This window comes from Nocardia sp. NPDC046473, assembly GCF_040645995.1.
Taxonomy (GTDB): Bacteria; Actinomycetota; Actinomycetes; order Mycobacteriales; family Mycobacteriaceae; genus Nocardia.
The window spans coordinates 57672-115342 of sequence record NZ_JBEYZJ010000015.1 but is presented as its reverse complement, the minus strand read 5'-3'; the positions used below and the strand labels follow the sequence as shown (position 1 = coordinate 115342).

The following is a 57671-nucleotide window of genomic DNA, read 5'->3' as shown; positions in this document are numbered from 1 at the left end:
GCTGCCCATCGCCGATCCGGGCGACCCGGACATTCGTTCGGCCGGGCACTATCTGGTCTGGCTCACGATCCGTACCCTGGGCCCGCTGCTCGGCGCGGCGCTGTTCGGCATCCTGTGGATGGGCTCGCAGGCCTTGGTGCCCGCCGTCATTCGAGAGGCGATCGACGACGGCCTGGTTGCGGGGGACCTGCGCTGGATCCTGGTGTGGTCGGCGGTGCTGCTCGGGCTCGGCGTGGTCTATGCCAGCTCCGGAACCATCCGGCGGCGGCTGAGCCAATACTGTTCGCTGGCAACGGGATACCGCACGGTTCAGCTAGTGGTCCGGCACGCGAATCTGCTCGGCGCCGGACTGGAGCGGCGCGTCGCGACCGGGGAGATCATCAGCGTCGGGACCATGGATCTGGTGGCCATCGGCAAGGCCTTCGATATCGTCGGCCGGGCCATCGGCGCGGTGGTCTCCGTGGTGCTGGTGGCCGCCGTGTTGCTCCGGCAATCCACCTCGCTCGGACTGCTGGTGATCATCGCGCTGCCGGCCATCGTGGTGGCCATGGGCCTGACGCTGCGCCCGTTGCAGCGCCGCGAGACCGTGTACCGGGACCTGCGCGTCGGACTCGCGTCCAAGCTGACGGATTTCGTCGCCGGACTGCGGGTGCTGCGCGGGATCGGCGGCGAGAACACCTTCGCCCGGTCGTATCGTGAACGCTCCCAACAGGTTCGGGCCGCGGGGATGGAAGTCGCGCACACCGAGGCCTCGGTCCGGGCGGTCGGTGTCCTGCTGCCGGGTCTGCTCGTCGGCGCGGTGACCTGGATCGGCGCGGTGGCCGCGCTGCGCGGGGCGGTCACCGCCGGCGAGCTCGTATCCTTCTACGCCTACGCGGCATTCCTGATCGAACCGCTGTCCACCTTCACCGAGTCCGCCGATCGGTTCGTCCGCGCCCACGTCGCGGCGCGGCGCGCGGTGACCATCTTGGGTATGCGTCCGGAGTTCGCGCGCGCCGAGCTGGGCGTGGACCTGTGCGACGGCGTCCACCCGCTGGTCGACGACTGCTCCGGACTGGTCGTCGGTGCCGGCGAGTATCTCGCGGTGGTCGCCTCGCCGGAGGACGGATCGCGCCTCGCCGATCGGCTCGGCGGTTATACCGACGCACCTGTCACCTACGCCGGGCTACCGCTGGACGCGCTGGGCTCCGATGCGCTGCGGCGCCGAATCCTGGTGGTGGACAACCACGCTCGGCTGTTTCGCGGGACACTGCGCGGCACCCTCGGCGGGCATCGCCGACCCACGGACGAGGTCCTCGCCGCCGCGCTGCGGGTGGCCGCGGCCGAAGACATCGCCGCCATGCTGCCCGCCGGTCTGGATACCGAGATCGCCACGGACGGACGGCAGTTCTCCGGCGGCCAGCGACAACGCCTCATCCTGGCGCGGTCCCTGCTGGCCGAGCCGGAGGTGCTCATTCTGATGGATCCGACCTCCGCGGTCGACGCCTACACCGAGGCGATCATCGCCCGCCGGCTGCGCGCCGCCCGCGCGGGCCGCACCACCGTCGTGGTCGGCTCGAGTTCGATGTTGCTGGCGCAGGCCGATCGCGTGGCCTTCCTGGTGGACGGGCGGGTGATCGCACACGGCCCGCACCGCGAGCTGCTGGCCGGCCGGGCGGACTATCGCGCGGCGATCGAAACCGACGATGTCGCCGCGATCGCCGCGCGGCCGAGCAGCGGCCGATGAGCCGGGTGGCGCTGCCGGTGGCGGATTCCGCCGCGGTGCGCAGGCACGTCCGGGCGCTGGGCCGGCGGCATCGGCGAACCCTCGGCTGGATGCTCGGGCTGCACGGCCTCGCGGCGATTTCCGGCTTGGCCGGGCCGTGGCTCATCGGCGCGCTGATCGATACGGTCGCCGACGGCGCCAGCTTGTCGCGGGTTCATCTCATCGGGTCGGGGCTGCTGATTTCCCTGATATCGCATGCGGCGCTGACGTATTGGGCGGTGCGGTACTCGTGCCGGTTCGGCGAGCGGGTGACCGCCGAACTGCGCGAGGACTTCGCCGACGCCATCGTGGCACTACCGCTGTCCGCCGTCGAGGACGTGGATCCGGGCGACCTGGTCACCCGCGCGTCCCGCGACGTCGACGCGTTGACCAACGCCGCGCGGTTCGCCGTTCCCGAGGCGATCGTCGCGCTGTTGACCGCCGCGTTCACCGCCGTCGCCCTGGTGCTGGTCGGGCCGTTGACCGCGTTACCGTGTCTGGTGGCACTGCCCGTGCTGTGGGGTGGGACGCGCTGGTATCTGCGTCGCTCCCCGTCCGCGTACCGGCGGCGCAGTGCCAGTTACGTCTCGCTGGGCGACAGTCTGGCCGAGACGGTTTCCGGTGCGCGCACGGTCGAGGCACTGCGGTTGCAGCGCTGGCGGCGGCGGGTCCTGGATCGGGATCTGGGTGAGGCCTATGCCGCCGAACGACACGCGCTGTGCATCCGCAGTACCTGGTACCTGCTGGTGGAATTCGGCTACGTGCTGCCGGTGGTCGCCACGATCGCGATCGGTGGCGTGTTGTACCTCAACGACTTGGCCACCCTCGGTCAAGTCACCGCGGCCACCCTGTACGTGCGCCAACTCGTCTTTCCCTTGGACGAGCTGCTGGCCTGGGTGGACGAACTGCAAATCGGCGCGGCGTCGCTGGCCCGGCTGCTGGGTGTGAACGACGTTCCCGCAGACCGGGAATCATCCGGGCGGCGGCCGCGTGGCGCGGCCATCGCGGTTCGCGCTGCCGCCTATGCCTATGTCGGCGAGCGCACTGTGCTGCACGCGGTCGATCTCGCGGTGGCGCCCGGCGAGCGGCTCGCCATTGTCGGCCCGTCCGGGTCCGGGAAATCCACACTCGGCAAATTGCTGGCTGGAATATACATTCCGACTTCGGGTACGGTAGAAATCGGCGGAGTTCGCCTGGCGGAATTGCCGTCCACGGAACTGCGTCGCCGAATAGCGTTGGTAACTCAGGAACATCATGTTTTCCGGGGCACGGTGCGGGAAAATATGACCCTGGTCCGGCCCGACGCGCCGGACCGTGCGGTGTGGCATTCGCTGGCCGTGGTCGGCGCCGACAAATGGGTGGACGATTTACCCGAGGGGCTGAACACCCTGGTGGGTTCGGGCGGGCAGCCGCTGACCGCGGCGCGCACGCAGCAGCTGGCGCTGGCGCGGCTCGTCATGGCCGATCCCGAAATCCTGGTGCTCGACGAGGCGACCGCACTGCTGGATCCGCAGACCGCTCGGCAGGCTGAACGCACCGTGGCCGCGGTGATGCAGAACCGGACGGTCATCACCATCGCGCACCGGCTGCATTCAGTGCGTTCGGCCGATCGGATCGCGGTGGTCGAGGACGGCCGCATCCGCGAAATCGGCAGTCACACCGAGCTATTGGAAGCCAACAACGTGTATGCCGGGCTGTGGCGGGCCTGGCGTGGGGACACTTAGAACGGAGACAGACGTGGACCGAGACATTCCCGTGGTGATTCTGTGTGGCGGATACGGCACCCGGATCAGGGAGGCCAGCGAACGCTTGCCGAAGGCGATGGTCGACATCGGCGGCAGGCCGATTCTCTGGCACATCATGAAGATATACGGCCATTTCGGTTACCGGCGCTTCGTGCTGTGCCTCGGCTACAAAGGGTGGGAAGTCAAGCAGTTCTTCATGGATTATCGAACACAGATGTCGGATTTCACGATCTCGTTGTCGGACGAGCATCGTATCGAATTCCATGACGACCGGGCCGATGAGAACTGGGAGATCACCTTCGCGGAGACCGGACTGGAGACCGCGACCGGTGCGCGGCTGCGTCGCGTCCGGGATTACGTCGACACCGCGGACTTCATGATGAGCTACGGCGACGGCGTCGGGAACATCGACCTGAAGGAGCTGGAGAAGGCGCACCGCGACGGCGGGCGAATCGGTACCGTCACCGGCATCCACCCGACGTCGAAGTTCGGCGAGATGGAGGTGTCCGGCGCCGAGGTCGTCGAATTCAACGAAAAGCCCACTCAGGTCAGCGGCTTCGCGTCCGGCGGGTTCTTCATGTTCAAGCGGGAGTTCCTCGACGAGTACTTGGACGACGATCCGATGCTCTGGCTGGAAAGCGAGCCGTTGCAGCGCCTCGCCCGGGACAACCAGTTGACGCTGCACCCGCATCACGACTTCTGGTATGCGATGGACACTTACAAGGATTACCAGCACCTGAACGACCTGTGGGCGACCGGCGACGCACCATGGCGCATCTGGCCATGATGGTCGCCGGCCGCCCACGGCGGTTCAGGCGAACAGCTTCTCCTGTTCCGCGAGGAGGCGGTCGACCAGCCGGCCCGGCGGCACCCGGACCTGGTCATAGGTGAGGACCGCGTCCTTGGGCACGTCGGTCTCGAGCACACAGCCCTCGGCGATGCCCATCGGCAGCAGCTTGGCCGCGGCGGCCGCCAGCTGGGTTTCGGCGACCCCGAACGTGTCGTAGCCACCTAGGCCGTCGAGGGTGTGTCCGGCGCGCAGGTCGCGTTTGGCGGTGGCGACCACCGCAACCCGGGGGCCTTCCGCGGCGGCGATCGTGGCATCGGCGAAGTCGACGGCGCGCGCCACCGTGGTGGGAACCTCGAAGTGGCACAGGTGATATGGCGCGTAGAAGCTGTAGAGCGGTCCCTTGCCCAGCTTGTACAGCTCCAAATAGTGGCGCTGGCGCGGATCGTCGTGCACACCGAGGACATAGACACCCGGACCCGGTCGCGCACCGACCACGTAGTCGACGACACCGCCGAGCGCACGCAATTCGTCGACGTCATAGGCGTCGGTCAGCGCGTCGATGTGCCCGGTGTGGTCGCGGCCGTACATGCCGCGCCGCCCGACCGTGAAGCCGAAAGCGTTGGCGACCACGGCCTGCTCGAACGAGACCTTGGTGCCGTCGGCGAAGCTCGTGACCATGCGCGCGTCCTGACCCCAGCGTTCGGCGAAACCGCGCTGGGTCGTCGGCGTCCGGTACGGATCCTGCAAGCCCTTCACATTCCCGGCGACCAGGGGAGTGACACCGAGCCCCTGCACGAACCGCAGCAGATTCGCTTGGACGCCGGGTTGATCGCCGTCCGCGCCGCTGAACACCACCCCTGCCGCGCGCGCCCGGTGCGCGAGCAACGGGCCGACGGTCGCGTCGAGTTCGGCGTTCATCGTGACGATCGGCAACCGGCGATCGATCGCGGTCACCGTGATGTGCGCGCCGAACTCGACGGCGCCGGTGACATCGACGACGCAGTCCAGCTGTTCGGCGGCGAGCAGTTCGAACGCGTCCTGGACGATCACCGGTTTGTGCGTCCGGATCGCGGCATCGATCTGGCGCGCGGAATCGGCAACCAGGGGCGCGGCGCCGACCTCGGTGTACACCCGTTCGGCATGCGCGAGTGTCCGGTTGGACACGGCGGCCAGCCTCATCCCCGGCACCGAGTTGACGATCTGATTGGCCAGTCCCCGGCCCATGAAACCCGCGCCGATCATGCCGACTCGAATCGGGCGCTGCTGGGCCGCGCGCCTGCGCAGCACCGTATCGACGAGGATCATCGATTCGTCACCCGTTCGTTCGGCAGTAGCGGCCAGCCCCCGTCCTTGGGGGAGACGACCTCGACCGGGACCGGCCAGTCGACGTTCAGCACCGGATCGTCCCAGCGGAGGCCGCTTTCCGCGCTGGGGGTGTAGCTCGCCGACACCTGATACATCGTCTCGGTGTCGTCGGTCAGTGTCAGGTAGGCGTGGGCGAAGTTCTTCGGGACATGCATGGCCAGGCGATTGTCGGCGGACAGCTCCGCTCCGAAATGCCGCAGGTACGTCGGTGAATCCGGGCGCAGGTCGACGATCACGTCGTAGATGGCGCCGCGGATGCAGCGGATCGTCTTGGCCTCGGCATAGGGTTCGCGTTGGAAGTGAAAGCCGCGCAACGTGCCCCGGCGATGGTTGAACGAGATGTTGCAGTTCTCGACGGTCGGCTCGAGCCCGGCCGCGAGGAAGTCCGTTCGGGCGAACGCGCGGGCGAAGAAGCCGCGATCGTCTTCGAGCCGCTGGAGCTCGATCACGGCGGAACCGCTGAGCGGTGTGGTCTGAATCAGCATGGGGCTACCTGTGTCTTTCGTGGTCTGGAGTCAGGATGTGCTGGGACGCAAGGTGAGCAGGCGCTGATCCCACAGGCGCAGCAGCTCGTCCAGCAACCCGTTGTCGGTGGTGGGGACGGTGACGCCCAGTTGGCGCAGCGTGCGCCGGCCGTCGGCCGCGTTCAGGACATCCAGTGCCGCCGAGGAGATCTCGACACCGTGGGCGCGGCCCGCGTCGAGCACGATGCGGTTGGTCACCACCGGCCGCTGCGGGCCGAGTTCGATATCGCGCTGGGAATGCAGCGACGTGCGGGCCATCGGCGTGGGCGTGAGTTCGAGGAACGCTTCGCGTCGCGGCTTGCGTTTGCGCACGACCCAGTCGTCGACGACCAAGGCGTCGAGATCGGTGGTGAGGAACGCGACCACCGCGTCGTCCACCGTTTGCACGATCGGTTCGGCATTGTTGTTGAACGAGGTATTCAATACGACAGGGACACCGGTGATTTCGCCGAAATCGTGAATGAGCTGCCAGTAGGCATCGTTGGTCGCCCGGTTCACCACCTGCACCCGCGCGGTGCCGTCGACGTGCGTGACGGCACCGAGTAGCTCCCGGAATTCGGGCTGCACCTCGACGATCGCGATCATGTAATAGAGGTCCGGTGCGGCCGGCGGAATGTCGAAGAACTTATCCGCGTATTCCTCGAGCACTGACGGCGCGAACGGGCGGTAGCCCTCCCGCTTCTTCACCGCCGCGTTGATCCGGTTCTTGTTCGATTCCGGTCGCGGATCGGCCAGAATGCTGCGATGGCCGAGAGCACGGGGACCGAACTCGGCGGCGCCGCGCACCCAGGCGACGATCTCGCCCGCCGCGATGAACGTCGCGGTCTCCTTGCAGACGTCCTGGCTCTTGCGGAATTCGACGAAATCACCCCACCTCCGCAAGGTCGTCTCGGCCGGCTCCCGGCTGGTGGGCAGCGGTCCGAGGAACAGATGCCGCAGGGGCGACGAACGAAATCGTGCGGGGGCTTCCTGCTGGCAGACCTTCAGCGCGGCGCCCGCAGCGGCCCCGGCATCGTGGGCCGCCGGATCGAAAAAGGTTTCGTCGAAGAGTCCGGAGCGGATGAGGCGCCCGTTCAACGTGGCATTGAGCCCGACCCCGCCGCCCACACACAGCCGGCGATGACCGGTTTCCCGCTGCGCGTGCGAGATCACATGCAGCGCAACGTCTTCGAGCGCCTCCTGGAGACCGGCGGCAAAGTCCTTGTGCTCCTTGGTGAATGGCTCACCCTTGCGCCGTGGCCGGAATTCCGACACCAAGGTGTAGCGCACGCGCTCGAGTTCGAGCTGGTAACCGCCGTTGTCCTCGAGGGTATAGAGCGAGCGGAACAACGAGCGGTATCGGCTCGGATCGCCGTAGGGCGCCAACCCCATCACCTTGTATTCGTCGAACGCGCGGTAGCCGAGCAACTCGATAGACCGTTGATAGAACCGGCCCAGCGAACGCCACTCGTCGAAACTGCGCACGTAGTTGTAGTCCGTGCCCTCCGCGCTGACGATCGTGATGGATTCGCTGTCGCCCTTGCCGTCCATCACCACCACGAGCGCGCTGTCGAAACCGGAATTGTGATACGCGGCGAAACCGTGCGCCGTGTGATGCCGGACGAAGGCGATCCGGTCCGGGTCGACCGCTGTGTCCACGGCCTCGCTCAACCGATCGGTGAGCAGGTCACGAGAGGTGCGCACGGTGAGCTCCGGGTGCTGTAGGTAGATCAGCTGAAGGTCCCGGTCGTTCTCCTCTTCGCCGAAATAGTAGGCGAAGCGGTCGATATCGGCGGCCGTCATGTTCGCCTGCTCCAGGCAACTCCGGATAGCCTCGCGGCAGAAATTACTCGTATGCTTCAATCGAGTGAGCCGCTCCTCCTCGACCGCGGCCACCAGTTGCCCATCGGATATCAATACGGCGGCGGAGTCGTGCCCGAAATTCATCGGCAGTTCCGGCATCGCGGCGCTGCCCGAACCGGAAAATCCACAGGTGAGACCCAAAACATTCATTCAACGTCATCCTTTCTCATCGATATGATCGCCGGGCGCTCTCATCGATGTGGCGGACCCAATTGAACTCGGTGCCGCGGGAATGCGAAAGTTGCTCGGAACGGGGTGCGTTCGACTGCTTACCGCACTCAGTCGAACGGTCCGCTCGCGGTCATTGCGCACATTCCGGGCGCGCTGATAGAAGAGATTTCGCACCGATATTCACCGACAGGAGCTGAGTACGATGACGATTAGGCTGGGTCTTGTCGGCACGGGCCGCATCGGCAGGCCGCACGCGGAAACCCTCGCGATGCTGCCGGGGGTGTCGGGTGTCGTCGTCGCGGACGCTGATCTCGCGCGGGCCAAGGCCACCGCGGCCGAACTGGGTGTCGAATTGGCCGACGACGTCGACGCGCTGCTCGACTCGGACATCGCGGGGCTGGTGATCACCACGTCCACCGGCGCGCATCCGGAACTGATCATCAAGGCAGTGGACCGGGGCATCCTGGTGTTCTGCGAGAAACCGGTCGCCATCGATATCGACGGCACCCTCGAGGTCATTCGGCACCTCGAAAACGTCACAGTCCCAGTGCAAGTCGGCTTCCAGCGGCGCTTCGATACCGGCTATCGGGCGGCTCGCGCGGCCCTGCGGTCGGGCGAGCTCGGCTGGGTGCACACGCTGCGCGCCACCACGTTCGACCAGGTGCCGCCCGCGGCCGAATACATTCCGACCTCCGGTGGCCTGTTCCGTGACTGCGGAATTCACGACTTCGACGCCATCCGCTGGCTGACCGGCAGTGAGGTGACCGAGGTGTACGCGCTGGGCGCCAACCGCGGGGCGCCGTTCTTCGGCGCGGCCGGTGATGTGGATACCGCAGCGGCGGTGCTGCGCCTGGACGACGGTGTGCTGGCGACCGTTTCGCTGGGCCGCTACAACGGCGCGGGCTGCGATGTCCGGCTCGAGGTGCTCGGCTCCCGGGCCAATGCCGTGGTCGGCCTGGACGACCGGGCGCCGCTGCGGTCGGTCGAACCGGATTATCCGGCCTCGTCGATTCCCGCCTATTCGGGCTTCCTGGATCGTTTCCGGCCCGCGTTCACCGAAGAGCTGTCGACCTTCGTTTCCGTCGTCACCGGTGCGGTCGAGAATCCGTGCGGCCCGGCCGAGGTATTGGCGGCGTTCTATATCGCCGAGGCGTGCGAACTCTCCCGGCGGGAGCGCAGGCCGGTCACAGTCGACGAAGTGCGGCGTTGAGCATTCCGAGTCGGTGAACGCGATGCTAACCTTCGATTATGCTCGTTGAGAATCAGCTGGTAAATCGCGAAGATCTCATTCGAATGATGCTCGGCGAGTTCGGTTCCGAATCCGGGCAACTCGAATTCATTCCGTTAGGCGAAGACAGCTGGTCGTATCGGTACGGAAAGTACTGGGTGAGCGTCCGCCGCGATCTCGGCGGGCATTTCCCCGCCGCATACGAGGGCGCCTGGCTGCTTCGGGAAACCGGTATGGAATTCATTCTCGCCCCGCTGCGCGGCCGGAGCGGGCGCATAGTCCATTCGGTGGACGGATTTCCGGTGGTCGTCTTCCCGTATGTCGATCGGCTGACCCACGGTGGCGCCGGCGGCGCGACCCCGGCCCAACTCGAACTGCTCACGCGCAGGGTGGCCGAGGTGCACCGGTGCGAACTCCCGGTTGGTCTGCCGGTCGAGGACTTCCGGCTCCCGTTCGCCGAAGAACTGGAGAAGGCGCTGCTCACCGCGCGCAGCGGCACCGACGTCGGGCCGATGAGCCGGGACCTGCATCGGCTCATCGGCGCCCGGTGGGATTACCTCGAAGCGCAACGCCGGGAGTTCGCCGAGGTGGCCGCGCGGTGTGCGCGGATCTGCCGGGAGGGCGCGAAACACGCACTCACACATGGTGATCCGAGCCGGGCGAACGTGCTGCTCGGCGACGACGTGGTGATCCTCGACTGGGGCGGGTTGATGTGGTCGCCGCCGGAGCGGGACTGGTCGGCCCTCGGCAGGCACTTCGGCGTGCCGCCCCGCGGCCGCGCGGAGATGCTGCGTTTCTACGAATTGCGCTGGACGCTCGCCGAAGTGGCGGAATACACCGGCCGATTCGTGAAACCACATACCGGCGATGCCGATGATCAGGCGATGTGGGAACGGCTCTTACGTTACGTGCCGGCCGAATGAGTATCGCGTGTCTTGCACCCGCTGAGCGCGCCGCTTTAGCATCGGCGATATGGAATCACGTGAGCCGCAGGTGGATTGGGAAGTACTCTTCGGCGGCGACTACGAGTATTTCGATTTTCCGGAACTCGATCACGAACTGACCGCGACGGAAGTGTCGACCATGGTCGAGCTCACCGAATTGAAGCCGGGCATGGCGGTGCTCGACGCGCCCTGCGGGCACGGTCGGCATGCCAACGCGTTCGCCGCGCGTGGTTACGCCGTCGTCGGTGTCGACCGGGACGAGCGGTTTCTCGCGACGGCGAAACGCGATGCCGCGGACCTCGGCGCCGAGGTCGACTACCGTTCGCTCGATCTGCGAGAAATGACGTTCCAGGCCGAATTCGACGCCGCCATTTCGTGGTACAGCTCGTTCGGCTATTTCGACGACGAGACCGACCGGGAGATCCTGCGCCGGTACCGAGTGGCCTTGCGTCCGGGCGGACGGTTTCTGCTCGACATGCAATCCCCGTACCGGCTCATCCCCAGCCTGCGCAACAACTACAACTCACACACCTATGTGCTGCGGCGCGGCGACGACATCGCGCTCGACGTGCTGGAGCTCGACGCCGTGGCCAGCCGCTTCTACGCCGAACGGATCACGATTCGCGGATCCGCGCACCAGCGCGCGCGGTACTGCGTGCGCATGTTCACGGCTCCGGAGATCCTCGAGTGGTTTCGGACGGCGGGTTTCGCCGAGGCGAGGGTGGTGGACGAGACCGGCGGCGACTTCACCGTCACCAGCCGCAGGCTGCGCGTGATCGGCCGCGCGTGACCGCGCCCGGCCTGCGGATCCTGCTGACCGGTCACCAGGGCTACCTGGGGACCGTGCTCGCGCCGATCTTGACCGCCGCCGGGCATACGGTGATCGGCCTCGACAGCGGCCTGTACGCGGATTGTGTACTCGGCGAACTGGATTCGCCCGATGTGCCAGGGCTGGCCGTCGACCTGCGTGAGGTCACCGTGGAAACACTGCGCGGTTTCGACGCGGTGGTGCACTTGGCGGCCTTGTCCAACGATCCGCTCGGCTCGCTGGCTCCGGAGGTCACCTACGACATCAACCACCACGCCGCCACCCGCTTGGCCGCCTCGGCCAAGGCCGCCGGGGTGCGGCGCTTCATCTACGCCTCGACCTGCTCGGTGTACGGCGCGCAAGCCGGTGACGCGCTGGTCGACGAGGACGCCCCGCTCAAACCGGTTACGCCGTACGCGATCTCGAAGGTCCGGGTGGAAGACGACCTCGTCGACCTCGCTGACGCGGACTTCGCCCCGGTCTCGTTGCGCAACGCCACCGCGTTCGGTTTCTCGCCCCGGCTGCGCGCCGACATCGTGCTGAACAACCTGGTCGGCCGGGCCGTGCTCACCGGCCGGGTCACCGTGCTCTCCGACGGCACGCCGTGGCGTCCGCTGGTGCACGCGGAAGACATCGGGCGCGCGGTGCTGGCGGCGCTGGCCGCACCGGCCGACGTGGTGCGCGGCCGCGCGTTCAACATCGGCACCGAGCAGAACAACTGGACGGTCGCCGAGATCGCGCGGGCCGCCGCCGCGGCGGTCCCCGGCTCGGTGCTGGAGATCACCGGCGCCACGGGGCCGGACAATCGTTCCTATCGGGTCGACTTCTCCAGGGCTCGTACGGATCTCGGCTTCGAGGCGACCTGGACCGTCGCGGCCGGCGCGGACCAGCTGGCCGCCGAGTTCCGCGGCCGGGGACTGACCGCCGACCAGTTCGAGCACAGCTTCACCAGGCTCGCAGTGCTCGAACGTAGGCAGCGCGAAGGCAGCCTGGATCGCGAAATGCGGGTTGTTCGATAGCCGTCGGCGCGGACGAGACCCGAACAGGGCGTTGTTGATACTGTGCCCGGCATGCCTGCGACATCATCGGATGAATTGCTCGCCGAACTGCTCGCCCAGGCGGAGCTGCCCGCCGCCGCGTCGTCGAAACCGTTGAGCGGCCGCGGTTTCGACAACGAGATCGCCATCGTGACGCTGGTCGACGACCGCCGCGTGGTGCTACGGCGGTTCCGCGAACCGCGCACTCCCGAATTCAAGCGGGCTCGATTCCTCGCCGATCACGGCGTGCCCGCGCCAGCGTTGCTGGCGGCCAACGAGCAGGCCTCCCTCGTCGCGTTCGTCGACGGCGCGGTGCTGGGCGACCTGATCGATGCGGGACAGGACACCGACCAGGTCTGGCGGCTGGTCGGCGCCGCGTACGCCCGGGTCCACACCGTCGGGTTTCCCGCCGGGCTGGCGGGGGAGGACCTGCCAGCGGATCGAATCGTCCTGGACCTGATCGATCCGGCGGAGCAGCTGCACACGCTGCTCGACGAGGCAGAGCCGCCACTGCGTCGTCTGCTGCCCGAATGCGCGAAACACCTGCCCGCCCTGCATGATCTGGTGCGGGAAACCGCGGATTCGCTGCGGCGGGCGCCGACGGCACTGGGCCACGGCGATATCAACATGTGGAACATCATGGTCGGCTCGGATCAGGCCACGCTCATCGATTGGGACTTCCCGCGCGTCGCCGATCCAGCGAAGGAGATCGCGCTGCTGGACAAGCACGCGTCGCTGTTCAATGGCCGCGGCCTACCGCCCGCGTTCTTCACCGGATACGGTCGCGGGCCGACGGAGCCGAACACGAGCATTCACCGGGTGCTCCAGACGCTGGGCTGGGCGGTCAGTTCGGATTGGGCGGAACTGGACGAGGACCCGCTGGTGCCGGCCGAGCTCAAGGAACTGCGAAATAAGGTGTGGCTGCCGACGCTGTTGAATTACGTTCGCGGACTGCCCGAGCACATCGCACGATTACGCACCGTGATCGACGCGCCCGCGCACTGAGCGAAATCAGCGCGGAAGGGTGCCGAGTCGGGCGCGCCGATAAATAGTCGTCGATTTGCTCGAAGGCCGCAACAATGGCAGTTCGAATCTCGTGGCCTTGACTACCAACTGCCTGGCCGGTTTACTTGATTCCGGACGGAAGCTACGATGGACTGTTTATCGATTATATCGATTACTCTGCGTTATTCAGGGATTCGTTATGTGTGGCGGGATATGTCGTGTCCGCTGCCGGAATTAATCCGCACGAGGGTTGAACAGTGTCCGCTTCGGTTGCAGGGTAAATGCGAAAGCGATCGTGAGAAGATGGAGTATCTATGACGCCCGAGCCGCTCGTAGAAAGTCGCCGACCATTGCAGCTGCGCGAGGTGGCCCTGGGGGACACGGAGCTGCCGTATTACTTCGGCAGCGGATGCATGGACGAGATAGCGCAGAAGATCGATGAGCTCGCCGCCGACCGGATCTTCATCGTTACCGATACCGAGGTGTTCCGCCTGCACGGCGACGCGCTGCTCACCGCGCTGGGCGATCGCACGCCGATATCCGTGCTCACCGGGCAGCCCGGTGAATCGCTGAAATCACTGGAACGGCTCGCCCTGCACATCAAGAAGGTGCTCCGGGAGGGGGCGACCCGGCGCAGCGTCGTCGTCTCCTTCGGTGGTGGCGTTCCGGGTAACCTGGCCGGTGTCATCGCGAGTTTGCTGTTCCGCGGAGTTCGCTTGGTGCACATCCCGACGACCACGGTCTCGGCCATGGATTCGGTGCTGTCGCTGAAGCAGGCGATCAACAGCCCGTTCGGCAAGAACCATATCGGCTCGTACTACCGCCCCGTCGGAATCTACGCCGACGTAAGACTTTTCGAGACCTTGCCGGCGCGCGAGTTGCGGTCCGGGCTCGGCGAGATGACCAAGAATTGCCTCGCGATTCTCCCCGAGCTGGTCGAGCCGATGCAGCGCATCCTGGCGACGGGGGACTTCGGCGGCGACGAGACGTTGCTCTGGCTGCTCGACGCGAGCATCACGGCGAAATGCCTGGTGACGCGCGACGATCCGCACGAGAAGGGCGCGGGCCTGGTGCTCGAGTACGGGCACACGGTCGGGCACGCCATCGAACTGCTCGACCATCGGCAACGCGGCGGGTCCGCGATCTCCCACGGTGAGGCCATCGCGCTGGGAATGCTTGTCGCCGCGCGTGTTTCGCAGGCACGCGGCTGGTTGTCGGCGGACGAGGTCGACGTGCATGACAAGCTGGTCACCGGATTGGGGATAGTTCCGCGCCTGCCGGACGGCGTCTCGGTGAGCGATATCGTGCGACTGATCCGCGACGACAACAAACGCGGGTATCTCTCCGTCGGCGTGGACGAGACCCCGTTCGTTCTGCTCCGCAGGCTCGGCGTGCCGGCGATGACCGGCGCGCTGCCGCTGGTTCCGGTCGACTTCGCCGAGATCGCCTCGGCCCTGGATGGGTTCGGCGCCGATCGCGGTTCTGCCGTGGAGTCCGACCGGGTCGCCACCGGCTCGGTCTATCGGACCGGCTAAGACAGATCCAGCAGCCGCGTCCAGATTACGGACCAGGGCTCGGTCCGGCCGGTGGCGAACCAGATCGGGGTGCCTTGGCTATCGGCTGCCCGGCCGGCGCCGGTCTCCACCGTACCGAGCCGGACGATCTCACTGAACGACCCGTTCAGGACCTCGGGATTCCTTCCGGCGTAAACGATTTCGGTGATTTCGTCGGTCGGCCGGGACAACGGCCAGCACCCCCAGTTGGCGCTGTGTGCGGTCGGAATGCCTTGGGCCGCACCGTAGTACTGGACCGCGCTCGCCAGCCAGCAGGTCTGGGCAAGGACGGGTGCGCCCACTGCCCGGGGGTGCCCGGCACTCGCCTGCGCGATCGACCGCACTGCTTGCGGCCAGCCGAGTTCGCCCACCGGCTGCGGCAGCCACGGGTAAGTGCGCAACTGCTCGACCGTCCACAGCGGCAGCACGAGGATCGCCGAGAGGGCGAGGGTGCCGATCCGGGCCGGCCATGTGGACGTCCATCGCCACCAGGACGCAGCTCCTCGGCGTTCGATCATTACCGCGGAGGCCGCCCAGCACACCGGGAACAAGCCGGCGAGGTAGTACGCCCGGCCTCCGGTGACCAGGAACAACAGTGCCAACACTCCGGTCGCTAGACCGAGGAACCGATAGGGACGCAGCCCAGGCGCACGAACCAGCTGTACGGCGCCGTGGCACAGCAGCGCGGCTCCCGCGACGAAACCCGCCACGGTCAGCACCGAGACCGGGAAGGCCAGCCATCCGTCTCGGTCGGCGCGGTACTCTGCCGACACCGCGCGCATGAAATGCAGTTGCGGCCAGCCATGATTCGCCTGCCACAGCGTCCACGGCAGCGCACCGGCGGCGACGATGGCCGCGCTCGAAGCCAGCGCCCACTTCGATGGCAGCGCTGGTCGCGGACGAACGAAGAACGCACACGGAACGACCACCAACCACAGTGCCAGGATCAGGACCTTGACGTTCACCGCGACCGCGGTGACGATGGCGAGAACCAGCAGCGCCCAGCATGACCGGGTGCGCACCACCCGCACCATGAGCCACGTGGACGCGGTCCACAGCGCCGGATCGAGCGCTGCAGTATGCAGGTGGTGGCCGGCGACCAGATATGCGGGGGAGACTGCGAGCGCACCCGCGGCCATCAACTGTGCTCGGCGTCCGCCGCCGAACTCCCGGGCAATCAACGCGGCCAGCACCACCGCCACGCCGACACCGACCGCGGACGGCAGGCGCAATACCCAGAGCGAGCCCGGAGCGATCATCTCGGCCACCCTGGCTATCAAGGGAACCAGCGCGGGCTGGTCCACGTACGACCAGTCGGGATGTGCTCCGGCCCAAATGAAATAGAGCTCGTCGCCGAAATAGCCGTAACGCGTGGCGCTCGAGCACAGTATCGCCACCACCGTGGCCGCCACAGCGAGGACGGCGCCGACATAGAAGGTGGGAATCCGACGCTCGAGTGCGCGATCGATCATCACGTCATCGTGGTGGGAACGTGTGTGTTCGAACAACTCGAACTCGGCGACGTCGCAACCTCTCGATTCGGGTCAGAGAGCAGACCGCCGCCCTCCTGGAGTGGGCGCGAAGAAGGGCAACTTGACGAAGACGAACCATGAGTGCACACTGCTCTCATTAGAGAGCGATGCTCACATAGGCATGAGGGAGAACAGACATGCACGAAGTCTGGAAATGGGCCAATCTCACGCTGGCATTCGTAATGGAGTTGGTCGCGCTCGCGGCGCTGGCGTTGTGGGGCTGGAAGACCGCCGAAGCGACTCCGGTCAAGTTCGTATTGGCTGTGGGCGCGCCTGTTCTCGCGGCGCTGGCCTGGGGCCTGTTCGCGGCGCCGAATGCGACATTCGACCATCCACTGCTGGCGGTCGTCACCAAAGTCGTGGTCTTCGGCGGCGCCGCGGTCGGATTGTGGGCCGCGAGCTATCGAACGGCCGCGGTCGTCTTCGTGGCTGTCCTGGTCGGGAACCTGCTGGCGATCCGGATCGGGCACATGACCTCGTGAGCACGGCGCATGGTGTTCGGTCAACCGTTCAGGCGTCGCGGCGGTGATCAGTGGGCGGCCCGGTTGACCCGGACGTGAACTGTTTGCGCGTCGGCGATCGCGTTGGGTGGGCGTGGGGGAGGTGTTGGGGCCGTTCGGGAGTCGTGTGAGATCCGGATCAGCAGGGCGATGATGATGTAGTTGGCGAGCAGTGATGAACCGCCGTAGGACATGAACGGGGTGGTCAGGCCGGTCAGTGGGATCAGCTTGGTGACACCGCCGACGACGACGAACAGTTGCCAGCCCAGTGAGAAGGCAAGCCCGCCGCCGAGCAGTTTGCCGAAGGCATCGCGGGTGGTGAGTGCCGCGATGAAGCCGCGGACGGTGATCACCAGGAACACGGCGATGACCGCGGTCAGGCCGACGAGGCCGAGTTCTTCGCCGATGGTGGCGATGATGAAGTCGGTCTTGGCGAACGGCACGCTCTGTGGTTGGCCCGCGCCGATCCCGGTGCCGAACAATCCACCGGTCGCCATCCCGAACAGTGACTGCGAAATCTGGTAGCCGGTGGTGTAATAGGTGGCAAAGGGATCCTGCCACACCTGAACCCGGACGCGGACATGATCGAACAGGTAGTAGGCGATCACGGCGCCGACGGCGAACATGATGATGCCGATGATCAACCAGGACAGTCGCCCGGTGCCGATGTAGATCATCGCGAGCACCGTGCCGAAGATGAGCAGCGAGAATCCCAGATTCTTCTCGTACACCAGCACCAGGACCGAGACGAAGGTGACCAGCAGCAGCGGTGCGAGATCGCGTAGCCGAGGAAAGGTCATGGCGAGCAAACGTGTACCCGCGTTGGTGAACAGCTCCCGGTTGGCGACCAGGAACGCCGCGATGAAAATCAGCAGCAGCACCTTGGCGAACTCGCCGGGCTGAATCGAAAAGCCGTGCAACAGGATCCAGCTCTTGCCGCCGTTGACCTCACTGAACCGTGCTGGCAGCACCGCCGGAATCAGTAGCGCCACAACACCTGTCAGACCGCAGGTGTAACCATAACGCGCGGGGCGGGCGTGGTCGCGGACGAAAGCCAGGATCAGCCCGAACAATACGAGACCGATACCGGTCCAGATCAGTTGACGTCCAGCGTCCGAATCGTCCCCGGCGCCGGAGGCGGCGTGGTCGAGCCGGTCGATCAACACCAGCCCGAGCCCGTTCAACAACACCACACACGGCAGGATCACCGGATCGGCCATGGGTGCCCAGCGCCGCACCGCCAAGTGCGCGAACAGCACGAGCACGGCGAACACCGCGAGCGAACGCACCGTGGTGACGTCGGCGCCGACACCGGCACCGAGCGCCATTGCCGAGCCCGCGCAGGCGGTAAGCACCACTGCCGAGACGCACAAAGCCAACTCCGCGCGGCGCGGGTTGATTCGATCGGACCCGTGCACGCCATGGCGTTCTCGAAACGCGATCACGCCCCACGGTAACGCCTACGGTGGCGGGCCGGCAGCAGCATCACCGGGGAGCAGCGGGGTGTCGGATGACGGGGGCGGAGACCTAGGCCGTTCGAGTGCGTCGCGGGCCGGATCTGTGCCAGGGTGACTTTCGTGTTCAGTAGGGGAACGGCGAGGGTGCGGTGGCGGCCCGAATCGGGGCGACTGGTGACAGTGATGGCCGTCGGCTTCGGGTTGACCGTGGTGATCACCCGGCTCTATCTGATGGCGTCGGGATATCCGAAGATCGGTGGCAGTACCTATCACATCGCGCATGCGCTGTTCGGCGGCCTGCTGCTGGTCATCGCCTGTCTGATGCTGCTGCTCTCGGCCGGGCGAACCGCGTTGCACACCGCGGCCGTGCTGGCGGGGATCGGGCTCGGTCTGTTCATCGATGAGGTCGGCAAATTCATCACGACCGACAACAACTACTTCTTCCCCCTGGCAGCGCCGATCATCTACCTCGCCTTCGTGTTGATTGTGCTGATCGCGCGCTACGCCGCCCGCACCCGCGTGCGGCCGCCAGAACTGGTTTTGGCCGATACCACCGAGCAGATCGGTCAGCAGATCGGAGCGCGGCTCAGCCCGCAGCGGCGAGCCGGGCTGCTCACCCAACTGCAACACCTGGACCGTGGCGCGCTCGGACCGGACCTGATCGAACTCTGCGACGCGCTGACCGACCACCTGAACACCGGGCACGACGATGGTCGCCCCACATTGACAACCCGGATCGCCCGCGCCGCGACCCGAGTCGAGACCGCGCTGCTGCCGTTGGGGTTGCTGCGGATCGGGTTGATCGTGGTGATGATCTGTCACGCCATCTGGACACTGGTACACCTGATCCTGGTCGGCGTGGTCGTCTACGGGTGGCGGTTGCCCTGGAACCAGCTGGACAGAATGCTGGACGTGTCCCAGCATCACGGGTGGAAATCCCTGGTGGGTCTCGGGATCGCCGCAGGCGCCGAGCTGTTGGTCGGCATCGGTTACGCGGCCGGATCGGTAGTGTGGCTGCGAGGTGACGACGAACTCGGTGCGCGGCTGGGCATCTGGTCGAGCATCATCTCCCTGGCCGTTGTCAACGTGCTCGCGAGCTACTTCAGCCAGTTCCTCACCGTATTCACCGCGATCGCCGAGGCCGTCCTGCTGTGGTTGCTGATCCGCTATCGCGCACGAAAACGCCTCGCGTGAATGCGTTTTCGCGAAGACCCCGCAAACAGCGATAGCTGATCAGTGCGTGCTATCCGCGCAGCACGGTCAGCAGTTCGGTACCCACCGGCACGCCCAGTCCGCTGCATGCGTCCCAGCCAGGGCCGGCCGAGTAGGAGCCGTTGCTGCCTTCGGTGATGTCCCGGAAACCCAGTGCGGCTCGGCCTTGCGTCGCACCTTTATAGATCGCCGTTTGCAGCAGTCCCTGCTTGCGGCCGAGATCCTGGGCGAACCGGCACACCAAACCGGCCCACAGTGGGGCGGACGCGCTGGTCCCACCGACGACTTGGGTCGCTCCGTTGACGTAGATCCGGTAGCCGGTCTGCGGATCGGCATCCGCTGCGACATCCGGTACACCACGCCCGGAGCCCGGCACGCCGACGTTGCTCTGCCAGGACGGCACGGGATAGATAGTGCTGACCCCACCACCGGTAGCCGAACTCGGGCCGTCGTTCCAGACGGTCTCCGACTGCACGTTGCCGCTCGAGTCCAGTCGTAGTGTGGTGCCGCCGACACCGAGCACATAGGGACTCGAGGCCGGATAATCGACGTGATCGGCACCGTCGTCGACACCGTCGCCGCTGCCACCGTCGCCCGCCGCGACGGACACAGTGACGCCGAGTGCGTTGCCGTCGGCGAAGGCGGCGTCCATTGCCGCACGACCCTGTGTGGACCACGATTGCTCGGGACCGCCCCAGCTGATACTCACCACGGTCGGCGTGGGAGTGGCATGTACCGCCTGACTTATCGCGTCGAGGAAACCCCGTTCGCTGTTGGGCGCGAAATAGACCAGCTGAGTTGCCCGCTTTGCCATGGAACCCAGAACCTCGATGTCCAGGGTGGTCTCGATGGTCGCACCGTCGGTCCCCGGGCTGTTCGCTGCACCATCGACACTCACCGCGGTGACGTTCGGTGTATCGAGGCCGGCGCTGGTGAAATAGGCGTTCAGGTCGTCGGTGAGGAAGCCGCCGCCGAATTCGAGGATGGCCGCCGTCTGACCGGAGCCGTCGCCGGTGGGAAAGCTGTATACCGTCGCCAATTGCGTTGGGACGTAGGAAGCAGCCGGGTTGACGGCGGTCTGCACATGCGGTCGGGCCATCGGTCGGGTATCCAGGCCGAGCACGGCGGTGACGACACCGTCCAGCACGGCGGGCAGATGGAGGTCTCCGATACGCATGCGGAACTCGATGGCGTTCCCGGTCACCGGATCGGTGCCGCGAACCGCACGCAGTTCTGTGCCGAACAGTTGCTGCGCCACCGATGCCGCAGCCAGTGCCCGCACACGGCGCGACGGGATGTCTTGGTCGACTATTCGCGCACCCGCAGCCGTCAGTGTCGAAGCGACCAGCGTCATGTCGGCAGGGTCCGCCCCGTATTGCGCGGCGAACTCCGCCGAGGTCACCGTCTCACTGCCGGAGATCAATCGCTCGGGCAAAGACCCTCGACGCCGCAGGACGAGAGTGAATCCGATCGTCTCGGCCGGGGTTACCAGACCGAGATCCGTGACACCGGCGATCGGGGCGAGCGAGCTTCCGGGTAACAGGATGTGAGTAGAATCTGTCATGGTTTCTTTCTTTCCAAAAGATTCCAGGATCCTGGCAGAACAGGTTGTTCTGCAACAGGATTCACCGAGGCGCCAGGTTCTCCGCGCAGCCCATGCAAAGTCGTGAAGTTGCCATGCTTCCGAACAGAAGAAGAACAGATACCAGCACCTTACAACCACGCGGCATGGCGGGAACTCGGTATCGAGTAGTTGTGATGTCAACGAATTCAGCTCAACCGCAACATGTTCCACCACTGCGTAGTAGATCACCGGCGGATCGCGATGGCACCCGCCCGAGCGGAACCAGCCTATGTGTAGTGCTGTGGATCCGCGCGGGTCACGGGATCGGCGTCGGGGAATCTCCGGCCAGCAGTATCTCGGGGACCTGGGTGAAGCCCCAGCCGTCACCGCGGCGGGTGAAGACGTACACCATGTCGAAACGCTCGCCCGGCCAGGATTTCGGCGGAGCGGGATCGACCGCACCCAGGTGCTCGACAATCGCGCCGATGCTCTCGTGCTGCCAAGAGATCAGGACCGGGCCGCGGGTACCCGGCAGTGCCGCGACCAGTTCGGCCTCCTGTCCCTTCGTGAACCGGGTGTCCACCGAGACGGATAGCGCTTGCGCGAGCGGGGTCACGGTCTGTTGCGGACGTTTACTGCCGTCACCACCCGGATTCGAAGCGAAAATCGTTGCGGGCCTGGACAACCCCACACGCAGCGGAGCAGGGGTGCCGTCTCCGGCCCGGGGGGCGAACAGTTCTGCCAGCGCCCCGGCCCGGGTCCATCCCCGCACCGTGAGGGATTCGTTGTCCTTGTCGCCGTCCTCGGTGACGCCGCGCGGACCGCCCGAGCCGGTCGGTTTCTCCGCGTGCCGGATGATCATCACCGTATCCGGCAGCGCGCCTACACCCGCCGGGACCGGTGTCGGGGTGGCCCGGGCAGGCTTGGCGCCACCACGACAGGCGGTCAGCCCGATCGTCATGGCCCCGGCGCCCAACGCCGCGAACATGGTCCGTCGATCCAGCTTCGCCTGCATGCGGCGACGCTAGCAGAGCCCTGACGCACCCGTGCCCGGCGATCACGGGCGCGGATCTGCGGTCGGATAACCGCTGCCCCAGCTCCTGCTCGGGAGCCCGGATCCGCTTCGTCGATGTCGAGAGCGCATCTAAAACAGTGATGTCAGGGGTGCCGCGGACCGTGTCCGGCAAAAGGCGTCAGCGCCCCGCGGGAAGCGCTCCGCGCGGAGTGCGAATATCGGGCCGTCAATGAAACCTGTTGAGCCGCAAAGATTCCGCATATTCGCAGCGAACCGACTGGCCTCGACTTGACTTTCGGTGGATACCCACACAACATTGACCAGTCAGCACCTCGCTAGGCGAGGCTCCTGTTCGAACACAGGCCACTGATCCGACGACGTCGAGAGACGCCCAGGGTTAGGACAGGTCTCCCCGGATTAAGGGGCGACCCAAAGTGGCTTCCCCATCCTGGGGATACGTCGTTCAGTGCCGAAGCTCTGACGAGAGGGGTGCCTACCTCGCCGTTCGGCGTTGGTTCCCCTTGTTTTCGCGTGGCTGACGCGATCGGTAGCGACGCCCGCGTGCGTCTTTGCGGCAAGGAGGTGAAGGGACGAATGAAGTCCGGCGATAGTCCGTATCCGAGTACGGATTTGAAATCCCTTTCGTTCCCAGCTTGCTGCGGCTCGATTACTGCCTGATCCCGAAACCTTCCATCGATGTGCCTGGCGATCGATTCGCCGTATGAGGGGGTCGATGTGCGGTTCAGGTGTATTCTACTGCGACTACCACCGACGCTCGCCATGGTTGGTGTTCGCGCCGGTGGTAGCAGTTGGGCTGATGGTGCGTGGTGCGATATCGGTAGTGCGAACCGCGATCACGCAGCGTAGTACCGCTAGGTGAACGGCTGCTCGTCGAGGCGAATCCCGGCAGCGCGGTCGTCAAGTAGCTTGTGCAGCATGAGGTTTCCCGTGCGTGAGCTGGGCGCTCTCGACGATCACCCGCGGGGTTGCCGGTAACAGCGGCCGGTCGTTCTCCGGCAAGGCCGTTCACGCTGCTTCTGGCGTTGCACTTCGGACTGCACCCATATTCCGACTCGTCCCGCGGTCATGCGAAGTCTGCCGGAATGACGTGATCGAGGCAGCGTTCGACGATGGCGGCAATCGTGAGCGCGGGGTTGACGGCGGCGGTGGAGCCAGGCATCAATGACCCGTCCATGCAGTAAAGGTTCTTGTAGCCGTGCAGTCGGCCGTACTCGTCGGTGGCCTGGCCCAGCACGGCTCCGCCCAGTGGATGGACCGTTGTCTGTCGTAGTGCGCCAGTGTCGAAAGAGTTGGCGAGCGGGCTTCCGGTGCCGGCGATGACCCGGGCAGCCAGGGCGTTGACCGCCTCCGCCGCGCTCTCGTTGCTGTCAGCCGCCCAATTCAGCTCTGCGCGACCGCTTTGCGCGTTGTACTCGAAGCGGCCGAACTTGTCCGGTAGCCCCATGCCCAGGCAGGCCATCGCGTGGGTCTCGACGGGGAAAGGTATCGGGCCCATGACGAGGGTGGCCGGCGAGTCCGAAGCACTCGCATCGTCGCGGGCCATGAAGGTCGGCGGCCCGCCCTGGGGCGCTCCGGTGGCGTCCGGTAGCAGGCTCATCAAGAGGAACCGGTCGCAGTTGGTGCCCCAGCCGGCGCCCACCTGTTCGGCCAGGTGCGGGAGTCGCCCGGTGGCCCGGGCCTTGGTCAGCATCGCAGGAGTGCGGGCCGCGCCGGCAGCCAGCACCAGTGCGTCGGCGACAACGACGACCTGCTCGATGACCGCTCCCTGCTCGTTCAGCCGGTCGCTGGTGATGACGTAGCGCCCCTTGGGGTCCTGGGTGATGTCTGTGACCCGGTGCAGGGGTTTGACCGTGCAGCGGCCCGTGGCCTCGGCCCGGGCCAGATAGGTGCGGTCGACGCTGAGTTTCGCCCCACTGTTGCAGCTGGTCGTCACGTAGTTGCCGATCGAGGCCGCCGGCCGGACCTGCCCGTTCAGCTCGTTGCGGATGATGTCCCAGTCGAAGTTGACGTTGAGCCGCTCGGCCCGCACCCCCGCCCGTTCCACGTAGGACCGGTACAGCCGGCCCGAGGCGTAGGCCGGACTCGCCAGGATGTCATCGGGAATCGGGCCGCCGCCAAGTCGTTGGCGTGCTCGCGGATAGTAGATCCGGTCCAGCTCGTCGTAGTCGAGGAAGCCAGGGAAGACCCGGGAGAACACCGCCTTGTTCGGCTGCGGGAACATCCCGGCGAAGACCAAGGTGGACCCGCCCACCCCGGCCCCGGTGACGATGTCGGTCGTGTCCCCGACGATGTAGTCCACCAGCCCGGTGTACGGCGGCAGCGGCTCACGGACTCCCGACAACATGTTGCCCAACATGTTCAGCACATCATCTTGGCTCGACGGGCCCGACTTCTGCTGCTGTGCAACCATCCACACCGACCGCTGGTCCGGACGCAGCAGAACGGGGAACGTGTCGCCGGCCGCGGTGATCGGCCACCGTCTGCCGCGCTCTAGAACCACCGACGCCACACCGGCCTCGGCCAGCCGGAACGCGGTGATCGCCCCACCCAGCCCCGCACCGATGATCGCCACTCGGGCCCGTTCCGCACGGACGGCCGGTGTTGCGCGCACCGTGCCTGGCACCACACCCGCTGCCGCAGCCATCACCCCGGTCGCTCCGACCGTGCGTAGAAATGCCCGTCTGTCCCATTCGAATTCCATGTTCGAGGCTCCCTGGGTCGCGTGCTTCGGCAACGGGTACCGCCGTAATTCACAATGCCGTCAACCATTGCGATAACCCCGGAAGCTGCTCATAACACGCCGAGCGCAGGCAGGCCCATCGCGATCCTCAACGGGATGCCACCGCATATCGCGCAAATCCTGCTGGGGGCACAAAGACATCAATACGACGATGGGGTACAAGGCGGTATACCTGCAATGTCGTCACGATTGGAAGCGCGTCCAGGACAGTGGCAGGCAATCCTCTCGCGTGTCGCTAGTCGATCAGCGCGTCGAGGTCGATTGCGTTCTTCGCCTCGTCGGTCCGGCGTGTGGACTCGGCGGGGTCGACCGTCTGGCGGTCGATCTGGGCCAGCGCCTGATTGATCTCCACGAATGGGCGCATACGCCGTTCGTAGCGGGCGAACGCCGTCGAGTGGTCGCTGGTGCGGCCGAGTTCGTACGCGAGGATGTACGCGCCGACGAGGGCAAGACTGGTGCCTTGGCCCGAGAGCGGGGCGGCGCAGTGCGCGGCGTCGCCGACGAGGCCGACGCGGCCTTCGGACCAGGTGTTCATTTTGATCTGGGCCATGGAGTCGAAATAGAAGTCCTCGGCCTTCCACATCCGCTCGATGAACCCGGGCACCTCCCAGCCGAAGCCTGTGACGTGGTCGGCGACGAGTTGCTTCTGGGCTTGGACGTCGCGGTAGTCGTACTCGATCGGATCGGAGCCGAAACCGAGGTAGATGCGCAGTTCGCTGTTATCGCGGACGCTCATGGCGGCGCCGCCGACGACCCCGTCGTTGAACCAGGTCTGCCAGTGGTCGAGGCCGAGGTAGTTCTCCTCGCTGAATACAGCGAGGTAGGTGCCGAGGTGGTGGCTGTACTGGGATTCGGCACCGAAGACGAGCCTTCGGGTGCTGGAGTGGATGCCATCGGCGCCGACGACGAGGTCGAAGCGGCGGGGCTCGGCGTGCTCGAATTCGACTGTGACACCGTCGGTTTCCTGATGGACGGCGGTAATCGAGTCGCCGAAGAGGTATTCGATGCCGGCGTTTTGTTCGTGTATGAGGTTGACGAGGTCTTCGCGCAGGATCTCGATGTCGTCCGAGTCGAGGTTGCCGGAGGAGAGCGCGAACTCCTCGGATCGGAAGATCTCATTGCCTTCGCGATCCAACATGGACATGCCGTTGGAGTGGTTCTTCAGCGCGACGGCCTTGTCTTCGAGGCCCATTCGCCGCAGGACGGTGCGGGCCGCGCCGCGGACATCGATGGCCTGGCCGCCGCGGCGCAGTGCCGGAGCACGTTCGATGACGACGGGGGTCATGCCCTGCTCGCGCAGCCAATAGGCAAGGGCGGTGCCGGCGACGCTGGAGCCCGAGATGAGGACGGTGGTCATTGTTTTCTCCCGTTACGCTGTATTGCTCGACTGCCGACAGCCTAGAAAACATGACTCTGACGTGCGAATACATGCCATGGCTGACCTAGTACAGACCTGAGCGGGATGGGCGGCGGAGGCTAGGATCTGTCGTAGTACAGATTTGAGGGAGGGCTGCTGTGTCCGAGCCGATCGAGCCGCCGTACGTGCGCATTGCTGCCGAGCTGACCAGGCGCATTACCGAGCGGGAGCTGTCCGCCGGGGACAAAGTGCCATCGACTCGACAGGTCGCCCAAGAATTCGGCGTGGCGCTCGCCACAGCAACGAAGGCCCTGGACGTCTTGCGGAACAAGGGGGTGGTTATCACCCGTCCGCGCTCGGGAACGGTGGTCGCGCCGAGGCGCGCGGGTAACTCGGGTGCGCCCGCAACAGAACTCACCCGCGAACGTGTTCTCACGGAAGCCATCTCGATCGCCGATACCGAAGGGCTCGAAGCGGTCTCGATGCGTGCGGTGGCCGGGCGCTGCGGGGTCGCCCCGATGACCCTGTACCGGTTGGTCGAAGGCAAGGATCAACTGCTGATGGCCATGTCCGACAGTGTCTATGGCACCCTCTCCTTCGAGGACGCCGAGTCGGAGCCGTGGCGGACCCGCGTCGAGGCCATGGCCACCGCGCTGTGGCGGGTGCACCGTGCCCACCCGTGGCTGGGGCTGGTCCATCCGCTGACCCGCCCGCTGCCGCTGCCGAATCTGTTGGGCATCAGCGACCGGCTCCTCGGATCCCTCGAAGTCCTCGGGTTACCGCCGAAGCTCCAGTTCGACGTGCACGTCCTGGTCTACAGCCACATCGTGGGTCTGGCCTCGAACTTCGAGCGCGAAGATATCGCCGTTTCCGACACGGGCCTCTCCTCTGAAGAGTGGACCGACCTTCAGTTCTTGCCGTCCGCCAACCACAAAAGCATCATGAATCGCTACCCGCACTTCGCCAAGTTGTTCGGCCACTTCGGATCCCTGTCGTCCGGCTATGACATGGATCTCGACGAGATGTTTCAACTGGGCCTGAACCTTCTCCTCGACGGCGTCGCAGCCTTGGCTGCCCGCCTCGCAGCCGAGGGCGGCCAAACTCCCGGCGTCTGACGAGTGATTCGGCTGCGATTGGCACCCTGCTGATCTTCATTACGGATAAGCCCTCGCGAGATCGGTCGTAGCCCTCTCGTCACCTTCATCCGAACGCCCGGAGCTCGGCAAGTGCGGACATTCTGCGCCGCAGTCGATCTCGTCGTGTCTGGCGGTCACCGTCCAGCAGTTCGTCATTGCTTCGGCAAGGTTGGCGGCCGACGCGCGACTCCGTCTCGAACTGGGATGAGTCGACTCCGTCTCGTAGTCTGGATGATCGTGGAAGTCATTGATTCGATCAAGGATCCGCGGATCGCGGCTGCCCGACAGCTGGCGACCCGGTCGGGGCGGATTGCTCAGCGGCGGTGCCTGATCGAAGGGCTAGGGCTGGTTCGGCAGGTTGTCAGGGCTGGATCGCGAGTGGAGTATGCGCTGTGTTCAGCGCAGGCGTACGACCCGGCTTCCAGCGCGGAACTCGAAGATGCCGGTGTGGCGGTCTATTCCGTGCGAGATGGGCTGCTGCGCAAGCTCGTTGCCGGCGCCAAGCCCATCGACTGGCTTGCGGTCGCGGCCCTCCCCGACGAGGTCTCGGCGAATACTTCCTATGGTGATTTCGCTGTCGTGTGCGAGCAGGTCAGCGATCCGGGAAACCTCGGGACGATCGTGCGTACCGCGTGTGCACTCGGGGTGCGCGATGTCGTTCTGACCGATGCAGACACCGACTTGTGGTCGCGCAAGGTGCTGGATGCGGCGCGCGGCGCCGTGCTGGGTTGTCGGGTGCGGCGCTTCGGTGATTCCGGCACTGCCGTCAAGGCATTGCGGGAGGCCGGTTTTCAGATCGTAGTCACCAGTCCGCGGGGCGCCCACCTACAGTCCATAGCACCGATACACGGTCGCAAGGTGGCGCTCGTCGTCGGAAACGAGACCGACGGTGTCAGCGCTGACACGCAGTCGATGGCCGATCTGGTGGTGCAGATTCCCATGGCAGGCGCGGTGGAATCGCTCAATGTCGGAGTGGCTACGGGTATCAGCATTTACGAACTACGGATGAGGATGATTCTGGCCATGCTGACGGACCGGATTCGAGACACGCTCGGTCGTAATCTGGGAGCTGCCGCCGCCCTGGTGCAGGATGCCTTCGACGCCCATCTGCGTCAGGCCGGTGATCTCACACGCAGCGGAGCAGGGGTGCCGTCTCCGGCCCGGGGGTCGAACAGTGCTGCCAGCGCCCCGGCCCGGGTCCATCCCCGCACCGTGAGGGATTCGTTGTCCTTGTCGCCGTCCTCGGTGACGCCGCGTGGACCGCTCGAGCCGGTCGGTTTCTCCGCGTGCCGGATGATCATCACCGTATCCGGCAGCGCACCCGCCGGGACCGGTGCGGGGGTGCCCCGGGCAGGCTTGGCGCCACCGCCACAGGCGGTCAGCCCGATCGTCGTGGCCCCGGCGCCCAACGCCGCGAACATGGTCCGTCGATCCAGCTTCGCCTGCATGCGGCGACGCTAGCAGAGCCCTGACTCACCCGTGCCCGGCGATCACGGGCGCGGATTCAGGGGAGCGGGATGCTCAGGCAGGCGACTCTGGCGCCGGCCATGCCGGCGTTGCCGTCGGTGGTGTCGGTCTTCTTCTCGTGCACCACGATCGAAGCGGGTTCGCTCGTGCGGAAGGTCCACTCGACGGTAGATACCTGTGTGGCGTCGCCGTGCTCATCGGTGGTGAAGTCGAGCCAGAGCTCGTTGTGCGGGTTGGCATATTTCGCGTCCATAGACATCTTGCCGTTGGCGTTCGGGTCTTCCACGTTCTGATAGTGGAAGCCGGAGTCGGCTGGTTTCGCGCCACAGGATTTCAGGTGTGCGTGTGAGCCGTAGACGCGGTTGGGGAGCAGACCGGTGACGGTCAGGGTGGCCGTGGTCTTGTCGTCGTCACTGTCGATGACGACCTTGGCATGGCTGCCGGCGGGGGCGAGCGCCTGATCGTAGGTGACGGCGACGGCGCCGTCCTGCCAGGGCGCGAAGGTTCCCTCGGACATGATGGGTCCGCAGGCAGTCGCGGGAATCGGAGGAATCAGCAGAGCGGCGGCAATGGCGCCGAGGAAGAATGGCTTGTAATTCATGCGACCAGGCTCCGCTGAGGTAACAGGGCACGTCAATGCGCCGATGTGGGGAATTTCCGCTCCGGACCGGGATCACACAACTTCCCCCCACTCGAGCCGGGCTGGACGCGGAGGTGGTGACGCGCCCGGCTGTTTACCGGCGGTCGCGGATCGCCGCAGTCGCGAGGAGTGACATGGTACGGATTCCCCAACTCGCCCAAGCGTTTTCCGTCCTTGCGGGGGCGTTGGCCCTGGCCGCATCGGCCGCCCTGAACCCGGTCGCCGCCGGTACGGCCGCCACGACCGTCCCGAAATTCGATCACATCGTCATGGTGATGTCGCGCGCCACGATAAAACGATTCCCGATCGGCGGACAGGCACCAGCGCCGATATCCTCGCACCCGCCGAAGAGCATCAACTGTTTTAGGGTACGTCGGGCGAAGTCGGGGTAGGGAATCGTCATGCCGGGTCGCAGGCTGGACACGCGCTGCTCGTTCACCATGAAACCTGGCAACCGGACGCACGGGCACAGCACTTCTCCCAGCAGGCGGCACCCACTGGGAGAGGTGTGAAACGGTGTTCAGTTGGCGTCTGCCGACTCCAGCAGTCCCGGCACGGTTTTGGTGGTGTTGTGGCGGAAGATGTTGACCGCGCCTACTACCTCGTCGGACTCGTCGCGGATCGGGAAGACGTTGACCAGGGCGAGTAGCCGGAAACCATCGGGTTGTTCGCAGATGACGTCGGCGTCGCGGACGGTGCCGCCGTTGTTGATGACCACCGACGGCGGGGCGGCTTCGTGCGGCATGACCTCGCCGGACGGGTAACGCAGGCGGAATGCGCCGCAGTACTTCTCGCTGGTGCCCAGTTCGGGGGTGCGGCCCCAGGCGCCGATGGCGGTCTTGTTGCAGGCGATCAGCGTGCCGTCCTTCTCCAGCACGTAGATGCCGACCTCGATGTCGTCCATGGCGGCCTGGTCGCCGAGCAGGCCGCCGGGCACCAGGTGCCCGTCCTCGAGCTTGCCGTGAAACGTGAGATCGTCCAGTTCACCAGCGGTGATTTGTTTGCTGATACTCATTTCGCTTCCCCTCACTCGGAATTAGCGTGTCAAAGCTGGGATCGAAGAAGGAATCTGGGCGCGTCGCTCAGCCGAGTACAGGTGAATTCCGCACCCTTCCACCGCACGTCAGTGTACCGAAATTGCTTGCCGGACAGTCTGTTCACGAGCAAGAACCATGATCGAAGCGGGTACGGCAACAATTCTCGAGTCGGAGGTACTGAAATCCCAAGGGGGACAGGGCTCAACGTTGAGCAGGTTGAACTACGGGGACCGCAACTATGATCTGGAAGCAGTGTGTTCGAGACCTGGGCGCACCAGCCGCTGGGCAATCGATATCGCGGAGGGCTTCGGGTGATGCCGAGCGGCGGCATCATCGTCGACTGAGAATCCAAGCTCGATGTGCGCGAGCGTCGCTGGCATGAAGAACAATCTCCCGGGGGCATGTGATGACCGGCAATGAGATGTATGAGCGCGTGTTCGGCGTTGCGGATGGCACCATCGCCGATACTGAGGCTGCCCTGGCCGGCGTGGACGTCGACCAGATGGCGATGCTGGTGTTGACCGAGGTCGCTTCGCGTACCCAGTTCTTCGAAGGGCCGCCGGAAGTCATTGCGGTGCAGTTCGATCTGGGCCATTCGGGGGACCGATGGGGTTATCGGCTCATGGTTGGCGGCGGGGCCGTCGAGGTCGTCCCCGGCTGGGACGATTCCGCTGACGTTCGAGTTCGGCAAGACTTGGCGGAGTTGGTGCGTGCGGTTTACGGCACTCCTGGAATACGTCACGATGCGACGCGAGAAGTATGGATCAACGACGCCGGTCGGCCTATGGAGTTCTCGACCGAGGACCCATGGGTTGTCAGATGCAGGTTGGCGAGCAGCGCTGCCGGCCAGGTAATTCGGGCGTGCGACCAGTTCCGGCCCACGATCACTGATCTGGCGTTGCGCTTCGGTTCCGACAAATGGGGCGGTCACTGGTACACCCCGCACTATGAGCTGCACTTCGCGCCCTATCGACAGCAGCGGGTCAAGGTGCTGGAAATTGGTGTCGGCGGCTACCGGTCGCGGGACACGGGCGGCGCTTCGTTGCGCATGTGGAAGCACTATTTCACCCGTGGATTGGTCCACGGGCTGGATCTGGTCGACAAGTCGGCGGTGGACGAGCCACGACTCAGCACGATCGCCGGTGACCAGTCCGATCGGGCACTTCTTGCCAGGCTGCACAAGGAAATCGGCCCATTCGACCTCGTGATCGACGACGGCAGCCATCAAAGCGATCACGTGCTGGCATCGTTCACGACATTGTTTCCGCTGATGAGGCCCGGCGCGATGTATGTCATCGAGGATCTGCAGGCGTCCTACTGGCCGGGCTACAACGGCAACAGCGTCGAACTGAATGACCCGGGGACCGCGGTGGGCTTCCTGAAAACTCTGATCGACGGTCTGCACCATCAAGACCAGCTTCGTGCGTCACCGCACGAGCCGGCCGACCTCGAGAGGGGCGTTACCGCAATCCACCTCTATCACAACATCGCCTTCATCGAAAAAGGTGTGAATACCGAGCAGACAGCACCAGCATGGTTGCCCCGCGAAGCGGCTCTCGACGGATGACGTGGTGTCTGGTCGGCGGGGCATTGGCTTGCCCGCCACGGATGTTGCTCGTCAGGCCGCAGCAGCGTCGTATGGCGTGCGGTTCGTGCGGCAAGAAATGGAGATATCTGTGCCTAACCAAGAGCAGTCGGAGACAACGATCGACCAATCCGACGATGAATCTCGCCGGGCGCCGATTCGACGGCGCTCCCTCGCCTTCTGGTTCGGCCTCGCCGCAACCACTCTCGGCACCGCACTGCACTACCCGATGTTCTGGGAATCCCGCCACATGGCCTATCACATGGCCGATATGCCCCTGGACGCCAGCATGATCGGCGGCATGGTGCTGATCGTCGTCGGCCTCGCGGTCACCACCTACGGCCTGATACCCGTTGGCGCACATCGTGATCGGGTGGCGAATCTGCGGGTGCGCGCGCTGGACGACGCACCGATCAATCGCGTGCATGTCGTGCTGCTGCTGGTGATGGCCGCGGCGATCACCATCGACGTGATGAAGCCGACCACGCTGGCGTTCGTCGTGCCCGGCGTCGCCAAGGAATACGGCCTGAAGACCGCGACCAATCCCGGCGGCCTACCCGCCGCACTGCTACCCCTCGCCGGGATCACCGGCACAGTGATCGGTTCATTCATCTGGGGTGCGCTCAGCGATCGGATCGGGCGCAAAGCAGCCATCCTGCTGGCTGGCGTCTTCTTCGTGGCTACCTCCGTGTGCGGCACAATGCCGAGCTTCCAGCTGAATCTGGTGATGTGCCTGATCATGGGCATCAGCGCGGGCGGCATGCTGCCCATCGCGTTCACCCTGCTCGCCGAGACGATCCCGGCCCGCCACCGCGGCTGGCTACTCGTACTGATCGGCGGCGATATCGCGGGCGCCTACGTCATCACCAGCTGGCTCTCATCCACTATCGGCGACACCTACAGCTGGCGGGTGATGTGGCTGATCGGCTTTCCCACCGGTCTACTGACGATCTTGCTGACCCGCTGGGTGCCAGAATCGCCGCGCTTCCTGCTCGCACTCGGCCGCCGCAAGGAGGCCGAAGAGGTGCTGCGCCTCTATAACGCATCAATTATCCCAGTGGAGGAGTCCGAGCTCACCGTCGAATCCGGCGTCACGGGCGGGTATCGCCGACTGCTGCAGCCACCCTTCGGCGGCATCACCACGGTGCTCCTCCTGGTCGGCTTCGGTGTCGGTCTGGTTGTGTACGGCTTCCAGCTCTGGCTGCCGACCAACCTGCGCCAACTCGGATACAGCGGCGTCGCGGCAGATCAGATCTTGCGCGACTCCGCGCTGATCGGCTTCCCCTTCAACTTTCTTGTCGCCTACTGCTACCACCGCTCCTCGAAATGGACGATGGTGATACTCAGTGCGCTGCTCGCGATCTCGCTGTTCGGCTTCGTCGCGTTCGGCGACCACGTCGTGGACAACAAGACACTGCTGTACGCGCTGCTCATTCCGCCGATCTGGGGCGCAAGCTCGGTAGTCGCGGTACTGGTTGCCTACAGTGCCGAGGCCTATCCGACCCGAATACGCTCCCGTGGAACGGGTTTAGCGGCAGGCATGAGCAAGGCGGGCGGTGTCATCGTGATCGCGCTCGTGGTGCTTGCCGTGGCGACGCCGTCGATTTCGATGACCGCGCTGATCAGCGCCATCCCGATGACCATCGCGGCAGTCGCAGGAATCGTCTTCCTAGTCGAGACCCGCCGTCGTCAGCTAGAGGAAATCACTGCCGAGGAACTGCGCGTTATCGCCTGATTCGCAACCACTTACGAGCACCTGTCTCCATTGCTGGACTTGTTGTGCACGTCGCGTCCGGGGCCAGGACGGCAATGCATTGAGTATGAAGGCGTTAGTCGAAACGAAAAATGGCAGTCGGGTACCGCCTCGGCTGCGCCGATAACATTCCTCCTTCATGGTCCGATTGAAAGCGTGTCGACATAAGCGTGGGCTGAAGGATGGCCTCTGATTTGCGGCTCGGGCCCGGTCGGTGCCCGATCGCGTCGCTGTGGGCGCCTGTAGCCGGAACACTCTGCGTGCCGAAATCGGCTGTCGGACGGCCGATCGCCTCGCTGGCTGCCCCGCCATCGGCAGAATAGTGCGGCGGGTTGGCCTTTCGCGTATTCGGATGACTGGACCCCTGTCAGTGTGCGCGCAGTACTTTCAGGTGAAAGGGCTATATCTTCCCTTGATCGGCGGTTAAGGTCCTGTATCAGAGATCAAGCAGGATCTCGCCATTCAAGGGGGTTTACCCATGCGGGTAATGATTACGTGCTGCCCGGCTACCAGTCACTTATATCCGATGGTGCCATTGGCCTGGGGGCTTCGGGCGGCCGGCCATGAGGTACTTGTTGTTGCTCCGGAGAATCTGAAGAACCCTGTTGTCCAGGCTGGGCTGGCCTTCGCATCCTCATGCCACCCCATCACGATCGTAGCGGCGATGCTGGATGGTCGTGCGCAGTCGGGGCCGCTACAGCCGAGCGATCTTGCGATCAGCGACGAGGCCATGGGGGAGGGGTTTGCGCGGTTGGCGCAGACGGTTCTGCCAGGCAGCGCCGGCCTTGCTGAGGAGTGGCGCCCGGACCTGATCATCACCGAACCTACCGCGCTCGACGGAGCGGTAGTCGCAGCCGAGTTCGGGATCCCGCTGATCGAACATCGCTGGAGCCTGCCGGTATCTCCTGAAATAGTCAGCAGCGCAAAGCGTTCGCTAGTAGCGGCGGGCCGTCTCGACGACAACGCCGACCTGGCCCCGGCATTGAATATCGATGTCTGCCCACCAAGTTTTCATCAGGCGCCACCGAGTTCCACAACGGTGTCTGTCCGGTACGTGCCATACAACGGCGCAGCTGTGTACGAGTCGTGGATGAGCGATAAGAGTCAGCGGCCACGTGTGTGCGTCACGTTGGGCACGATACTGCCGAATTTGCCCTGGGCCGCAGCAGTGATGCGCTCGATGCTCGACGGTTTGTCCGAACTATCCGTTGATGTCGTTGTGGCGATGGACCCGAGCTCATGGAAACGGGTATCTGACGAGGTCGAGGTGTCGCCGAATGTCTTTGTGACGTCCTGGGTTCCGCTGGGATTGTTGCTGCCGAGCTGTCGGGCAATCATCCACCACGGCGGGGCTGGGACCACGATGACCTCGCTCGTACACGGTGTACCGCAGCTCATACTGCCCCAGTTCGCTGATCAATTCGCGAATGCCCAGCGGATCGCGGCCTGTGGCAGCGGTGTTGATCTCGCCCCGACGATGGTGAGCAAGGAGTTCCTTCCGGATCTTGTTGATTCGCTGCTGTCCGAGGGTTCACCTATGAGGGACCGGGCCGCAGAGATCGCCGTCGAGGCGCAGTCGCAAATACCGCCGAGCTCGCTGATCCCAACTCTCGAAGAAGTTGCCCGATCAATCACAACTGCTCCAGTCCGATGAGGAGGTCGGCGTAATGGCAACCCTGTGTCGACCAGCGATCGCGGTCCCGGAGTACACCATTTCGAAAGAAGAAACCCTTCAACTCGCCGCAGAGTTGCATGCCAGAAATCCTGATCTGCCGCTCGCGTTGCGGCTGATCGATAATACTGGTGTTCAAAAGCGGCATCTGATACAACCGCTGGACGTGACTCTGTGCCACCCTGGTTTCGAGGAACGAAACAAGGTCTACCTGCGGGAAGCACGTGCACGTATACCTGAAGTTGTGCAGCGAGCGCTGGGATATGCCGATGTCGTCGAGAACGATATCGACCTCATAATCTATGTTTCATGCACTGGGTTCGCGATGCCGTCCATGACTGCTTGGATGATCAACGAGCTGAATTTCAAATCGTCAACCAGGCAGCTACCTATCGCGCAACTCGGATGTGCTGCCGGCGGAGCCGCGATAAACAGGGCGCATGATTTTTGCACTGCCTACCCGGCGGCGAACGTGCTCATCGTTGCATGCGAGTTCTGCTCGTTGTGCTATCAGCCGGATGACCTCGATGTGGGGTCGTTGTTGTCGAACGGTCTCTTCGGCGATGCCATCGGCGCCGCAGTGGTTCGCGGAGAAGGTGGCGGAGGAGTGCGGCTGGAACGAAACGCATCATGGCTGGTTCCGGATACTCAGAACTGGATATCCTATGCCGTGAAAGACACCGGATTTCATTTCCGACTGGACAAGCGAGTCCCTCATACGATGAGTATGCTTGCACCGTCCTTGGCTGCGCTGGCCGGTGAGCTGCAATGGAATGTATCCGCTCTCGACTTCTACATCATCCATGCCGGTGGACCACGAATACTGGATGACTTGTCGGAGTTACTCGGGGTTGACGGTTCCTATTTTCGTCACAGTCGAGCCACGCTGACCGAGTACGGGAATATCGCAAGTGTTGTCGTCCTGGATGCCCTGGCCCGGAAATTTGACGAGAGCCCGGGGGCAGAACTAGATCGCGGCATAATCGCCGGCTTCGGGCCGGGCATCACCGCGGAGATCTCGATGGGGACGTGGGTCACGGCGGGCCCTCCACGGAAATCGGGGAACGAGAAGAGCTTCGGACGAGTAGATCAAGATCTGATAGGGGAGGTAGTTCCGTGAGTGAGTATGTCTTCGATCCCGACGATGGACTCAATGACGAGCATGTGACGTGCCTGGCGGAAGTGTTGGATTCGGCCACCTTCGCGAGCCTGAACTTACTCGGTGTGCAGGCCGGCTGGCGCTGTCTGGAGGTCGGCGGCGGCGCAGGCAGTGTGGCGGCTTGGCTGCGTCGACGGGTTGGCGAGCAGGGCCATATCACCGTTACTGATATCGATACATCGCACCTCGAGTCGGTACCCGAACTCGACTGCGCGAATGTGACTATCGCGCGCCACGATGTGCGGTACGACCCGCTTCCGGTCGACACATTCGATCTTGTGCATTCACGCCTGGTGCTCGGGCACCTCGATGAGCGGGAGGTGGTGCTGGAAACTCTCACGAAGTCGTTGCGGCCTGGTGGATGGATAGTTCTTGATGAATTCGAAACGGTGCTGCCACCAGTTGTCATGCAGACGCCTGGACCTGCGGAAGAAGCTCTGTATCGACGAGTAATCGCCAGAATCACCGACATTATCAAGCATGCAGGCATGGATCACGAGTGGGGACACCGCGTCTACGGCTGTCTGATTGATCTCGGCATGGAAGAAGTCATGGCGGAAGGCGCATTTCGTGCGTGCCCCGGCGGTACCGCTGGGATGAGACTTCACCACGTAGTCACGCGACGGCTCGAAAGGGTCCTCCTCTCCGCCGGTCTGACTTCAGAAGAGCTGGTCGACTTCCGGCGCATCGTTATGAAGCCGGAATTTGTCGCAACCTCGTATCCGGTGATATCGACACGAGCTCGTAAACGGTGCCGAGGCTGAGTTGGATCGAGCATCGACGGCGGTTCAGGCAGTAGGAGGTAGGACGATGACTTCAGTACAACGTGGCGCGGTGGCGCTGACGCCGACCGGTTTGATGGAGATTGCAACCAGTTTCTGGCGGGCAAAGACGTTAGCGGCCGCAGTCGAGTTGGGAATATTCACGCTGCTCGCTCGGACCGGTCCGCTGACTTCAGCAGAGATCGCACACGAGGCTGGGATAAAGATGCGCCCGGCCGACATGTTCTTGGCCTCGTGCGCTTCATTGGGCTTGCTCGTCGAGGAAGATGGTCAGTACGACAACTCCGCGACCGCAGCACAATTTCTGGTAGACGGCGGCGCGGACTACTTCGGAGGCTTTGTCCGTTTCTGTGACGTGCGTGAGTACCCTGCCTGGGATCGTCTGGTCGAGGCCTTGCGGACAGATCGACCGATGACGTGGGACCCTGCCGTGCAGGACTCACCGTTCGCCCGGGAGGACCGGGTCATGACCGAGATGTTCTGGGAAGCGCTTCATGTCGCAGCCACTTACACGGCCCGCTGCCTGGCGGGCACCTATGATTTCAGCGCGCATCACCGCCTTCTTGATGTCGGCGGCGGATCAGGCGCGTTCCTGATCGAACTCTGCCGGAGAAATCCGGCGCTGCGTGGAACACTGTACGAATTGGATCACGTCTGTGCCGACGCTGCGACTCGGATCACGAGTGCCGGACTCGCCAACCAAATCAGTACCGTAGCAGGGGATTTCATCGCAGAACCTACCCTTCCAGAAGAGCATGACGTGATTCTGATCAGCGGGGTACTGCACAACTGGGATCCAGAGACCAATCGCGCATTGGTCCGTAAGAGCTACGACGCCCTTTGTCCAAGCGGCGTGCTCTTGGTCTGTGAGCTGATGCTCGATTCTCGGCGTGCAGGACCAGCCGACGCTGCGTTGATGGGTCTGAACATGGTGATCGAAACCACCGCGGGGAAGAATTACTCCGAGACCGAGTATCGCGAATGGGTGGCAGCGTGCGGGTTCGAAGGTATTGAAATACGCCGACTCGACGGCCCAGGAGCCAACGCTGTCCTCGTTGCCCGGCGGCCCTGACTCGCGCGGACCGGATGCGAGGAGGCATCCTCGCCGAATTCCGTTGATGTCGATCTATGGTCGACCCGTCAGTTTCCGCTGGGACGGCGGCCTGCTCGCGGTGGAGCGGTCAGCTCGCGTCGCCATCGAGTCGCGAACGCGTGCGCGGTTCGTGGTGCGGTGGATGGGTTTCGTACATCCGGACCGCCACCAGTAGCGCGGCCGCCGCGCTGACTGTCGCGGCCGACCAGACTGCGGCGTGCAGACCCATGAAGTCGGCGACAACACCCCCGAGGACAGCGCCGACGGCATAGCCGAGGTCGCGCCAGACACGGTAGACCCCGACTGCGCGGCCGCGCCACATCGGATGGGCGACATCACCGATCACCGCGAGCAACGTCGGGTAGACCATTGCGGTGCCGCAGCCGAGCAGCACGGCTCCGACTGCCCACCCGCCGAACCCACGCGAATACGCGATCACCGAGAGAGCCCCCGCCTGGATCGCCATCCCGCCGACGATCAGATATTTGCGACCGATTCTGTCGGACAGTCCCCCGGTGAGCAGCTGCCCGGCACCCCAGACGCCGGGATACAGAGCGAATAGGAGGCCGATCTGGCCGACGGAGAGCTCTGCGGTCGAGAACAATAACGGGAACAATCCCCACGACAGACCAAAGTTGAGGTTGTTGACCAGCCCGGCGTGGCTCGCCGCGGACAGAGCGGGTTCTTGCAGGCTGGTCTGGAGGGCGATCTGGCGATCCGTCAGCTCGGCATGCAGGTGGTCGTGGACTCCGCTGGCACATGGTTGGTAGTGGCCGGCCTCCAGCCGTGCGTAGTCGCGGGTGTCGCGGATGAAAATCCCAGACAAGGCCAATGCCAGTGCGGCGTAGGCAAACCCGAGCAGGAACGGGGCCGGGCGAAGCCCGTACCGTTCAGCGAGGTACCCGGCGAGCAGAGAGCTAACCGCCACCGCGCCGTATCCGGCTGCTTCGTTGAGCCCCATGGCCAGTCCGCGGCGAGTGGGACCGACGAGGTCGATCTTCATCACCACCGTGGTCGACCAGGTCAAGCCTTGATTGATGCCAAGTAGCACGTTGGCTGCGACGACCCATCCCCAGTTGGGTGCGGCGATCAGCATCAGCGGTACCGGCAGCGCGAACAGCCAACCCACCAGCAGGACCGGTTTGCGGCCGTAACTGTCGGAGAACGTGCCCGCGAAGTAGTTCGCGATCGCCTTCGTTACCCCGAAGGCGGCGACATAGGTAAATATGAAGGTGTAGCCGGTGAGGCCGAATTCGGATCGGGCGAGCAGTGGCAGCACTGTTTGCTGCTGACCGACCATGCCACCGACCAGCGCGTTGACCGCGACGAGCAAGATGAATTGGGACGCGTTCTCCCGAAGGCCTAGTACCAGCGCCGATCGGTGCGAACGCGGCAGCTTCACCGTAGGGTTTGCAACTCCTCTCCGCGGACGCGGGCGTAGTCGGCCGGGTGCCCGGCCAGTACTCGTATATCTGTTCTGCCAGCGGCTTCGAGGATGCTCGCGGCACCCATCGCCCGTTCGCCGTGCCCGCACATCACTACCACCGGACCGTCCGGCAACTCGATGAGGCTGTGTGCGAGCGTGCCGAGTTCGATGTGGCGGGCGCCGGGCACGTGACCGGTGGCGAACTCACCGGCTTGCCGGATGTCGAGAATGGTTACTGGCGTGTCGGTTTTGAGTTGCTCGGCCTCGACCAATTCCACTGTCTCGGAGCCGACCGGACCGGTCCATTCGTCCATTCCGCCGCCGAGTTCCCCCGCAACAGTGTCGAACCCGACTTTGGCTGTCTCCCAAACGATGTCGATGGGGTTCTGATTCGCGGCGCGGACTATGACCAGTGGTCGATTCGAGTCGGTGAGCCAACCCAGCCACGTGGCGAACACGGGACGCAAGGTGATGGACAGAGCACCGGGTATGTGCGCGTCTGCGAAATCGGCGGCCTCGCGTACGTCGACGATCTGCGCACCATCGGCGACCAACTTCTGGACCTCGTCGGTGGTCAACGATGCGAGCCCGCCGGCCTCGCCCAAAATCGCGGGCCCGCTGCGATTGACCTCACCCAGCCGCAAGAAGTAGTCGGGGAACGTCCCCAGCGAGCCCAGAAGGGCTTCCACGAACGCGTCTTCACTGCCGACTTGCAGCAGCGGATTAGTGGCACGCTCCTTACCGATTGTGCTCACCCGGTCGCCACCCACCCCCGAGGAGCAGAACGACCCCGCACCGTGGGTTGGCCAGACCGGGGTGTCGTCGGGCAGTTCCATCAGCAGCTGCAAGGAGTGGTACTGGGCGCGTGCCAGCGGAACGGTCTGCTCCGGGCTGACCAGGTCGGTGCGTCCGGCAGTGCCGACCATCAACGACCCGCCGGTGAAAACGCCCAGCAGTTGATCGCCTTCGTACAGGAGATACGACAGGTGCTCAGGGGAATGGCCAGGGGTCGCCAGGGCCTGCAGCGTGAACGAACCAACGGCGATGCGCTGCCCATCGTTCATACCTGTCACCGCGAATCCGCGCGGACCGACCTCGGGGGCCAGCACCGTAGCGCCGTCGGTATCGGCCAGTTCACGAACTCCGGAGATGAAATCCGCGTGCATGTGGGTTTCGACGGCGTAGGCGATCCGCAGGCCGTGGCGGCGCGCTTCGGCGAGCACTTGCCGGACGTCGCGTTCGGGATCGAGGACCAGGGCTTGACCGTCGCCGAGGTCGAGCAGGTAGGTCGAGTTACCCAGACCCTCGTCGATGACAGGTACCAGCGTGAGATCGGACGGCATCGCAGAACTCCCCTGTGATCTGTTCAAGCGAAGTGCTATTCCAATAAATCATGGAATATGAGTACAGTAAGCCATGCGGTTCCGGCTATCAACTGGGTCGGGGGCGAGATGTGCTATGGCACGGCGTTTTTGGAGGCGATGATGGGTGGTGACGAGCCCTCCGCGAAAGCGGCTCTCTACGAAGCGTTCGCCGCCAGCGGCAAGGCACTCTCGAGCGGCAAACGGCTCCTACTGCTAGATCTGCTGGCCCAAGGCGAGCGGACAGTGGAGGCGCTGGCCGTCGCGGCGGGGTTGAACCTCACCACTGCATCGGCGCATCTGCAGACTCTCAAACAGGCTGGTTTTGTCGTGACCCGTCGCGAGGGCGTGCGGATCCACTACCGGCTTGCCGGCCCGGATGTGGCGCAACTGTTCGCGTTGCTGCGTAAGGTCGCCGAAGCCCATCAGCGTGCCGTCCTCCCGGCGCGTGCCAACTACCTCGGACTCGAGGGTGGGCAAGAAATGACGCGTGAAGACCTGCTCACCCGCGGTGCGGGCGGTGACGTCGTCATTCTCGATGTGCGCCCGGTACTCGAGTACCACGCTGGCCATATTCCCGGGGCAATCTGCATTCCCGTCGACCAGTTGGGTGAGCGTATCGGTGAACTCCCCGGCGACGCCGAGGTAGTGGTGTACTGCCGCGGCGAGTACTGCGTGATGGCCTATGACGCGGTCCGCCTGCTCAATGGTCGGGGTCGGCGCGCGATCCGGCTCCGTGACGGCATGCTGGAGTGGCGGCTCGCTGAACTTCCTGTCGCGGTAGCCGAGCTGATATGACCAAAACCCTGGCAACGCATCCGGTCTATCTGGACTACAACGCCACCACCCCGGTCGATTCTCGCGTTCTCGAAGCGATGCTGCCTTATCTCACCGAGGCATTCGGGAACCCGTCGAGCGACCACACGTACGGTCGTCGACCAGCAGCCGCGCTCGGCGCTGCGCGCTTTCAGGTCGCGAAGTTGATCGGCGCCGCAGCACGGGAGATCGTTTTCACCGGCTCCGGTTCGGAAGCCAACCTGCTGGCGCTGCGCGGCGTTGTCCTGGCTCCCGGGCGTCCCATTGCCCATCTCATCACTCAGGCCACCGAGCACCCGGCGGTGCTGGCGACCTGTCGTGCGCTATCTCGACTGCACGGTGTGCGCCTCACTGTTCTGCCTGTCGAATCCGATGGGCGGCTGGACCCCGCCAGGCTCGCGGCCGCACTCGACGGGCGGCCGGCACTGGTATCGGTGATGGCCGCCAACAACGAAACGGGTGTGCTCCAGCCTATTTCCGAGCTGGCCGAGTTGGCCCATCGCCGCAGCGCACTGTTGCACTGCGACGCCGCCCAAGCCGCGGGCAAAATCGACCTGGATACTGCGGCACTGGGAGTGGATTTGCTCACCGTGGTCGGCCACAAGATGTACGCGCCGAAAGGAATCGGCGCGCTCTACGTGCGCGAAGGCATTGGCCTCGAACCTGTCATCTACGGTGGCGGCCAAGAACACCAGCTGCGTGCAGGCACCGAAAATGTCGCGTTCGCCGTCGGATTCGGGGTCGCGGCCGAATTGGTTGCCGCAGATCTTGCCAACGGGACGCCCACCCGCCTCGCTCGGCTGCGCGACCAGCTGTATCAACAACTCTCTGATGCGCTTCCCCGTCGAGTTCACCTCAATGGCAGTGCGGAGCATCGGCTACCCAACATACTGAACATCAGTATCGACGGCGGGCGTGGCCACGAAATCCTCGCTGCCGCACCGCAGATCGCCGCGTCCACCGGATCGGCCTGTCACACCGGAACATTCAGTCCTTCGCCGGCGCTGACCGCGATGGGCATCGAGGAGGAACGGGCACTGGGAGCGATAAGGCTGTCGTTGGGACGTATGAGCACCTCCGAAGACATCCAGGTCGCGGTCGCCGCGCTGACCGCGGCGGCGGCCGAATGTGAAGGGGCCACTGCCCGCCGGAGCGTCACTACGCCAGGAGAACCATGACCAACACCGCCTCCCCGCATGAACTGTCGTCTCGTCGCGTGGGCGCTGCAGACCAGCGAGGTTCTCAGGGTGCGATTGTTCGAGCCGCATATTGCTCGGACCGGTCGTCAGTTGGTCAGCGAATCGAGCGATTTCTATAAAAGCAGTATTGCAGGCGGACCGTGGACAGCGCGGAAGTAGAGCATTGGGTGGACAATAAGATTTGCCAGTGTGAGAGGCCGCAGGTCGAATTCTGATGTCAGGCGGAAACTCGGCGACACCGTCATCGTCGATCGTATAGTTCGCCGAAATCAGCTGTCGGCGTGGTGTTTCACATCGCTAAGCGGTAGTGGCTGTTCGGGCGTGATTTCCCGAGGTGGTGTTGTTCTTTGTGGCATGCGGCCCTTGCCGGCAGTCGAGCAGGGCGCGATGAACCGGTTGGCGAGCGACGTAGCGCGGCAAAGTAAGTCACGTCGATGGCGCGGCACGACCAACACGATTGATGAACCGTCTCGGCACAAACCGCCCGGTCGAGTTAAAATGCGACTACCATCCAAGCCGGAGCCAGTAGCCGTAGATACAGGTAACTGTGTGCCCACGGAACTGGGGGCTCAGCAGCCCTCAGGAGCTTGAGTCGCAGATTCGGAATGGGAGAAACCCGATGCAGTTAGTCGATCACTCTCGCGCCTGCAGGGCCGCCGAGTCCGTTGTGATGGTGTGGGTCGAGTTCGCAGAACTCGACTCCGCTGGATCCGGGGATATCGGTCTGCATAGCGAACTGCTACCGCCGAAACTGGTCATCGGCCTGAGATCGCCCAGCGGTGCGCTCCTGTTGTAAGGGAGTCGCAGAACCCGTGGTCAAGGGCAGATCCGGCAGCGGACCCGCCCTCCTCTCCCGAGTGTGAGTAGAGAGCTCCTGCTGTTTGTGGTGCACACTATCCAACTCTGTCCGGACGAATAGGTCGAGAGGATAGACCGCGTGCACAATTTGATTGTTCAATGCGGTTGATTGAAAGCTCCGAGTTGTATTCATTGGACGCTGCGCGCGGTCTACGTCCACTTTTATGATGATTAGCGAGCGGCTCCCTCTTGACATATTGGAAAAAACTTGCTTCAGTCGAGGGTTTTCAGGTTGATGGCCATTGAATTCGTAAGGTGCATGCTAAGATTCGGTTGACCTTTCAATCGGAAACGTGATAGTCGGGGGAGTCCGGCGTGTAAAGAGGTGCAAATCCCGCTCTAATTACCCAAGCCAGCATAACGAATGTTCGGGCCAGTTTATAACCGATGCTCAAATGTAAGCGCATGCTAACCCTACGGATATTTACATTCGATCTTGTCAATATAAAAGATCTTGCCTTGAATCGGATTCGCCAGTCAGGTTAGTGGAGCTCTTGTTATATCGCCCGAACTGGTGAGGGGGAAGGTGAAAGATGAAGCAGCATTCAGGCTCCTTGGAGACCAATTCTACCGAATTAGTAGAAGACCCGCGTAGTTATTCGCCGAGCAGAATCGAAACCCTGCTGGTGCCGATTGAATCGTTACATCCGGCCGACTCGCCTCGCTTCAATGGCATCAATGAGGACTATTGCCGTTGCCTTTCGGAGGTCGAGACAGCGACGCCGCCTATTCTGGTGCATCGTCGAACCATGCGAGTGATCGACGGAATGCACCGGCTATACGCCGCCAAACTTGTCGGGGCGAAGACAATCCAGGTGCGATTCTTCGACGGCGATGAGTCGGAAGCGTTCATCTGGGCTGTCAGGGAGAACAACGCACACGGCCTGCCCCTCTCGCTGGGCGAGCGAGTGGCAGCGGCCCGCCGGATCATCGAGTCCTCACCGCAACTGTCCAACCGAGCGATCGCCGGCTACGTCGGGCTGTCCGACAAAACCGTGGGTGCAGTCCGTAGCCATCGATCAACCTCGGAACATTCGCAGTTGAGCAGCCGTATCGGCGCCGATGGAAAGGTTCGGCCGCTGGACCCTGAGATGGGACGGAAGCGAGCTGCGGAGATACTTCAACAGCGCCCGAACGCGTCGCTCCGTGAGATTGCGGTAGGCGCCGGGATCTCGGTGGGCACTGCACATGACGTCCGTAAGAGGATCCGCAACGGCGAGAGCCCGATCCCGTCGCAACGGCGACGGGATGAGGCCGATGATCGAACGCCCTCGCCAACCGACGAGGTCTCCAATGCCTCCCCGGCACGTAAGCATGTGTCCAGAGAAGCCATGCCAGAGGAGATCGATCTATCTATTCTGCAGCGGCTCGCAAAGGACCCGTCCTTGCGTCACTCCGAGAGTGGGCGAGAGCTCTTGCGATTCCTGAATGCATATGTTGTGCGTGACAACCCGATGAAGCAGGCAAGGACGGTGCCACCGCACTGCGTTGAGTCGGTGATCCAGTTAGCTCGTCAGTGCAGCAACGCATGGCTACGGTTCGCCCATGACGTCGAAGCAGCCAACAAGATAGCCCGTTGAGCCACTCCGGAAACTTCTGGAGGCTTATCGGTTCGAGGATTAAACGCTTGCCCAGTTATTTTAGGGCACTGTGACGAGGTAGACGGCTCGACCCTGATCGAAGGTCTGAGAAGGCGAATATTGGCTGAATTATCTGCTATCCGACTTCCGCTATGCTCAGATAATCTCACGGGAGCAACCTTAGAGCGAATATACCATGCAGGGCTACTTCAATCAGTCCAGGAGCCCGCTTCGCCGGTGCTGTCATGATGACGTGTGCTGCGTAAACGCGGATGCTCAGTAAATAATTGGCAACACTGTGTCGATATCAAGATAACTTGCTTCGGCACCGAGGTGATTCTGCGCGTTCCACGTGAGTTCCCGGACATCAGTGCAGGCCTGGGTACATGTCCCGCATGGCAGCGATGTGAGGCGATTATACGGCTTTATAGTGCGGTCGAGAAGGGAGTCTCTCCGGTGCGGATCATCAATTGACTACAGCGTGCGGAGCGCGGTACCGTCCGATCGGCTCAATTTGAAAAGTATGGGGTGTAGAGAATCGAAATATCCCGCTCTCATAGGTAGTTCTTGCTCCCCGGTATTCATCCCGGGTGGCGATGAGGCAAGGGCTCTCGATATAGAGCCTGCAGGCGTATGGAGGCGCAATGACTTTGAAAGTCGGGCACAGCTGGGCGAGCGTGATGACAGCTGTCGCAGTTGTTATTTTCGTCGGTTTCGTGCCGAGACCGGCGATCGCTGCGACCGCGGGGGTGACATTCACCGATATCACTCCGGGGTCGAGCCTCAGTGATTATCGGCGGGCGCCCTCACCGGCGGAGTTCGCCCGACGCGAGGGGAACCGCCAACGCCCCATGTCCAACGACGCGGACTTCGTTGCCGAGCCAGTGCACGACCGGGGCCTGCCCGGCGTGGTTCTTTTCGACTACGACAACGACGGCGACTCCGACATCTTCGTAACCAATGGCCCCGGCAGGCCCAAAAGCCTCTATCGCAACGACCTGCAGGGCGGACATTCGACCTTTGTCGACGTCGGGTCGGCCGCAGGCGTCGGACTCACGGCCATGGACGCCAACGGCGCATGTGCCGGAGACATCGACAACGACGGAAACATGGACCTCTACGTGCTCGGACGCAATCAGCCGAATCATCTGATGAAGAACCTGGGCAATGGAACTTTCCAAGACATTACGGACTCGAGCAACACCGGCCTGGGCAATCTGAACCATACGAGCTGCACGATGGGGGACTTCGACAACGACGGTCTGCTCGACATCGCGATCGCCAACACGTTTCCCATGACGGATGGGCTGGCTATCGTCGGCGCACCGTACGGCTTGACACAGCAGAACCAGCTGCTGCACAACATCGGCGGGTCGACGTTTGTGGATGCTTCGGCCAGCTCGGGCTTCGACATGATCAAGCTTCAAGGAGTCGCGCCGGTCCCACTGGGGGACATCTCGTGGGCGATCAGTGCTGTCGACCTCGACCAGGACGGTCATCTGGACCTTGTCGTCGCCAACGATCAAGGCGCGTTCTTCATGAACAAGTACGGCGGCATCGACCGCGGTTTCAACCGCGTCTATCGCAATGACGGCACCGGACATTTCCAGGATGTGACATACGAGGTCGGACTTGCGGAACCGGGGGCGTGGATGGGACTTGCGTTCGGAGACTTCAACTTCGACGGCACGATCGATTTCTTCTCCACCAACTTCGGCGACTACGTGATGATGAATCCACCGGTGCCGATCGTGACCCAGGACCTGGGCGACTGGTCCAGCCGCTGGCTGCTGCAGAAGCCGGACGGCACGTTCGTCGATCCGCGCAGGTCATCAGTCCGCAATCCCGTTGCGACTGCGGCAGATCCGAGTCTAGGTGGACTGAACGCGACGCCGTTCGGTTGGGGCGTCTCGGCGTTCGACTACGACAACGACGGTTCCACCGACATCGTCTATCACGGCTCACTCGACGCCTTGTCCGTTGTGACGGCGGACAACCCGGGGACCCTGTTGCACAACGAAGGCCCGCAGGCCATGCGCAATGGCTTCTTTCCGTCCTTCACCTCCGATGATGCGTTCACCCGGTCGGGTGCCGACCATCGGCATCGGACGGTACTCGGGGTCGCGGTCGCCGACCTGGATCACAACGGCTTCGACGACGTTGTCTCCGTAGGCTCGTCCGTGAACGTGGGGGACCTCACGCCGTATCACGATGTCGAGCAGTTCAATTTCAACTCACCGTTCGATGATGCGAAGTTCCTCGAGGTCTACGCGCCTTTCGGCGGCGGACGGCGCAACACCGTGCTCTACACGCCGACCGGTAAGCACACGGAGGACGGCGACCTGGTTGTCGAGATGAACAACGGCGGCAATGGAAACCGCTCGGCCGCGGTCCGCACGGTCGGAAGCATCGGGTTGACGGACGGGGCGCGAGTCAACCGGAGCGGTATCGGCGCGGTCGTCAAGTTCACCCCGGCTGGCGGCACCACCGCGATCAGACCGGTGATCGCAGGGTCGAGCTTTGCTTCCCAAGACGAGCTGGAGGGCACCTTCGGTATGGGCCACGCGGCTACCGCAGTTGTAGACGTGCTCTGGCCGGGTGGCGCACGAAACAAGCTCTACGACGTGAAGCCCGGAGAGCGCATCACATTCCCCGAGATCCCGTGCAGCTACGCCGATTCGACTATATCGGTGGATCAATACCGGGCGTGCGTCAGTAAATCCGTCAGCGATTTGAGCGCAAGTGGTCAAGTGACCCAGCAGCAAGGCGATCGCCTCCTCAGCAGCGCGCTGCGGGCATTCGACGAGGCCCACTGATGATGGACGGTACGGGTGACGGAATGCAGGAATCCCATGTCGTGCGGTTTGCCGCGGTGTTTCCCCGCCTCGTCGCCGGATTGACACAGACCGAGACGGAACGCCTACTGGCCGCAGGGCGTTGGGAACAGTTCGACGCCGGCCGGGCTCTGACCCTCCAAAAGCACCCAGGTAGTGATCTCTACCTGCTGCTGAGCGGGACCGTCGACGTGGTCGTGCAGACAGGTGGCCGCGCACAACGCAGGCAAACGGTCGGGCCCGGAGAGTGCGTCGGCGCTGCTGACGTAGTAGACCCCGGCCCGTCCGAGGCCACTGCCCTTACCGCGACCCCGTGCGGAGCTATCCGCTTGTCGCACAACATGTTGAAGGCATTGACCGAGACCGATCCACCACTGGCGAAAGCACTGCTCGACTACCTCGGAACGGAGCTCAGAGAGCTCAAATATCAGCAGATTGCTCTGTTCACGGGGCTCTCCGGAACGCGCCCGCCGACTGACAGCAGTGATCGAAGAGAAGACGGAGGCTTGCGTAAATCCGTCGACGGTAGTCCGATCGGGCCTGCTGACGCTGAAAGAGCCCGGTCACTTCTCGTCGGCTCCGATGAATTCGACCCGACCCTCGCCCCGGAGCTCGCGGCTTTGATCGGTGCTTTCCAGGTGCAGACCGTCGGGGGCGGTCGGGCCCTGGCCGACAGCGACAACCACGAAGCGGCGGCCTGGCTCGTGCTCGATGGGGAGTTGGTTGCGATGTACCGAGAGCGTGAAGTCGGCCGATATCTGCCAGGAGATTGGGTCGTGGCAGCCAACACGGATTCCGGCTTTGCGGCAGAACTGACTGTCCGCGCATTGTTCCCGAGTACGGTTGCGCGACTAGGTGATTCGACGCGCAGATCAATGAGAGAGTCTTCGGGTGCGTTGCCTATCCAGTTGCGGCGGGTCTTGATTCGGCAGTTGGCACGCGAGTTCAGGCAAGTGTGCAGCAGAGTGCGCGGTCAGCTTGTCGGAGGGGAGCGCGCCGTCGACGCACGCCAGGGCAATGCGATCGAGGACGTCGACGTCGTGGTGGTCGGCGGGGGACCGATTGGTCTGGCGTATGCGATTTGGCTCAAGCGTGCGCGCCCGGAGACACGCATCGTGGTGATCGACCGGCGGCTGCGTCCCGGATACAAGGTCGGCGAGAGCGCCTTGTCGACGACTGTCCGCAGCCTGCGCTCGCTCGGCCTATCGCAAACGATGCTGCGCCGACTCTTCGCGAACAAGCTCGGACTCGCGTTCTGGTGGGTTGGTCCGGATCAGCAAAAGCCATCCACGCACATCGATGTCATCGAAATCGAGGAGACGTTCCAGGTCGAGCGCCGCGTCCTGGAGACGGCCCTGTTGCAGTGCGCGACGCGGATGGGTATCGATGTCCGCACCGGCTGGCGAGTGGACGTCACTCGAAGTGCCATCGAGGTGCCACGAAGCACGCTCGTCTGTCGTACGGCCGACGGCGACCACACCATGACGACCTCGATTGTGTGTGACGCCAGCGGGATCGCCTCGGTGATCCCGCGGTCTCTGGGCCAGGGCCGTAAGCCTCGGGACACCATCGACGCGAACACATACTTCGGCTATTTCAAACGGGTGTCACACCCAGATCTCGACCACTGGGACATCGCCGCGACCCGGCACCTTTGCTTCCCAGAAGGCTGGTGGTGGTTCATCACCGTGTGCAGCTGGGACACGATGCCGGACGACGCGCTGAACGACATGGTCGGCGCGATGCTCGATGAACTGCCTGCCGAGGATGGCGACAGCGTCCCGACCCGTGCCGAGTTCGCCGAGCGATTCGGCGGCGAGACCGAGGAGATCGTCAGCATCGGGGTGGTGGTCCGTAACGACCGCGACCACAGCAAACACCTCAACCCACAGGATCGATTCGACTACTGGGTCAACCGCTACCCCGGCGTCGATCACGTACTCCGCCACTATCAACGGGTCGAGAATCCTTACGGAAAGAGCCGTCCCTTCCTCAGCTTCCAGAACATGGTGCATGACCTCGAGTCCGCCGCGGGGGACGGTTGGCTCGCGATCGGGGACTCAGCTTTCTTCGTCAACCCGCTGTTCTCTCCAGGACTCAACTTCGGTTCTGGCACTGCGTATATGGCCGTACAAGCAACCATCCGAGCGCTGGACACCGACGACGCCGGCCAGGCCAGTTTCGAAACGTACGAACACTACCGTCGCACGATCAGCACAGCGCTGTTTCGCGAAAACGAGATGCTCTACCGCAGCTTCCGCTCGGCGCGCTCGTTCGAACGCGCGCTGATGCTGAAATTCTTCTTCGGTATCACGGACATCCTCCCGAGAGGTGACTACTCGCCGTCGGATCCCTATGTGTACAACCTGCTCGATCCGCGTTTCTCGCGGACAGTTCAACAGGTCGTCGACATCATGCGCGACGGGGAAGAGCGAGGCGAAGACCCGGACGTCACAGGAGAAAGGGTGGCGAGTGTGGTCGATGAACTCGTTGACTCCCTTCGCGACCTGGACGTCGTCCGCGACGCGCACATCGGCCGCTACTTCACGCACTACACCGATGATCTGCACCGAGTCGACAACCGGGATCGTGGTCGTGGTGATTTTCGGACGTGGCGGTGTACCGGCTGCCGTTCCTTCGTCGACGAGATGTTCCGGTTCTGTCTCGTATGCGGAGCGCCGGGCCCGGTGTCGACAACGACTGCTATGACACAGAACTGAGCAACCGGGGTTGCACGCTGGTGCGGCAAAGCTTTACGCCGACTGATGCGGGCATCCTCACCGAGGAAGTTGGATCTCCGATGAGACATCTTGGTCGCGCCGTCATTCTCGCTCTCAGTGCATTGCTGGCGGTCGCCTGCGGTGGATCGCCAGGCAATCCGCACCACGAGGGCGGAAACGCCGAGCTGCGGATCGGTGCGATTCCCGATCAGGATCCGCAAAAGCTGCAACGCACCTACGGTGTGCTATCCGATTGGCTCAGCAGCAAACTGGGTGTCAAGGTCGAATACGTGCCCGTCACGGACTACACGGCATCGGTAAGCGCCTTTGTCCGCGGGGACCTGGATCTTGTCTTCTTCGGCGGGCTGACCGCGGTGCAGGCGATGCACCAGTTGCCGGGTGCGGCGCCGATCGTACAACGCGATATCGACGCCGAGTTTCGCAGCGTCTTCGTGGCCAACGTCGGGAGCAACATCAAGCCTGTCGATGGCGTCGCGGGACTGAAAACGCTTGCAGGGCATCGGTATACGTTCGGTTCGGACACGTCTACCTCGGGTCGGCTTATGCCGCAGTTCTTCTTGCAGGAAGCCGGTGTCGGCGTCGGTGACTTCGCCGGCGAGCCCGGGTTCTCCGGTTCGCACGATGCGACCTGGAAGCTCGTCCAGGAGGGAACCTATGAAGTGGGCGCGCTGAACGCCGCGGTGTGGGACGACAGGCTGGCTTCCGGAGCGATCGACAGATCGAAAGTTCGCGAAGTGTTCCGCACGCCGTCCTACCACGACTATTGCTGGGTTGCCCGGCCTGATCTCGACAAGCGATTCGGCGACGGCTTCACGGGCAAGGTGACCGCTGCACTATTGGCGATCGACGGCAGTGACGAGCACGAGCACGAGATCCTGCAGGCGTTCGCGGCTCAGAAATTCATCCCGACCGAGGCCGCCAACTACGCTCAGATCGAAGCCGTGGCACGCGATCTGGGTCTGCTGAATTGATCGCTATGACCGCGCCGGTGTTCGAACTCCAGGATGTGGCGGTTCGTTACGGATCAACGGTGGCTCTCGAAGGAATCGACCTCACGGTGGCGCCGGGGGAGCGCATCGCGATCATCGGGCCCAGCGGTGCGGGCAAAACGACGTTGATCGGTCTGCTCAACGCTACTGTCGTCGCGACAGAAGGTCGCGTGCGAGCACTGGGTTGCGACTATGCGACGGCCGGCGCTCGTCGGACACGAGCGGCGCAGGGCCGGATCGGAACTATCCACCAGCAGTTCGACCTCGTGGACCAGCTCCGCACGGTGCACAACGTGAACGCCGGCAGGCTGAGCCGCTGGCCGTTCTGGAAGGCCGTGCTGTCGTTGATGCAGGCGCACGATGTGCGGTCGGTGCGCGCGGCACTGGATCGGGTGGGCATCGGCGACAAGATCAACGAGCGGACGGGCACGCTGTCCGGCGGTGAGAAGCAACGGGTCGCGATAGCGCGCGTGCTTGTGCAACAGCCCGTCGCGATCTTGGCCGACGAACCGATCGCCAGCCTCGATCCTGTTCGCGGTCGGCAGATCATCGACTTGCTTCTCACGCTCTCGAACGAGGCCGGCGTCACGTTGATCACGAGCCTGCACGACGTGGACATCGCGTTGAGCTGCTTCGAGCGGATCGTCGGCCTGCGAGCCGGTCGGGTGATCTTCGACCGCCATCGAAAAGACCTGAGCGACACCGAAATCGAAGAAATATATCTGCTCGAACCAGCTGTCGTAGGCCGATGACTGTCAAGGCCATCGGGCTCGAATCGAATGGTGTGGCGGTAACGCCCGCATGCGGTAATTCTCGACGTCAGCAGTCGCGGGGCACTGGTAGTCCCGCGCGCCGGCGACATGTGTGGTTGGGATTGCTGGCGGCCGCTGTGACGGGGTCGGTCGTGCTGGGAATCTGGCACAAACCGGTATTGCTCCCCGGAGGTGGTGCAGCGTTCGCCGAGTTCTTCGGAGACGCTCTCCACCCCGAGCTCGATGGAAAATTCGTCGTCCTGACGCTTACCTCGACATTGACAACGCTCGCCTACGCCGTGCTGGGAACTCTGCTCGCCATTGTGATCGGCATCGTCGGTGGCATTTTGACAGCGCAGGCCTGGTGGTGGTCGGGTCCTCGAACTCGTGGACAACGCGGCAAGGTGGGGTGGGCCGCTGCTCGCGTGGCGCTCGCATTGCCGCGCGGAATCCACGAGGTGGTCTGGGCGCTGTTCTTCCTGCTCGTCTTCGGGCTCAATCCGATGGTCGCGGTGCTCGCTATCGGTATTCCCTTCGGTGCCGTCACCGCAAAGGTCTTTTCGGAGCTGCTGGACGAAGCACCGCGTCGGCCGTATGAGGCGCTGCGAGCCGCGGGCGTCGGGAAACTGGCGGCGATGCTTTATGGGCTTATCCCGCTTGCGTTGCCCGACCTGATCTCCTACGGTTTCTACCGCTTCGACTGCGCGATTCGCAGCGCCGCGATTCTCGGTATCGTCGGCGCGGGCGGGCTCGGTTATGAACTGATGCTGAGCTTTCAGACACTGCGCTACGACGAGATCTGGACCTCGTTGTATGCGCTGATCGGGTTGAATGTCGCGGCCGACTTCTGGAGTGGCTGGGTGCGTCGCCGTCACAGCAAGCGCCATCGCGATCCGGTGCTTGTCGGATCGTTGCTTGTAGTCGTATCGCTTGCCGTGCTGTCGATCTGGTGGATAGGCCTCGACATGCGCGTGCTCGGTGACCCTGGCAACTGGAGGCAAGCCATCGCCGTGCTGATCAAGGCGTGGCCGCCTGCGATCGGCTCCGACGGCGTCGACAAGCTGATCGAGCTGACGACCACAACGCTTGCCATGTCAGTGCTTGCCATGGCGTTCGCGTTCGGGGGCGGTGTGGTGCTGTCATTTCCCGCCGCCAGGCTGTCGCAGCTGGGCCGCCGGACCAACGATGGCCTTGTGCGACAGGCGCGGAGAATCATCACGTTTGCGGTCGTCCGGATCGTTCTTGTGGTGCTGCGGGCGATTCCACCACCGGTGTGGGCGCTGCTGTTCCTGTTCGTCTGCTATCCGGGCATCGTGCCGGGCGCCTTGGCGCTCGGCGTCTACACCGCAGGTGTGCTGGGACGGTTGATGGCCGAAGCCGCCGAGAACCTGGACGGCCGCCCGCTGCGGGCTTTGCGCGCACAGGGAGCGACCGAGGCGCAGGTGTTCTGTTACGGCGTGGTGCCGGCGGTGACGCCGCGATTCGTCGCATTTGGGCTATACCGCTGGGAAGTGACGATCCGGGAAACCATTGTGGTCGGCGTCGTCGGGGCAGGCGGATTGGGGCTGCTGCTAGATCACAGGCTGCATGTGTTCGACTATCGCGGGGCGCTCACTGCGATGCTTGCTCTCACCGCGCTGACTGTCGTAGTCGATTTCACCAGCGCATTTGTCCGTCGATCGATACGGTGATCTCGAGTGTTCAACTGCGGAAAAGTTCACGTTGAACATGTGCGGCCGATCAATCGGCAGATAGCCGTTCGGCGAGCCAGCCCAGGGATAAGGGGTAGCGATGATCGATGCCGTTGTGCTTGCCCGGGAACAGTTCGAAGCGCACGACATCAGCTGGGACGCCCGCCTGCTGGAGGGCCGCGTGGAAAGCTTGAGCGCCGATATCGAGGTAGTGCTCGTCCTGCGTGCCGCCATCGACCCAGATTGCCCGCATCGACTTCAACGCCTCGGTGTGGTTGGGCACCATCCGTACCGGATCCCAGTCCAGCCACCTCTGCCACACCGCTGGCCGGAGCATCCCGGTGGCCGGGTCGAACGGAAGTTCAGGGGTGCCGTCCGCGCGGGCCGACAGACATGCCGACATGCCATAGATGATCAGTAGAGACGGGTCCTCGGGCCGGGTGAAGCTGCCGCGTTGCTGGAAGTCCTGCCACCACTGTGTGATGTCCCCGCCGTAATTACGCAGGAAGCGTACGCACATCGGGAACTTCGCGAAACAGGTGAACTCGAACAGCGCATCACCGGCGTGCGTCGCGAAACCGCCGAAGAGGTCCGGTCTCAGCATCGAGGTGACCATGGCGCCGAACCCGCCACTGGACTTCCCGGAGATGCCGCGGCGTGCGGCCGCACGATGGGTCCGGTAGTGCGAGTCGACCCAAGGGACAATCTCGTCACAAAGGTAGGTGTGGTATCGGCCGGTCCCCGGCGAGTCGAGAAACTGGCTTCCGCCATATTTTGTCCAAGTGTCCACGAACACGACGATCGCCGGTGGAATCTCCGCACTGGCCATCAGGTCGTCGACGATCTCGATAAAAGGACGCTGGAATGGATATCTATTCCACCACATTTCGATTCGTCCCATATACCCCTGCAATATATAGATTGACGGATACTTGCGCATATCGTCTTCGTCGTAGCCGGGCGGCACGTACACCCACAGTGGTCGCGTATCGGCATCTTGCAGAATATTGCCACGAAGCGATTCGCTCTCGATCAGGTGTTCGTCCAACCGGCCGAACAGAACAGGGGACGATGTTGGCGACATCTCAGCTCCTTGGCCTAGAGGTGGTGGTGTCAATCTTGAAAGATATGTTGTCGCGCGGCGAGTGTCAGCTTTCAAGTCGACGCCGTCGTGTATAAGAAAATCCTTGCATTCATTTGAAAAGAGATTGACAGTGCGCTTCAGATTTCGGGACAATTTCGCGAGTGGCACCTGTCCTTGGAAATCGTTGGGGTGCGGTTTGAACGGAGGATCATATGACTACTACCGATTGGGATGTCATCGTCGTTGGTGGTGGGCCGGCCGGATCGACTGCGGCAACCATCACCTCATTGGACGGTCATCGCGTCCTACTGCTGGAGCGAGATGTGCTGCCGCGCTTTCAGATCGGCGAGTCACTGCTTCCGTCGACGATCCATGGAATCATTCCGCTGCTTGGTATGCGTGACGAAATCGAGCGTGCTGGATTCATTCGAAAGAATGGCGGAACATTCCGGTGGGGTGCCAGTGACGAGCCGTGGACCTTCGCCTTCGCGGCATCGCCGGATATGATCGAACTCGGCGCTTACGGCTATCAAGTCGAGCGTATGAAGTTCGACGAGATGCTGCTCCGCAATGCGGAGCGGCAGGGTGTCGAAGTCCGCCAAAATCATGGTGTGAACGGCGTGCTGGAGACCGAGGGGCGGGTAGGCGGAGTTACCTTTACCGATGACAAGGGGCAACGTCGATCGGCCACCGCAAAATTCGTGATCGACGCCTCCGGCCACGGTAGCCGCATACATCGAGCGGTGGGCGGCGACCGCGAATACTCGCCGTTCTTCCGGAACCTTGCGGTGTTTTCGTACTTCGAAGACGGGGGCAGACTGCCGGAACCGAACAGTGGCAACATCCTCTCGGCGGCCTTCGACGACGGCTGGTTCTGGTACATCCCGTTGAGTGACAAGCTGACCAGTGTTGGTGCGGTAGTCAGCGCCGATAAAGCGGCGTCGATCCAGGCAGATCCCGATGCGGCACTACGTTCGTTCATCACCCAGTGTCCCCTCGTCGACCGTTATCTGCGTGGTGCTCGACGGTCGACAGCAGCACCCTACGACAAGGTTCGGGTGCGTAAGGACTACTCATACGATCGACCTAGTCTCTGGCGGCCAGGAATGGCTGTCGTCGGCGATGCGGCGATGTTCATCGATCCGGTGTTTTCCTCCGGGGTACATCTGTCTACCTATGGCGCGCTGCTCGCGGCGCGAGCAATCAACACCCACCTCGCGGGCAGTGCGGACGAAGCCACGTGTTTCAGCGAGTTCGAAACTCGATACCGGCTGGAATTCGCGATCTTCCGAGATTTTCTCGTTGCGTTCTACAAGATGAACCGCACCGAGGAATCGTATTACTGGGAAGCGAAACGTGTTGCCCACCATGATGGTTCGGTCCTCGAGGCGTTCCTCGATGTGGTCGGAGGCATGATGGCGCGCGACATCGTTCCCCCTGGTGGGCTTCCTCCGGAGGCCAAGACAATGCCGATTCCGCCAGCCATGATCGGCGGTTTCGCCAAGGGGATGGAGATGGGCATCCGGGATATGCGCGGTGCGGTCGATCGTGGCGCGCCGATGCCCGCGGCTGCGTCGAAGTTCGTGCCGTCGGCAGACGGCCGGCGGTGGCAGGTTCCGGCGGATCACGTCGATCCGGACACGCGGCAGGCCGTCGGCCGCTGAACTGATCGGAGGAATCGTGATGACCGATCACCCAGCAAACGAGATGGCCCTACGCGCGTACGGCTTCGACAACCTCGACCTGAGGTGGCTCAGGAGCAAGACCGGGGTCAAATGGGGACGAATCGCGCCCGACGTCCTTCCCGCGTGGATAGCGGACATGGACTTCCCGGTGGCGCCGCCGGTGCTGGATGCGCTGGC

General features: G+C 63.8%; 44 protein-coding genes and 1 riboswitch (2 of these 45 cut by a window edge). Of the genes, 29 read left to right on the top strand and 15 right to left on the bottom strand.

What is annotated here, in order from left to right; translation table 11 throughout:
* The 3 genes in view from ABZ942_RS41910 to ABZ942_RS41900 are tightly spaced (at most 13 nt apart) and all read left to right on the top strand, a layout consistent with a single transcriptional unit that may run on beyond the window.
* Window positions 1-1726: the 3' portion of an ABC transporter ATP-binding protein gene (locus tag ABZ942_RS41910; protein WP_357391840.1), read on the top strand. 8 nt of this gene lie to the left of the window's left edge; only the last 1726 of its 1734 coding nucleotides appear in the window; its start codon lies off the left edge, out of view; the stop codon is at window positions 1724-1726.
* Window positions 1723-3468, top strand: a complete 1746-nt coding sequence (locus ABZ942_RS41905) for an ABC transporter ATP-binding protein (protein WP_357391839.1) — start codon at window positions 1723-1725, stop codon at window positions 3466-3468. Before ABZ942_RS41910 ends, ABZ942_RS41905 begins: the two co-directional genes overlap by 4 nt.
* A gap of 13 nt (window positions 3469-3481) precedes the next feature.
* Window positions 3482-4276 carry a glucose-1-phosphate cytidylyltransferase gene (locus ABZ942_RS41900; protein WP_357391838.1) on the top strand — a complete coding sequence of 265 codons (795 nt, stop codon included), beginning with the start codon at window positions 3482-3484 and terminating at the stop codon, window positions 4274-4276.
* A gap of 24 nt (window positions 4277-4300) precedes the next feature.
* On the opposite strand, the gene ABZ942_RS41895 is transcribed toward ABZ942_RS41900, so the two are convergent.
* From ABZ942_RS41895 to ABZ942_RS41885, 3 genes are read right to left on the bottom strand one after another with little or no spacing between them, the layout of a single operon-like run.
* A complete protein-coding gene (locus ABZ942_RS41895; RefSeq protein ID WP_357391837.1) occupies window positions 4301-5584 on the bottom strand; it encodes a hypothetical protein in 1284 nt (427 codons plus the stop codon).
* Window positions 5581-6129, bottom strand: coding sequence for a dTDP-4-dehydrorhamnose 3,5-epimerase (gene rfbC, locus ABZ942_RS41890; RefSeq protein ID WP_357391836.1), 549 nt, complete (start codon window positions 6127-6129; stop codon window positions 5581-5583). The genes ABZ942_RS41895 and rfbC overlap by 4 nt, the downstream gene beginning before the upstream one ends.
* A 30-nt stretch (window positions 6130-6159) precedes the next feature.
* Window positions 6160-8160, bottom strand: a complete 2001-nt coding sequence (locus tag ABZ942_RS41885; protein WP_357391835.1) for a carbamoyltransferase C-terminal domain-containing protein — start codon at window positions 8158-8160, stop codon at window positions 6160-6162.
* A 223-nt stretch (window positions 8161-8383) separates the two neighbouring features.
* On the opposite strand from ABZ942_RS41885, the gene ABZ942_RS41880 reads away from it, so the two are divergent.
* The 6 genes from ABZ942_RS41880 (at window position 8384) to ABZ942_RS41855 (ending at window position 14738) form a co-directional block, all read left to right on the top strand.
* The gene (locus tag ABZ942_RS41880) at window positions 8384-9391 is read left to right on the top strand and encodes a Gfo/Idh/MocA family oxidoreductase (RefSeq protein WP_357391834.1); all 1008 of its coding nucleotides are present in this window, start codon (window positions 8384-8386) and stop codon (window positions 9389-9391) included.
* 38 nt (window positions 9392-9429) lie between these two features.
* On the top strand, window positions 9430-10332 hold the full coding sequence (locus ABZ942_RS41875; protein WP_357391833.1) for a phosphotransferase: 903 nt from the start codon (window positions 9430-9432) through the stop codon (window positions 10330-10332).
* A 49-nt stretch (window positions 10333-10381) separates the two neighbouring features.
* Complete coding sequence (locus tag ABZ942_RS41870) at window positions 10382-11143, top strand: methyltransferase domain-containing protein (RefSeq protein WP_357391832.1); 762 nt, start codon at window positions 10382-10384, stop codon at window positions 11141-11143.
* A gap of 11 nt (window positions 11144-11154) precedes the next feature.
* Window positions 11155-12180: an SDR family oxidoreductase gene (locus tag ABZ942_RS41865; RefSeq protein ID WP_357391957.1), complete on the top strand. Its 1026-nt coding sequence runs from the start codon at window positions 11155-11157 to the stop codon at window positions 12178-12180.
* 51 nt (window positions 12181-12231) lie between these two features.
* A complete protein-coding gene (locus ABZ942_RS41860) occupies window positions 12232-13203 on the top strand; it encodes a phosphotransferase (protein ID WP_357391831.1) in 972 nt (323 codons plus the stop codon).
* Window positions 13204-13517: 314 nt separating this feature from the next.
* Window positions 13518-14738 (top strand): 2-deoxy-scyllo-inosose synthase, encoded by a 1221-nt coding sequence (locus ABZ942_RS41855; RefSeq protein WP_357391830.1) that lies wholly within the window; start codon window positions 13518-13520, stop codon window positions 14736-14738.
* Here the strand turns inward: ABZ942_RS41855 and ABZ942_RS41850 are convergent.
* The gene (locus tag ABZ942_RS41850; protein ID WP_357391829.1) at window positions 14735-16228 is read right to left on the bottom strand and encodes a glycosyltransferase family 39 protein; all 1494 of its coding nucleotides are present in this window, start codon (window positions 16226-16228) and stop codon (window positions 14735-14737) included. The genes ABZ942_RS41855 and ABZ942_RS41850 overlap by 4 nt on opposite strands.
* A gap of 197 nt (window positions 16229-16425) precedes the next feature.
* On the opposite strand from ABZ942_RS41850, the gene ABZ942_RS41845 reads away from it, so the two are divergent.
* Window positions 16426-16770 (top strand): YrdB family protein, encoded by a 345-nt coding sequence (locus ABZ942_RS41845; RefSeq protein ID WP_357391828.1) that lies wholly within the window; start codon window positions 16426-16428, stop codon window positions 16768-16770.
* 47 nt (window positions 16771-16817) lie between these two features.
* Here ABZ942_RS41845 and ABZ942_RS41840 read toward each other — a convergent pair whose 3' ends face one another.
* Window positions 16818-18233, bottom strand: coding sequence for an FtsW/RodA/SpoVE family cell cycle protein (locus ABZ942_RS41840; RefSeq protein WP_357391827.1), 1416 nt, complete (start codon window positions 18231-18233; stop codon window positions 16818-16820).
* A 186-nt stretch (window positions 18234-18419) separates the two neighbouring features.
* Between ABZ942_RS41840 and ABZ942_RS41835 the strand changes: the two genes are divergently transcribed.
* On the top strand, window positions 18420-19439 hold the full coding sequence (locus ABZ942_RS41835; protein WP_357391826.1) for a hypothetical protein: 1020 nt from the start codon (window positions 18420-18422) through the stop codon (window positions 19437-19439).
* Window positions 19440-19488: 49 nt separating this feature from the next.
* On the opposite strand, the gene ABZ942_RS41830 is transcribed toward ABZ942_RS41835, so the two are convergent.
* The 4 genes from ABZ942_RS41830 to ABZ942_RS41815 all read right to left on the bottom strand — a co-directional run bounded on the left by ABZ942_RS41830 (window position 19489) and on the right by ABZ942_RS41815 (window position 26154).
* Window positions 19489-21021 carry a S53 family peptidase gene (locus ABZ942_RS41830; RefSeq protein WP_357391825.1) on the bottom strand — a complete coding sequence of 511 codons (1533 nt, stop codon included), beginning with the start codon at window positions 21019-21021 and terminating at the stop codon, window positions 19489-19491.
* A gap of 316 nt (window positions 21022-21337) precedes the next feature.
* Window positions 21338-22036 (bottom strand): histidine phosphatase family protein, encoded by a 699-nt coding sequence (locus ABZ942_RS41825; protein ID WP_357391824.1) that lies wholly within the window; start codon window positions 22034-22036, stop codon window positions 21338-21340.
* A 324-nt stretch (window positions 22037-22360) separates the two neighbouring features.
* Window positions 22361-22532, top strand: a riboswitch (M-box (ykoK) riboswitch).
* A gap of 588 nt (window positions 22533-23120) precedes the next feature.
* A complete protein-coding gene (locus ABZ942_RS41820; RefSeq protein WP_357391823.1) occupies window positions 23121-24758 on the bottom strand; it encodes a GMC oxidoreductase in 1638 nt (545 codons plus the stop codon).
* A gap of 274 nt (window positions 24759-25032) precedes the next feature.
* Entirely contained in the window at window positions 25033-26154 is a 1122-nt protein-coding gene (locus ABZ942_RS41815) for an FAD-dependent monooxygenase (RefSeq protein ID WP_357391822.1), read from the bottom strand.
* A 158-nt stretch (window positions 26155-26312) separates the two neighbouring features.
* Here ABZ942_RS41815 and ABZ942_RS41810 point away from each other — a divergent pair, with 158 nt between their 5' ends.
* Both ABZ942_RS41810 and ABZ942_RS41805 read left to right on the top strand, forming a co-directional pair.
* Window positions 26313-27269: a GntR family transcriptional regulator gene (locus tag ABZ942_RS41810; RefSeq protein ID WP_357391821.1), complete on the top strand. Its 957-nt coding sequence runs from the start codon at window positions 26313-26315 to the stop codon at window positions 27267-27269.
* A 399-nt stretch (window positions 27270-27668) separates the two neighbouring features.
* Window positions 27669-28751, top strand: a complete 1083-nt coding sequence (locus ABZ942_RS41805) for a TrmH family RNA methyltransferase (RefSeq protein WP_357391820.1) — start codon at window positions 27669-27671, stop codon at window positions 28749-28751.
* 43 nt (window positions 28752-28794) lie between these two features.
* Here the strand turns inward: ABZ942_RS41805 and ABZ942_RS41800 are convergent, their stop codons facing one another.
* The 3 genes from ABZ942_RS41800 to ABZ942_RS41790 all read right to left on the bottom strand — a co-directional run bounded on the left by ABZ942_RS41800 (window position 28795) and on the right by ABZ942_RS41790 (window position 30412).
* The gene (locus tag ABZ942_RS41800) at window positions 28795-29358 is read right to left on the bottom strand and encodes a superoxide dismutase family protein (protein WP_357391819.1); all 564 of its coding nucleotides are present in this window, start codon (window positions 29356-29358) and stop codon (window positions 28795-28797) included.
* 298 nt (window positions 29359-29656) lie between these two features.
* Window positions 29657-29836 (bottom strand): hypothetical protein, encoded by a 180-nt coding sequence (locus ABZ942_RS41795; RefSeq protein WP_357391818.1) that lies wholly within the window; start codon window positions 29834-29836, stop codon window positions 29657-29659.
* An 81-nt stretch (window positions 29837-29917) separates the two neighbouring features.
* Complete coding sequence (locus tag ABZ942_RS41790) at window positions 29918-30412, bottom strand: PAS domain-containing protein (RefSeq protein ID WP_357391817.1); 495 nt, start codon at window positions 30410-30412, stop codon at window positions 29918-29920.
* Between the two features lie 428 nt (window positions 30413-30840).
* Here ABZ942_RS41790 and ABZ942_RS41785 point away from each other — a divergent pair, with 428 nt between their 5' ends.
* The 6 genes from ABZ942_RS41785 (at window position 30841) to ABZ942_RS41760 (ending at window position 38457) form a co-directional block, all read left to right on the top strand.
* Entirely contained in the window at window positions 30841-32001 is a 1161-nt protein-coding gene (locus ABZ942_RS41785) for a class I SAM-dependent methyltransferase (RefSeq protein WP_357391816.1), read from the top strand.
* A gap of 109 nt (window positions 32002-32110) precedes the next feature.
* Entirely contained in the window at window positions 32111-33754 is a 1644-nt protein-coding gene (locus tag ABZ942_RS41780; protein ID WP_357391815.1) for an MFS transporter, read from the top strand.
* Window positions 33755-34250: 496 nt separating this feature from the next.
* Window positions 34251-35426 carry a nucleotide disphospho-sugar-binding domain-containing protein gene (locus ABZ942_RS41775; RefSeq protein WP_357391814.1) on the top strand — a complete coding sequence of 392 codons (1176 nt, stop codon included), beginning with the start codon at window positions 34251-34253 and terminating at the stop codon, window positions 35424-35426.
* A 13-nt stretch (window positions 35427-35439) separates the two neighbouring features.
* Window positions 35440-36564 (top strand): type III polyketide synthase, encoded by a 1125-nt coding sequence (locus ABZ942_RS41770; RefSeq protein WP_357391813.1) that lies wholly within the window; start codon window positions 35440-35442, stop codon window positions 36562-36564.
* Entirely contained in the window at window positions 36561-37367 is an 807-nt protein-coding gene (locus tag ABZ942_RS41765) for a class I SAM-dependent methyltransferase (protein WP_357391812.1), read from the top strand. The genes ABZ942_RS41770 and ABZ942_RS41765 overlap by 4 nt, the downstream gene beginning before the upstream one ends.
* A gap of 46 nt (window positions 37368-37413) precedes the next feature.
* The gene (locus tag ABZ942_RS41760; protein ID WP_357391811.1) at window positions 37414-38457 is read left to right on the top strand and encodes a methyltransferase; all 1044 of its coding nucleotides are present in this window, start codon (window positions 37414-37416) and stop codon (window positions 38455-38457) included.
* 109 nt (window positions 38458-38566) lie between these two features.
* Here ABZ942_RS41760 and ABZ942_RS41755 read toward each other — a convergent pair whose 3' ends face one another.
* Together ABZ942_RS41755 and ABZ942_RS41750 are read right to left on the bottom strand one after the other, a co-directional pair.
* Entirely contained in the window at window positions 38567-39880 is a 1314-nt protein-coding gene (locus ABZ942_RS41755) for an MFS transporter (protein WP_357391810.1), read from the bottom strand.
* Entirely contained in the window at window positions 39877-41247 is a 1371-nt protein-coding gene (locus tag ABZ942_RS41750) for an MBL fold metallo-hydrolase (RefSeq protein WP_357391809.1), read from the bottom strand. The genes ABZ942_RS41755 and ABZ942_RS41750 overlap by 4 nt, the downstream gene beginning before the upstream one ends.
* A 141-nt stretch (window positions 41248-41388) precedes the next feature.
* Here ABZ942_RS41750 and ABZ942_RS41745 point away from each other — a divergent pair, with 141 nt between their 5' ends.
* From ABZ942_RS41745 to ABZ942_RS41710, 8 genes are all read left to right on the top strand, one after another.
* A complete protein-coding gene (locus ABZ942_RS41745; RefSeq protein ID WP_357391808.1) occupies window positions 41389-42063 on the top strand; it encodes a metalloregulator ArsR/SmtB family transcription factor in 675 nt (224 codons plus the stop codon).
* On the top strand, window positions 42060-43259 hold the full coding sequence (locus ABZ942_RS41740; protein ID WP_357391807.1) for a cysteine desulfurase family protein: 1200 nt from the start codon (window positions 42060-42062) through the stop codon (window positions 43257-43259). The genes ABZ942_RS41745 and ABZ942_RS41740 overlap by 4 nt, the downstream gene beginning before the upstream one ends.
* Before the next feature lie 1412 nt (window positions 43260-44671).
* Window positions 44672-45718, top strand: a complete 1047-nt coding sequence (locus ABZ942_RS41735; protein WP_357391806.1) for a ParB/RepB/Spo0J family partition protein — start codon at window positions 44672-44674, stop codon at window positions 45716-45718.
* A gap of 644 nt (window positions 45719-46362) precedes the next feature.
* Complete coding sequence (locus ABZ942_RS41730) at window positions 46363-48534, top strand: VCBS repeat-containing protein (RefSeq protein ID WP_357391805.1); 2172 nt, start codon at window positions 46363-46365, stop codon at window positions 48532-48534.
* Window positions 48534-51272 (top strand): cyclic nucleotide-binding domain-containing protein, encoded by a 2739-nt coding sequence (locus tag ABZ942_RS41725; protein WP_357391804.1) that lies wholly within the window; start codon window positions 48534-48536, stop codon window positions 51270-51272. Before ABZ942_RS41730 ends, ABZ942_RS41725 begins: the two co-directional genes overlap by 1 nt.
* 80 nt (window positions 51273-51352) lie before the next feature.
* Window positions 51353-52264, top strand: coding sequence for a putative selenate ABC transporter substrate-binding protein (locus ABZ942_RS41720; protein WP_357391803.1), 912 nt, complete (start codon window positions 51353-51355; stop codon window positions 52262-52264).
* Between the two features lie 59 nt (window positions 52265-52323).
* Complete coding sequence (locus ABZ942_RS41715; RefSeq protein WP_357391802.1) at window positions 52324-53034, top strand: ATP-binding cassette domain-containing protein; 711 nt, start codon at window positions 52324-52326, stop codon at window positions 53032-53034.
* Between the two features lie 122 nt (window positions 53035-53156).
* Window positions 53157-54725 (top strand): ABC transporter permease subunit, encoded by a 1569-nt coding sequence (locus ABZ942_RS41710; RefSeq protein ID WP_357391801.1) that lies wholly within the window; start codon window positions 53157-53159, stop codon window positions 54723-54725.
* Between the two features lie 49 nt (window positions 54726-54774).
* Here the strand turns inward: ABZ942_RS41710 and ABZ942_RS41705 are convergent, their stop codons facing one another.
* The gene (locus ABZ942_RS41705) at window positions 54775-55773 is read right to left on the bottom strand and encodes an alpha/beta hydrolase-fold protein (protein ID WP_357391800.1); all 999 of its coding nucleotides are present in this window, start codon (window positions 55771-55773) and stop codon (window positions 54775-54777) included.
* Window positions 55774-56021: 248 nt separating this feature from the next.
* On the opposite strand from ABZ942_RS41705, the gene ABZ942_RS41700 reads away from it, so the two are divergent.
* Window positions 56022-57473: an FAD-dependent oxidoreductase gene (locus ABZ942_RS41700; RefSeq protein WP_357391799.1), complete on the top strand. Its 1452-nt coding sequence runs from the start codon at window positions 56022-56024 to the stop codon at window positions 57471-57473.
* A gap of 19 nt (window positions 57474-57492) precedes the next feature.
* Window positions 57493-57671, top strand: the 5' end (the start) of a protein-coding gene (locus ABZ942_RS41695) for a PatB family C-S lyase (protein WP_357391798.1). Its footprint extends 1015 nt past the window's final position; the window shows 179 of its 1194 coding nt (coding positions 1-179); its start codon is at window positions 57493-57495; its stop codon lies off the right edge, out of view.

Excerpts from the sequence above, each read along its gene's own strand:
- ABZ942_RS41880 (WP_357391834.1), top strand. The coding sequence starts at position 8,384 with ATGACGATTAGGCTGGGTCTTGTCGGCACGGGCCGCATCGGCAGGCCG.
- ABZ942_RS41820 (WP_357391823.1), bottom strand. The coding sequence starts at position 24,758 with ATGGAATTCGAATGGGACAGACGGGCATTTCTACGCACGGTCGGAGCG.
- ABZ942_RS41870 (WP_357391832.1), top strand. The coding sequence starts at position 10,382 with ATGGAATCACGTGAGCCGCAGGTGGATTGGGAAGTACTCTTCGGCGGC.
- ABZ942_RS41730 (WP_357391805.1), top strand. The coding sequence starts at position 46,363 with ATGACTTTGAAAGTCGGGCACAGCTGGGCGAGCGTGATGACAGCTGTC.
- ABZ942_RS41740 (WP_357391807.1), top strand. The coding sequence starts at position 42,060 with ATGACCAAAACCCTGGCAACGCATCCGGTCTATCTGGACTACAACGCC.
- ABZ942_RS41845 (WP_357391828.1), top strand. The coding sequence starts at position 16,426 with ATGCACGAAGTCTGGAAATGGGCCAATCTCACGCTGGCATTCGTAATG.
- ABZ942_RS41785 (WP_357391816.1), top strand. The coding sequence starts at position 30,841 with ATGACCGGCAATGAGATGTATGAGCGCGTGTTCGGCGTTGCGGATGGC.
- ABZ942_RS41875 (WP_357391833.1), top strand. The coding sequence starts at position 9,430 with ATGCTCGTTGAGAATCAGCTGGTAAATCGCGAAGATCTCATTCGAATG.
- ABZ942_RS41815 (WP_357391822.1), bottom strand. The coding sequence starts at position 26,154 with ATGACCACCGTCCTCATCTCGGGCTCCAGCGTCGCCGGCACCGCCCTT.
- ABZ942_RS41720 (WP_357391803.1), top strand. The coding sequence starts at position 51,353 with ATGAGACATCTTGGTCGCGCCGTCATTCTCGCTCTCAGTGCATTGCTG.
- ABZ942_RS41855 (WP_357391830.1), top strand. The coding sequence starts at position 13,518 with ATGACGCCCGAGCCGCTCGTAGAAAGTCGCCGACCATTGCAGCTGCGC.
- ABZ942_RS41750 (WP_357391809.1), bottom strand. The coding sequence starts at position 41,247 with ATGCCGTCCGATCTCACGCTGGTACCTGTCATCGACGAGGGTCTGGGT.
- ABZ942_RS41700 (WP_357391799.1), top strand. The coding sequence starts at position 56,022 with ATGACTACTACCGATTGGGATGTCATCGTCGTTGGTGGTGGGCCGGCC.
- ABZ942_RS41775 (WP_357391814.1), top strand. The coding sequence starts at position 34,251 with ATGCGGGTAATGATTACGTGCTGCCCGGCTACCAGTCACTTATATCCG.
- ABZ942_RS41800 (WP_357391819.1), bottom strand. The coding sequence starts at position 29,358 with ATGAATTACAAGCCATTCTTCCTCGGCGCCATTGCCGCCGCTCTGCTG.
- ABZ942_RS41745 (WP_357391808.1), top strand. The coding sequence starts at position 41,389 with ATGGGTGGTGACGAGCCCTCCGCGAAAGCGGCTCTCTACGAAGCGTTC.
- ABZ942_RS41735 (WP_357391806.1), top strand. The coding sequence starts at position 44,672 with ATGAAGCAGCATTCAGGCTCCTTGGAGACCAATTCTACCGAATTAGTA.
- ABZ942_RS41885 (WP_357391835.1), bottom strand. The coding sequence starts at position 8,160 with ATGAATGTTTTGGGTCTCACCTGTGGATTTTCCGGTTCGGGCAGCGCC.
- ABZ942_RS41830 (WP_357391825.1), bottom strand. The coding sequence starts at position 21,021 with ATGACAGATTCTACTCACATCCTGTTACCCGGAAGCTCGCTCGCCCCG.
- ABZ942_RS41850 (WP_357391829.1), bottom strand. The coding sequence starts at position 16,228 with ATGATCGATCGCGCACTCGAGCGTCGGATTCCCACCTTCTATGTCGGC.
- rfbC (WP_357391836.1), bottom strand. The coding sequence starts at position 6,129 with ATGCTGATTCAGACCACACCGCTCAGCGGTTCCGCCGTGATCGAGCTC.
- ABZ942_RS41770 (WP_357391813.1), top strand. The coding sequence starts at position 35,440 with ATGGCAACCCTGTGTCGACCAGCGATCGCGGTCCCGGAGTACACCATT.
- ABZ942_RS41725 (WP_357391804.1), top strand. The coding sequence starts at position 48,534 with ATGATGGACGGTACGGGTGACGGAATGCAGGAATCCCATGTCGTGCGG.
- ABZ942_RS41895 (WP_357391837.1), bottom strand. The coding sequence starts at position 5,584 with ATGATCCTCGTCGATACGGTGCTGCGCAGGCGCGCGGCCCAGCAGCGC.
- ABZ942_RS41760 (WP_357391811.1), top strand. The coding sequence starts at position 37,414 with ATGACTTCAGTACAACGTGGCGCGGTGGCGCTGACGCCGACCGGTTTG.
- ABZ942_RS41860 (WP_357391831.1), top strand. The coding sequence starts at position 12,232 with ATGCCTGCGACATCATCGGATGAATTGCTCGCCGAACTGCTCGCCCAG.
- ABZ942_RS41905 (WP_357391839.1), top strand. The coding sequence starts at position 1,723 with ATGAGCCGGGTGGCGCTGCCGGTGGCGGATTCCGCCGCGGTGCGCAGG.
- ABZ942_RS41790 (WP_357391817.1), bottom strand. The coding sequence starts at position 30,412 with ATGAGTATCAGCAAACAAATCACCGCTGGTGAACTGGACGATCTCACG.
- ABZ942_RS41825 (WP_357391824.1), bottom strand. The coding sequence starts at position 22,036 with ATGCAGGCGAAGCTGGATCGACGGACCATGTTCGCGGCGTTGGGCGCC.